Origin of the sequence: Streptomyces sp. ISL-1 (genome assembly GCF_018614585.1) — a bacterium.
GTDB classification, from domain to species: Bacteria; Actinomycetota; Actinomycetes; order Streptomycetales; family Streptomycetaceae; genus Streptomyces; species Streptomyces maoxianensis.
Genome location: NZ_JAGGOI010000030.1, coordinates 1 through 57,671, shown reverse-complemented (window position 1 = coordinate 57,671; position 57,671 = coordinate 1). Strand labels below are relative to the sequence as shown.

Genomic DNA, 57,671 nt, shown 5'->3' with positions numbered 1-57,671 from the left:
TGGTCCATCTTGAAGTCGCCGGTGTGGACCACCATGCCCGCCGGTGTGCGGATGGCGACCGCCAGGGCGTCCGGGATGGAGTGGTTGACCGCGATGAACTCGCAGTCGAAGGGGCCGATGCGCTCGCGGTGGCCCTCGGTGACTTCGAGGGTGTACGGGCGGATCCGGTGCTCCTGGAGCTTTGCCTCGATCAGGGCGAGGGTCAGCTTGGAGCCGATCAGCGGGATGTCCTGCTTCAGCCGGAGCAGATACGGGACGGCGCCGATGTGGTCCTCGTGGCCGTGCGTGAGCACGATGCCGTCGACGTCGTCGAGACGGTCCCGGATGGTGGTGAAGTCCGGCAGGATCAGGTCGATGCCGGGCTGCTCCTCCTCAGGGAAGAGGACGCCGCAGTCGACGATGAGCAGCCGGCCGTCGTACTCGAAGACCGTCATGTTTCGGCCGATCTCGCCGAGACCGCCGAGTGGGGTAACGCGCAGGCCGCCCTTGGGGATCTCCGGCGGGGCGCCGAGTTCAGGATGCGGATGACTCAAAAGACTCTCCTCACCACGCACGCCACGTACCGCTGCGGCACGTGGCATACATGACATTCATGCACTTACTGGTGTATTGTTCGGCCATTTTGGCCGGATTTCTTCGGGTATTCAGTTGTGAAGTCCGTACGTGAAGCCGTTCCAGCAGTTCGGGCAGTTCAGAGCTCTACCCCGCCGGCCAAGAGGTCGATCTTGAGCTGCGCGGTTTCCGCCGGGGAGAGCTCCACCAGGGGGAGCCGGAGCGGTCCGGCCGGGTGGCCCTGGAGGGCAAGGGCCGCCTTGGTGGTGATGACACCCTGCGTTCGGAACATGCCGGTGAAGACCGGGAGCAGCTGCTGGTGGATCTCGGTGGCCTTCTGGACGTCACCGGTGAGGTGGGCGTCCAGGAGGGCGCGGAGCTCGGGGGTGACGACATGGCCGACGACCGAAACGAAGCCGACGGCGCCGACCGAGAGCAGCGGGAGGTTGAGCATGTCGTCGCCGGAGTACCAGGCGAGACCGCTGCGCGCGATGGCCCAGCTGGCGCGGCCGAGGTCGCCCTTGGCGTCCTTGTTGGCCACTATGCGCGGGTGGTCGGCGAGGCGTACGAGCGTCTCGGTGTCGATCGGGACGCCGCTGCGGCCAGGGATGTCGTAGAGCATCACGGGCAGTTCCGTCGCGTCGGCGATGGCCGAGAAGTGACGGTACAGGCCCTCCTGCGGGGGCTTGTTGTAGTACGGCGTCACAGCGAGCAGGCCGTGTGCCCCGGCGCGCTCGGCGCTGCGAGCGAGCTCGATGCTGTGGCGCGTGTCATTGGTGCCGATACCGGCGACGACATGTGCCCGGTCTCCGACCGCTTCCAGTACAGCCCGTACAAGCTGGTCTTTCTCCGCGTCGCTGGTGGTCGGCGACTCACCCGTGGTGCCGTTGATGATCAGGCCGTCGTTGCCTGCGTCCACCAGATGGGCGGCCAGGCGCTGGGCACCTGCGAGGTCAAGTGCGCCGTCCGCGGTGAAGGGCGTGACCATGGCGGTGAGGACCCGCCCGAAGGGGGTCTGCGGAGTGGAGATCGGAGCCATGGGTAACACGCTACTCGCTGCTCAGTACGCAGTGTCCCCTCGGGGGACGTGATGTACAAGTTGGCAATAGGAGCCCGGCACTGCCTGCTCGGGGGTTCAAGCAGTGCCGGGTCCGTTTGATCAGCCTAGATGAACTTCATGAAATACCGCAATGCGGACACTTCGCCAGGCTCATCCGTACACCTGTGCTCCGTGGGTGCTCCGCGGGCGTCCGAGGCCGCCCTACGGGAGCACCGAGGCTGCTCTGCGGGCGCCCTACGGAGCGACGCGGCCGTTCGCATTGAAGGCGGCGTACGTAAGCGGCATGAGGTTCGCCCAGTGCTGCTCCATCTTCTCGCCGACCATTTCGATCTCCCGTTGCGGGAACGACGGCACCGTCGCCAGCTCGTGCTGGGTACGCAGACCGAGGAAGTGCATCAGCGAACGGGCGTTGCAGGTCGCGTACATGGACGAGAACAGACCGACCGGGAGAACGGCACGGGCGATCTCGCGGGCGACACCCTCGGCCAGCATCTCCTGGTACGTCTCGTACGAGCGGCGGTACGAGTCCACCATCGCCTCCGAGACGACCTTGTGCTGCTCCGGGGATCCGTCGATGAAGACGTACTTGCCGGGGCGGCCCTCCTGGACCAGCTTGCGGTCCTGGCCCGGGACGTAGAAGACCGGCTGCAGCTCGCGGTAGCGGCCGGACTCCTCGTTGTAGGACCAGCCGACGCGGTGCCGCATGAACTCGCGGAAGACGAAGATCGGGGCGCTGATGAAGAAGGTCATCGAGTTGTGCTCGAAGGGGCTGCCGTGGCGGTCGCGCATCAGGTAGTTGATGAGCCCCTTGGAGCGCTCGGGGTCCTTCTGGAGCTCCTCCAGAGACTGCTCACCCGCCGTGGAGACTCGGGCGGCCCACAGCACGTCGGAGTCGCCGGCGGTGTGTTTCACCAGCTCGACGGTGACATCGCTGCGGAAGCTCGGCGTGGCTGTGTCGATGGGGGTGTCGGGCACCAGGGGTCCTTCCGGTCAACGCTTCGGCGGCGCCCACTTTAACGAGGGGAGGCCTCGGCAGTGTCTCGGCCCCCTTTGAACATTTCTGATAACTCGGGCACCAAATGACGGTTTTTGACGTCACTACCAGTAGAAGTGTCCTGTCACAAGATTCCAACCCCCAGATTTCAAGGAGAGTCCCTGATGTTCCGCCGGGGAGAGGCCGTCCCGTTCGCATTCGTCGCCGAGGCCGACCGCTTCCGCAGCAACGTCGATCAGCCGCCGCGCGAACGGCTGAGCGTCTCCGAGCTCGCGGGCCGCACGCTGGTCGGGCTGACCATCGTCTTCGGACTGGCCGGCTCCCTGCTTTTCGGGCTTCCCGCGCTGGATTCCGGCCAGGCTACGGGGCATTCGCAGCAGTCCGAGGCGTCCGACGGGCGCTGACTGACTCGTACGGCCCCCTGGGGTGGTCGGTCAGTGACCTCCTCGGTAGCCTCACCGGCACAGCCCAACCGAGTGTGCTGGTGAGTGAGGATCAGTCGTGCCCCTGCCTTTTCTGACGGCCGACCGTGCATTTGGCACGAACGCTGACGACGTCGCGCTGCCCTTCGACGACCACGACCACTGGCGGCGTCCGTACCGGCCGGGGCCCTGGCGCGTCGCCGGGGCGGCGTTGCTGCTGCTGCTCGCGTCGTTCGTACTCATCGCGGCGATGATCATCGCGTTCGCCGGTGCGCTGCCGGGCGCGGGTCTCTGCCTGGGGCTGGGTCTCGTACTGATCATCGCGGCGCTGCGGATGCTGCGCGCGGGCGCCTGGGTCAGTAGGCACGGAGTGCGCCGCGTGAGCTTCTTCTCGACCACCACTGTGTCGTGGAACCACGCCGCCGCGGTACGCACCGTTCAGCAGCCGGTCCGCTGGCTCGGGCTGCCGCGGACGGTGCAGGGGCAAGCGCTCGTCCTCGTACGGCAGAGCGGTGAGCCGCTGCCGCTGCTGACCGATCACAACGCGGACTTCCTGTCGCGTCCCGAGGCCTTCGACCGGGCCGCGGACACCGTCGAGGCCTGGGGCTCGGAGTACCGGGCCGCCTAGGCCGGGGCCGGCCTGCCGTCGTGCAGGGCGATCGCCCGCTGCATCGCCTTGCGGGCGCGCGGGGTGTCCCGGGCGTCGTGGTAGGCGACGGCAAGACGGAACCAGCAGCGCCAGTCGTCCGGTGAATCCTCGGTCTCCGCACGACGCATGGCGAAGATCTCGTCGGCCGCGTCGCGATCGATGCGGCCGCCGGCCGTACGCCTCGACTCCTCGGCGGGCAGGCCGTCTTCGGCCTCCAGCTCGCGGGCCAGCCGATGGGCATTGCGCGCGAATCGCGTGTTGTACCAGAGGAACCAGACGCCGACACCCGGCAGCAGGAAGGCCACCGCGCCCATCCCCATCGCGGCCGGCTCACCGGTCAGCATGAGGAGCACACCCTCCAGCGCCACCACGCCGAAGACAATGACCAGCACGGTGGCGAGGAAGAAGTACGTGATCTTTCCGCCCATGGCCGTCAGCCCAGGTCCAGGAAGTGTTCCAGGCCGAAGGTGAGGCCTGGGGTGGACACCACGCGGCGGACGCCGAGCAGAATGCCCGGCATGAAGCTGCTGTGATGCAGGGAGTCGTGCCGGATCGTGAGCGTCTCGCCCTCGCCGCCGAGCAGGACTTCCTGGTGGGCGAGCAGGCCACGCAGACGGATGGCGTGCACCGGGACACCGTCCACGTCGGCGCCGCGGGCGCCGTCCAGGGCGGTGACGGTGGCGTCGGGCTGGGGGGCGCAGCCCGCCTCCGCGCGGGCCGCCGCGATGAGCTGGGCGGTGCGGGTGGCGGTGCCGGAGGGCGCGTCGGCCTTGTTCGGGTGGTGCAGTTCCACCACCTCGACGGACTCGAAGTAGCGCGCCGCCTGCTGCGCGAACTTCATGGTGAGGACCGCGCCGATGGAGAAGTTCGGCGCGATGAGCACACCGGTCTGCGGCGATGCGGCGAGCGAGGTGTTCAGCTGCGCGAGGCGTTCGTCGGTCCAGCCGGTGGTGCCGACGACCGCGTGAATGCCGTGGCGTACGCAGAAGTCGAGATTCCCCATCACCGAGGCCGGGGTGGTCAGTTCGACCACGACCTGTGCGTCGGACTCCACCAGGGCTTCCAGCTTGTCGCCCCGGCCGAGGGCGGCGACCAGTTCCATGTCGTCGGCGGCCTCGACGGCTCGTACCGCTTCCGAGCCGATACGGCCGTTGGCGCCGAGAACGGCCACGCGCAGCTTGCTCATTGCTCTTTCCTTAAGGGTTGGGGGCCCGCTTCTAGGAGACCGCTTCGTGGAGACGGTCCGCCTGTTTGTCCTTGAGCGGGCCGATCACCGACAGCGAGGGGCGGTGTCCGAGCACCTCGGCCGCCACCGCGCGTACCTCGTCGGGGGTGACGGCGGCTATCCGCGCGAGCATGTCGTCGACCGACATCTGCTCGCCCCAGCACAGTTCGCTCTTGCCGATCCGGTTCATCAGCGCGCCGGTGTCCTCCAGGCCCAGCACGGTCGAGCCGGACAGCTGGCCCACTGCGCGGCCGATCTCCTCGTCCGGCAGACCGTCCGAGGCGACCCGGTCGAGCTCGTCGCGGCAGATCTTCAGGACGTCGTGGACCTGGCTGGGGCGGCAGCCCGCGTAGACGCCGAAGAGGCCGGTGTCGGCGAAGCCCGAGGTGTACGAGTACACGCTGTAGGCAAGGCCCCGCTTCTCCCGTACCTCCTGGAAAAGGCGCGACGACATGCCTCCGCCGAGGGCGGTGTTGAGCACGCCGAGCGCCCAGCGGCGCTCGTCGGTGCGGGCCAGTCCTGGCGTGCCGAGGACGACATGGGCCTGCTCGGTCTTGCGGTTCAGCAGCTCGACGCGGCCGGCGGTGCGGATGCTGCGCGAGCCGTCGCGGGGAGGTGTCGGGGCCGCGTCCGTACGGGACAGGGCGCCGGCCTTCTCGAAGGCCTTGCGGACCTGGCGTACGACCGTGGCGTGATCGACGTTGCCCGCCGCGGCGACGACCAGATGCGTCGGGTCGTAGTGCTTCTTGTAGAAGCGGCGGATGCGCTCTGCGGTCAGCGCGTTGACGGTGTCGACGGTGCCGAGTACCGGGCGGCCGAGGGGGGTGTCTCCGAGCATGGTGTGCGCGAACAGATCGTGCACACAGTCGCCCGGGTCGTCCTCGGTCATCGCGATCTCTTCGAGGATGACGCCGCGCTCGGCGTCGACGTCCTCTTGCAGGATCAGCGAGCCGGTGAGCATGTCGCAGACCACGTCGATGGCGAGCGGCAGGTCGGTGTCGAGCACCCGCGCGTAGTAGCAGGTGTACTCCTTCGCCGTGAAGGCGTTCATCTCGCCGCCGACGGCGTCGAGGGCGGAGGAGATGTCGAGGGCGGAGCGCTTGTGCGTGCCCTTGAACAGGAGGTGCTCGAGGTAGTGCGTGGCGCCGTTCAGGGACGGCGTCTCGTCGCGGGAGCCGACGTTCGCCCAGATTCCGAAGGTGGCGGAGCGTACGGACGGCAGGGTCTCGGTGACGACGCGGAGGCCGCCGGGCAGGACGGTGCGGCGAACCGTGCCGATGCCGTGCTCGCCCTTGAGGAGCGTTTGGGTACGGGCGACGGCCCGCGCCTCCGAGGAGGTGCGGGCCGTCACACGGGAACTACGCGACGTCACTTGTCGGTGTCGTCCTTCTTGTCTTCGGCGTCCTCGCCCTCGATCACGGGGATCAGGGAGAGCTTGCCGCGGGAGTCGATCTCGGCGATCTCGACCTGGACCTTGGAGCCGACCGCGACCACGTCCTCGACATTCTCCACACGCTTGCCACCGGCGAGCTTGCGGATCTGCGAGATGTGCAGCAGGCCGTCCTTGCCCGGCATGAGGGAGACGAACGCACCGAAGGTGGTGGTCTTGACGACCGTACCCAGGTAGCGCTCGCCGACCTCCGGCATGGTCGGGTTGGCGATCGCGTTGATCGTGGCACGGGCGGCCTCGGCCTGCGAGCCCTGCTGGGCACCGATGTAGATGGTGCCGTCGTCCTCGATCGTGATGTCGGCGCCGGTGTCCTCCTGGATCTGGTTGATCATCTTGCCCTTGGGGCCGATGACCTCACCGATCTTGTCCACCGGGATCTTGACCGTGATGATCCGCGGGGCGTTGGGGGACATCTCGTCCGGGACGTCGATGGCCTCGTTCATCACATCGAGGATGTGGAGGCGGGCGTCGCGGGCCTGCTTCAGCGCGGCGGCCAGGACCGAGGCGGGGATGCCGTCGAGCTTGGTGTCGAGCTGAAGCGCGGTGACGAAGTCCTTCGTACCGGCGACCTTGAAGTCCATGTCACCGAAGGCGTCCTCCGCACCGAGGATGTCGGTGAGGGTGACGTAGTGGGTCTCGCCCTCGATCTCCTCGGAGATCAGGCCCATGGCGATACCGGCGACGGAGGCCTTGAGCGGCACACCGGCGTTCAGCAGCGACATGCTGGAGGCGCAGACCGAGCCCATGGACGTCGAGCCGTTGGAGCCCAGCGCCTCGGAGACCTGGCGGATGGCGTACGGGAACTCCTCGCGCGTCGGCAGCACCGGCACGATGGCGCGCTCGGCGAGCGCACCGTGGCCGATCTCGCGGCGCTTCGGCGAACCGACGCGGCCGGTCTCACCGACGGAGTACGGCGGGAAGTTGTAGTTGTGCATGTAGCGCCTGCGGGTCACCGGGGAGAGGGTGTCCAGCTGCTGCTCCATACGGAGCATGTTGAGGGTGGTGACGCCCAGGATCTGGGTCTCACCACGCTCGAACAGCGCCGAGCCGTGCACGCGCGGGATGGCCTCGACCTCGGCGGCGAGCGTACGGATGTCCGTGACGCCACGGCCGTCGATACGGACCTTGTCCTTGATGACGCGCTCGCGGACCAGCTTCTTGGTCAGCGCGCGGTAGGCACCGGAGATCTCCTTCTCGCGGCCCTCGAACTGCGGGAGCAGCTTCTCAGCGGCGATCTCCTTGACGCGGTCCAGCTCGGCCTCGCGCTCCTGCTTGCCCGCGATCGTGAGCGCCTGGGCGAGCTCGCTCTTGACCGCGGCGGTCAGCGCCTCGAGGACGTCGTCCTCGTAGTCGAGGAAGGTCGGGAACTCGCCGGTCGGCTTGGCGGCCTTGGCGGCGAGGTCCGACTGCGCCTTGCACAGGGCCTTGATGAAGGGCTTCGCGGCCTCGAGACCCGCGGCCACGATCTCCTCGGTCGGCGCCTCGGCGCCGCCCTTGACGAGCTCGATGGTCTTCGTGGTGGCCTCGGCCTCGACCATCATGATCGCGACGTCACCGTCCTCCAGGACGCGACCGGCGACCACCATGTCGAAGACGGCGTCCTCGAGCTCGGTGTGCGTCGGGAAGGCGACCCACTGGCCCTTGATCAGGGCGACACGGGTGCCGCCGATCGGGCCGGAGAAGGGCAGGCCGGCCAGCTGCGTGGAGCAGGAGGCGGCGTTGATCGCGACCACGTCGTACAGGTGGTCGGGGTTGAGCGCCATGATCGTCTCGACGACCTGGATCTCATTGCGCAGGCCCTTCTTGAAGGACGGGCGCAGCGGGCGGTCGATCAGGCGGCAGGTGAGGATCGCGTCCTCGGAGGGCCGGCCCTCACGACGGAAAAAGGAGCCGGGAATCTTGCCGGCTGCGTACATCCGCTCCTCGACGTCCACCGTCAGGGGGAAGAAGTCGAGCTGGTCCTTGGGCTTCTTGGAAGCGGTGGTGGCCGACAGGACCATGGTCTCGTCGTCCAGGTAGGCGACGGCGGAGCCGGCGGCCTGACGGGCCAGTCGGCCCGTCTCGAAGCGGATGGTGCGGGTGCCGAAGGATCCGTTGTCAATAACGGCCTCGGCGTAGTGGGTCTCGTTCTCCACTAGCGTTTTCTCCTCGTCTTCGTCCCCTCGCCCGTGTGGCGGGGGACGGTGGCCGAGAAGCCCTCGTTCTGCGGGCCGGTCTTCGATCGAAGCACCCGGGGTGTGGTTCTCCGGGGGCCACTACCGAGGACCGGCGGCGGGGAGGCGGCTTCTCGCTCGTTCGGTCTTGCGGTGTTCTGGTATTGCGTTGTGCGACCAGACTAATTGCCGTCCGGTACGTCGCGCACGTACAGCAAAGGGAGCGGCCCCCTATGAGTGGGAACCGCTCCCTACCACGACGTCTTACTTGGCGCCGCCGGCCGCGCCACGGCGGATGCCGAGGCGGTCGACCAGCGCGCGGAAGCGCTGGATGTCCTTCTTGGCCAGGTACTGCAGCAGACGGCGACGCTGGCCCACCAGGATCAGCAGACCACGGCGGGAGTGGTGGTCGTGCTTGTGCGTCTTGAGGTGCTCGGTCAGGTCCGAGATACGGCGGGAGAGCATCGCGACCTGCACCTCGGGGGAGCCGGTGTCGCCCTCCTTGGTGCCGAACTCGGACATGATCTGCTTCTTCGTAGCGGCGTCGAGAGACACTCGGTACTCCTCTTGGTGTTCGATGCGCCCACGAGTGCCCCTGGTCTTGATCTCAGGGGAGCTTCCGTGACTCGGAGGCGAAGGTCCGATGAGCGCAGACCGCAGAGCCCTGTCAGGACTCCGGAGGTCGCGTACACAAACGGCCGTCACACAGCGTACCAGTGTGTCAGGAGGTCATCGCACGGATGGAGTGGTAGACGTCGAAGACCGCGAGGCACAGCGGTACAAGCGTCAGCAGCACAAAAGCTTCCGCGATCTCCAGAGAGCGGCCCCAGAAGGGCGTGACGCCCTTGCGCGGCACGATCAGCCCGATGGCGGTGATCATCGCGGCGACCGCGGCGACCGCGGCGGTGAGCCAGACCGTACGGATGTCGAGCGCCGCGCCATCGCCCTTCAGGGCATCGATCATCAGCCCCCTCGGCGGATTCAGGCACAGCCCGAGACCGAGCAGCGTCAGTGCGCCGAGGCCCGCTGCCAGGGCGCAGCCGACCTGTGCCGTATAGCGGAACAGGTGCGCGCGCATCAGCATGGCGATGCCGGTGGCGAGGGCGAGCAGCTGGCCCCACACGTTGCCGGAGAAGCCGAGCACCGCTGCGGCACCCACAGCCACCAGCGCACAGCCGCCGACCAGGCCGACCAGCAGCTCGTGGCCGCGCCGGGCCATCGCCGCGATGCGTTCGGCATCGACCGGCCCCTGGGGCACGGGGTCGGTTCCGTAGTCGCCGACGGCCGTACGGGGGGGCTCGAATCCGATGGGGAGGCGGGCGAAACGCGTGGAGAGACCGGGCAGGAAGGCAAGAGCTCCCACGGCGAGGGAGGCGCACACCGCGGCGGTCTCAGCCGGCTCCATCCTGGTCGTGATCGCGGCGAAGGTCACCAGCAGGCCGACGGCGGCGGCGAAGACGAATGCGACGAAAGGCCCGTCTCCGCCAGGGGCGACGATCATCAGGATCACCGAAGCGACCAGCACGGCAGCACAGGCGAGCAGGAACTGCAGCTTGCCGATGCCCTGCCCGTCCCCCAGCGGCAGCAGTCCGGCACCGGCGACAGCGGCGTTGGCCATTGAGCCGATGCCCAGGGCGACGGAGGAGGCTCGGTCGTCGTACACCCGTGCACGTACGCCGGCGAGCGCGAGCAGCAGTACTCCGGTGACGGTGGCCAGGATGCCCGGCAGACCGTGCATATCGTGCCGGGGGTCGGCGGTCCACAGCACGAAGGCGAGCAGTACGAGCAGGACGGACCCACCGAAGAGCCCGGCGCCGCGCATCAGGCTGTCGTTCCAGAGCGTGCGATCGCGTGCGACGGCGGACGCCACGGCATCGGAGACGTCGTCGAAGACCGCCGGGGGCAGAGATTCGGCGAAGGGCCGCAGCGACAGAAGCTCGCCGTCGAGGATGCGCTGGGCCGCCAGGGAGCGCGCGCTGTCGAGCACGGTTCCGTCGCGACGCACCAGGTGGTACCCGACCGGGGCACCCTCCGCCGGGCTCTGTCCGGACAGACGGAGGATCTCCGGGTGGAGATCGGCGACCGGGATGTCTTCGGGCAGTGCCACGTCGACGCGACCGTCCGGCGCGACGACCGTGACTCGGCAGAAACCGGTTCCGCCGCTGGACGGAGCTCCGGGAGCCGGGTGACCGGTTCCGGTGGCCGCCGCTGGGGCCGTCATACTCACGTGCTGCTTCCCCTCGTGGTTCTCATGGATCGTGAGACTCGCTTTGCTCCCCGAATGACCCCTTTTTTTGCGGTAGTTCACTGGCGAGCAAACGCGTCGCGCCACCCTACCGCCAACCGTTCACCGGCCACGCAAGTAGGATCCCTCCCCGCGGATGGAACCCGTCGCCACGGGGGCGCCGATAGGAACATTTCCATCCGGCAAGGGAATTGGTGAGCTGTGAGCCAGATCGTCGTCAAGCGCCCACCTCGGGCACTGCCCTCCGAAGTGCCCAGCGAGCAGGTGCAGTTGCAACCCCCGCCCGAGCTGCCGAGAGGGCAGCAGGAGGGGGCGCTGATGCAGTTGCTGCCGATGCTGGGTATGGGTGGCTCTGTCGTCTTCTTCTTCATGACCCCGAATCCGATCATGCGGATCATGGGCATGGTGATGATCGCGTCGACAGTCGGCATGGCCATCGCGATGCTGGTCCGCTACCGGCGCGGCACCCAGGGACAGCTCGCCGACATGCGGCGCGACTACCTGAAGTACCTGACTCAGACCAGGCGGTCGGTCCTGAGGACCGCGCACCTGCAGCGCGACGCGCAGTTCTATCTCCACCCGTCCCCGGAGCAGTTGTGGGCGTTGGTCGCCGAGGGCAGCCGGGTCTGGGAGCGCCGCGTCGGCGACGACGACTTCGGACAGGTGCGCATCGGCCTGGGCAGCCAACAGCTCGCGACCCCCCTCATCGCCCCCGAGACGGCGCCCGTTGACGAGCTGGAGCCGCTCACCGCGGGGGCGATGCAGCAGTTCCTGACGGCGCACGGCACGCTGGACGGCCTGCCCATGGCCGTCTCGCTGCGCGCCTTCTATCACCTGACGGTCAGCGGCGACGCCGAGTCCGTCCGCGCCACGGCCCGCGCGATGGTCGGCTCGCTCGCCTCCCTGCACTCCCCCGAAGACCTGGTCGTCGCCATCGCCACCGGGCGCGAGACGGCATCGCATTGGGAGTGGGCGAAGTGGCTTCCGCACGTCCAGGCCCCGGGCAGCAGCGACGGCGCGGGCAGCCGCCGCCTCATCACCACCGACGCACGCGACCTGGACGACATGCTCGCCGGGCGCTTCGATGGCCGGCCCCGCTTCGGCGGCGGCCAGCCTCTGCTGGATCAACCGCACATCATCGTCGTACTGGATGGCCAGTCGGTACCCCCCATGTCGGCGCTCGCGGCAGCGGAAGGGCTGCAGGGCGTGACGGTCATCGAGGTCGTACCTGGCGAGGTCACCGGGGCCCGCGGCGGTCTGTCCGTGGTCGTGCACCCCGACTCGCTTCAACTGGAGTCGGGACACGGCCTGGTGTATGACGGGACGCCCGACCGGCTCAGCATCGAGGCCGCCGAGGCGCTCGCCCGCCAGCTCGCGCCGCTGCAGGTGGCCACCGGCGGTGACGACGACGAACCGCTGCTGGCCAACCTCGACTTCACGGATCTGCTGAATCTCGGTGACGCGGCGTCCGTGGACGTCGCGCGCACCTGGCGGCCCCGGTCCCAGTCGGAACGGCTGCGCGTCCCGATCGGCGTGGGCGAGGACGGCGCCCCCGTGATGCTGGACCTCAAGGAGGCTGCGCAGGAGGGCATGGGTCCGCACGGCCTGTGCGTAGGCGCGACCGGTTCCGGAAAGTCCGAGCTGCTGCGGACGCTGGTGCTGGGCCTCGCGGTCACCCACTCGTCGGAAACGCTCAACTTCGTCCTCGCGGACTTCAAGGGTGGCGCGACCTTCGCCGGTATGTCGCAAATGCCGCACGTCGCCGCGGTGATCACCAACCTCGCGGACGACCTGACACTGGTGGACCGCATGGGCGACTCCATCCGCGGTGAGCTCAACCGCCGCCAGGAGATGCTGCGCGACGCGGGCAACTACGCCAACATCCACGACTACGAGAAGGCGCGTGCCGCGGGAGCCCCGCTCCAGCCGGTCCCCTCGCTCGTCATCGTCATCGACGAGTTCAGCGAACTCCTCACCGCCATGCCGGACTTCATCGAGATGTTCGTCCAGATCGGCCGTATCGGACGGTCGCTCGGCGTCCATCTGCTGCTGGCCTCACAGCGGTTGGAGGAGGGGAGGCTGCGCGGTCTGGAGACGTATCTGTCGTACCGCGTCGGTCTGCGTACCTTCTCCGCGGCCGAGTCCCGCGCCGCGATCGGTGTGCCCGACGCGTACACCCTGCCGAACGTCCCCGGTTCGGGCTTCCTGAAGTACGGCACCGACGAGATGGTCCGCTTCAAGGCGGCGTACGTCTCGGGCGTGTACCGCACGAACCAGCACGCCGCCGTGCCCGGAGGCCCGCTGCCCGTCGACCGGCGGCCCGTCCCGTTCACCGCGGCCCCGGTCCCCGTCCGCTACGTCGAACCGACCGCGCAGCCGCGCATCCCCGACGCGCGGACGCAGGAGGACGACGCTCTGGCCGACTCCGTCCTCGACGTCATCGTGCGCCGGCTGGAAGGCCGCGGCGCCGAGGCCCACCAGGTGTGGCTGCCGCCGCTGGACAACCCGCCGCCGCTGGACGAGATCCTGCCGGGTCTCGCCGAAGTGGAGGGACGCGGACTGACGCAGCCGGGATTCGAGGGCGCGGGCAAGCTCGTCGTCCCGCTGGGCGTCGTCGACAAGCCCTTCGAGCAGCGCCGTGATGTGCTCTACCGGGACTTCTCCGGGGCGGCCGGCCACATGCAGATCGTCGGCGGCCCGCAGTCCGGCAAGTCGACGCTGCTGAGGACCCTCATCTCGGCCTTCGCGCTGACGCACACGCCGCGAGAAGTGCAGTTTTACGGGCTGGACTTCGGTGGTGGCGGCATGTCGTCCATAACGGGCCTGCCGCACGTCGGCGGGGTAGCCTCGCGCCTGGACCCCGAGCGCGTCCGCCGCACCGTGGCCGAGGTCTACGGCATCCTCTCCCGGCGCGAGGAGTACTTCCGCAGCGCCGGAATCGACTCGATCGCCACGTACCGCAGGCTCCGCAGCCGCGGTGAGATCTCCGTGTCGGACCAGCCGTGGGGCGACGTCTTCCTGGTCATCGACGGCTGGGGCAACTTCCGCACGGACTACGAGGGGCTGGAATCCGCGGTCGTCGACATGGCGGCGCGCGGGCTCGGCTACGGCATCCACGTGATTCTCACGGCATCCCGGTCGATGGATGTGCGCTCCAACATCAAGGACCACCTGATGAACCGCCTGGAACTCCGTCTGGGCGACACCATGGACTCGGAGGTGGACCGCAAGCTCGCGATCAACGTGCCGGCGGGAGTCCCCGGTCGCGGTCTGGTGCCCGAGAAGCTGCACTTCATGGCGTCGGTGCCGCGCATCGACGGCATCCAGTCCGACAGCGACCTCTCCGAGGCGACCACCGCGATGGTGCAGGAGGTCAGCCGCCACTGGCCTGGCCCCTCCGCCCCGAAGGTGCGTCTGCTCCCGCGCGAGCTCCCCGGGCACCAGCTTCCCGCAGGGTTCGCCGAACCCCGGCGCGGAGTGTCGTTCGCGATCGACGAGAACAACCTGGAGCCCGTGTTCGCCGACTTCGGCCGTGACCCGTTCTTCCTGGTGTTCGGTGAGAGCGAGTCCGGCAAGTCGAACCTGCTGCGCCTGCTCATCAAGCAGTTGACGGAACGGTACGACGGCAACGCCGCCAAGTTCTTCGTGATCGACAACCGGCGCGCCCTGCTCGACGTCACCCCCGCCACTCACTTGGCCGAGTACGTGCCGATGTCCAACAACATGGACCATCACGTCGACGCGCTGGCGGACCTGATGCAGCGCCGTGCGCCGTCCGCCGACGTCACGGCACAGCAGCTCCGCGACCGGAGCTGGTGGCAGGGCCCGGACGTCTTCGTGGTCGTCGACGACTACGACCTCGTGTCCACGTCGAGCGGCAACCCGCTGGCCAAGCTCACGGAGCAGCTGCCCTTCGCGCGTGACGTCGGTGTCCGCTTCATTATCGCGCGCAACTCGGCGGGAGCGAGCCGCGCGGCGTACGAGCCGTTCCTGCAACGGATGATGGAACTCGGCGCACAGGGCCTCCTGCTCTCCGGCGACCCGCAAGAGGGGGAGGTGCTCGGCGTCCGCATGCGGCCGATGCCTGAGGGGCGTGGCATTTTCGTGTCACGCCAGCGGGGGAAGCCGCTGGTGCAGACAGGGTGGCTGGGGGATCCTCAGTGACCGCGCGCACCCGGCGTGCAGTACCCGGCGCCCTCGGCTCTCCCGTGCCGCCGGAATGTGGCGGAGCGACGCGGCACGACAACCGTCGCCGGACGAACCGGGTCCTGGCGGCCGAAGGGGCGCCGTGTGGTCCGGGAGCCCTTCCGGGCACCGCGGCAGGAAGGGCGTAGCGGCGCCGTGCGAGCGACAGCAAGGAGACGCGTTCTCGTCACGGCGACCAACTGCGCCGCTGCCGGCGGCGTGTTCCTCGAAGCAGTGGACTTCCCCGATCGGCTGCCACGGCTCACGAAGCCATGACACGTCGTCCGTCAGGGTCGTGGAGCGCCTGTCACCGAGAGGGGCGCTCCCCGGCCCAGGTCGCACCGCCGAAGCCGACGCACGCGCGGCGTTGCAGACAAGGGGAGCTGCTCTGGCCCCGTGACGCACACAAGAAGCACGCGACGCCTCACGGCCCGCCGCGCAGAGGCTGGGCGTCCACGAAGGCCCGGCGCGTGCCCGCACTGGCGGCCGGAGGCCGTCGGCCGTCGAGCCGCGGTGGGGCCGCCCCGAGAGAGGAATCAGGAACATGACAGGATTTGCAGTGTTCATGGTGACCTTCGGCGTGGCGTTCATCGCGCTCGGCCTCGCCGATCACCGGGCGATCTGGTGGCGGTTCCAGGCACGGCGGCACGCCGACCCTGCCGCTGCCGAGCCCTCCGACGCCGGGTTCCTCGTCCAGCGGCTGTTCTGTTTCGCGGCGGCCGGCCTGGCGTTCTACGGTTCCTGGACCAACTTCCAGCTCAACGACCGGGACCGGCCCGACGGGGCCGGTCAGGCGGAAGTGCTGGAGCGGACCGTCGCCGTGGCTGAGTGGATGGACGGCTCGATGATGTCCCCGGTGTTCGACCCGGACGACGGCTCGTGGAACGAGCGCATAAACCCACAGCTCGACGGACCGGAGAAGGACGACCCGACAGCCAGTCTGGTGTGGCGTTCGGGCGAGCTGGAGCCGAAGGGCAACGTGGAGCACTACGAGGTGAGCAGTCCGGACGGCACCACCTGCCTGAAGGTGACGGCCGAGCCGTCGCCCGAGCAGCCGGTTCCGGAGGGCATGACGCCGATCTACTTCGACCTGCGCGCCGACGCCTCAGAGGGCCCCTGCACAAAGTGAGCACAGGAACCGCAAACACTTCCTCTTGAAGTGCCACGTGAAGAACCGGAAAGGTGTGGCAGATGGCGTGGGACGAGTGGGAACAGCTCAAGACGCAGGCAGCCGGGCGTCAGTCGGAGCAGATGCAGCTGAACCGGGTACCCGACGAGGGCGGTGGAGGCAGTGGCACTCACGGCGACCTCACGGCTTCCGAAACCGATCTCGCGAAGATCGGCACCAACGCGTTCAAATTGTTCAACCGTTTGTACGACGAGGCGCGTGTGGCCGGCCCCAGCAGCTCCAAGTCCGCTGAGGACCTCAAGACCCAGGGCTTCGAACTCGGCGCAGGGCTCGCCCACGTAGCCAAGCGATGGGACGAACAGCTCGGCTCCCTCCGGGACGCCTGCTCCCACATCTCGAACCACATGCGGGTGACCAAGAAGATCCACAAGGACGACGAGCACTACATCACCGGGCAGCTGAGCAGCATCGCCGCGCTGGACAGCGGATTCGACGAACGCGTCGGACAGCCGGGCGAGAAGAACCCGATCTACGGCGAGAAGAAGAAGGACAAGGACTAGTCATGGATCTTGAAACCCTTCGTTTCGCGAAGTTCGGCCTTCTCGACGAAGCCGTCACCGACTGGACGACCCTGATCGGCAAGCTGGCAAGCCTGAAGGAGGACGCCGACGATGGGCTCCGCGAACAGGCGAACAAGGCGAACTGGACAGGCGAGAACGAGAAAATTTCCAAGCAGTTCATCGGCAGAACGGCCGGTGAGTTCGCCGATGCGCACACCCAGGCCACGTCGATCCGCAACATCCTGAGGGACACCTGCAGCGAGCTGAAGGACTACCAGACCAAGCTCAAGGACGCGATCGATCGTGGGCTCAAGAAGAACCTGACTGTCGTGTCCACGGCCAGCGGCGGCTTCACGGTCACCATGAACATCCATCCCGACCGCGCCGCCAAAGGAACGAGCGTCCCCGACCACACCGAGTCGGACGTGACGGCCCTGCGGGACGAGGTGCAGAAGCTCCTGGACGGGGCGACCCAGAGCGACAGCTCCGCGACCAAGGTCCTCAAGGCGCTCGTCGACCAGAGCAAGCTCGGCTTCTCCGACGCCAACTACGCGAACCGGGACGCGGCCGCTGACGCGCTCAAGGAGGCCGACGACCTGGCCAGGATCGCGAAGAAGAATCCCGAGGACCTCACGGTCAAGGAATTCGACCAGCTGAACGCCGGCCTCAAGAAGTACGCCAACGACGACCTCTTCGCCGAGCGGTTCGCCACGAACCTCGGTGGCAAGGGCACCCTGGACTTCTGGGCCGATCTCAACAAGCCCATGGTCAACCCGGAGCTGATGCACGAGCGCCGGGACCAGATGGACGACCTCCAGAAGAGTCTGAGCCTGACACTGGCGACCGCCAGCCAGAGTGACACAGCCGCCATGGAGACATGGAAGCGGGACGTCGTCTCCTTCGCCGACAGGCCACTGGAGAAGAACGGCGGCATGCCTTTCGGCGGCCAGGTCATGAGCAACCTGATGCGGTGGGGCGACTACGACGACAAGTTCCTGAACGAGTACGGCAACAAGCTCGTCGCAGCGGAGAAGAAGCTCACCCACAACGGCGCCCATGTCGCCTGGCAGCCCATGGGCATGGATCCGCAGCTGAACCACACGGGAACCGACTCCGGCTGGGACCCGATGACCGGTTACTTCAAGGCTCTCGCCAACAGCCCCGACGCGGCCACCGAGTTCTTCGGCGACACGTTCGTCACGAAGGACGAGGACCACGACTTCAAGGTGGAAGGCAAGGACGACAAGCGATCTCTCAGCAACTTCGAGTACTTCTTCGAAGAGCGTGACTGGCCGCATGACTACGACAAGGACCGCGAGGAGAGCATCGCGGGGCGCAACAACCTGGCGATGGCGCTGGAAGCCGCGACGACCGGACACCCCGCGGGCGAGATGCCGACGGCGGACCTCCCGCCGCACTCGGATGCGCAGGCCAAGCTGATGGCGGACATCGTCGCGTCTGTCGAGGAGGACCCCAAGCGGCTCACGGACTACGCCCACATGTCCGACAGCATGGGGCAGATCGCCTCGGAGTACCTGCCGGATATCAACCGTGCAATTTCGGACGACTCTCTCGGGAACACCGAGAAGCTATTCCCCCTCGCAGGCGCCCAAGCCGACCTCGACCACAAGGACGTCTCGGCCTTCCTGGTCACCGTGGGACAGAGTCCCGATGGCTACGCGGCCGTGGAAGTCGGCCAGAAGGCCTACATGGCCGACCTCATGGACTACCACCTCAATCCGGATCTACCCGCGGACCAGCGGTATCCGCAGTCGCCCGAGAACACGATCGAGGCGATCGCCCGCCGTTCCGGGGAGGTGAGCGGATCGCTCACCATCGGTATGCAGGAAGCCGTGCTGGGCCCGGCCGCCGAGGAGGCGAAGGAGTTCTCCGACTCGGTCGCCCAGCAGAAGAATGCGTGGTCCGGAGGTCTCAGCACCGGAATCGGCGTCGGTGTGAGCTTCATCGCCACACCTGTAGGCGGTGCGGTCGCCAGCGGCGTTACGAGTACCGTCAGCAGCATGGTTCTCGAGCACATCTTCCAGCAGTCCGAGACCGATGTGCTGACCGAAGCCAGCAAGGAGTCGGCCGGTCTGTGGGAAAAGGGCAAAGAGCAGAGCGGGGCGCAGAGCCAGATCGCGGCCATTGAGGCAGCCAAGGCCCATGGGCACAACTACCAGGACCAGGTCGCTGACTGGGCTACGAAGGGGCGCGACGACGGTTTCTCGGACGCCGCCACAAACGTCAGGCACATGGCAGACCACCTGACCACGGAGGTTCCCCCCGCATGACCACTGCCAGCATGTCTACAGCCCCCGGACAAGTGGCGGCACAGCCGGACCCGGCTCCGAGACGGCCGACGGCGCGTCGGCTCTCAGCGCTCGTGGTGGCCGCACAGCTCGCACTACTGCTCACAGCCTGCTCGGAACCGGAGGAGAAGCGGTCCTTCACTCCGCCGCCGGACCTCTGCGGCACACCGGTGCCGACCGCCTCGCTCGACGCCGTACTGCCCAAGAGCGGCAAGACCCTGGAGACGCGTGCGCAGTCGCGAGAGGTAGGACGCACGCACTGCGAGGTAGTCGTCGACGACACCCTTGCACTCAGCGCCTTCTCGGAGTGGAAGAAGGGCGACTCCTTGACAAAGGTGGCCCACAGCAACCCGTTCGTCGACCTCGATGAGCACACCAGCGAGGACGGAACGTACGTCTGGAGCAACCGGGGCGGCGTCCGTCTCGTCTCCTGCCCGGTGGCTGAAAAGAAGCATCCCGAGCGGGACCTCTTCATCAGGGTCCTCATCTACGACAAGAAGTTCTCGGACGCCGACGCGGCCAAGAAGCTGCTGCTCGCCTACGCGAAATCCGTGGCGGACTCGGTGGACTGCAAGGCGGCCGCATAACGTCCTTTGCACCCGAGCAAACAGGAGAGACCCCGGAAACCGCCTGTGCGGCTCCCGGGGTCTCTCGCATCGGAACGGACGATCGGGTGGGCACCCCCTGCGCGTGCCCACCCCCGGTCAGGGTCCCGATGCGCCGGCTTCGGCCGGAAGCACCTCAGGCGAAGTAGCTGGCAGCCTTCTTGTCGCCGCCCATGTAGTCGCCGCCCGCGTTCGCGACGACCTGGCCGATCTGCATGAGGGCGCGGTGGATGTCCGCAGCCTCCCTGTCCCACTTCACCTGCTCCTGGACGTAGGCGTTGTGCGCCTCGCCCTCCCAGCCGGCAGCAACGGTGGCCATAGCGGTCTTGATCTCCCGCAGGTCCTCTTCGAGCTTCTTGGCCTGGTTGCCGAGCGTGGTCGCCGCCAGGTCGAGGCCGTCGTACTTGACGACGAGCTCGTCTCCCGAGTTCATACCCATGATTCCCTCATCTCACGTGTCGTGGTCACTCGGCTTTCGCGCGCCGAGATCGAGTGCGCCCCGCGGTTTAGAGGCCGCTGATGCCGGACTTCGGAGCAGCGTTGGTGCCGACACCGAGGTCGACGTTGATGGCCTGCACGGCAGCGCGGACGTCGTCCTCCGTGCCGTCCTTGATCTTCCTCGAGCTGCTCATCGCCTCGAGGAACTTCGCAAGGATGTTGCCGAGACCCACCATCGAGGTGTTGATCTCCTGCTGCTTCTTGTTGAAGGCCCCGGCGCCGATACCCTTCCACTGGCCCTCAAGACTGTCGATCGTGCCCTGAATCTGCTGGAGCTGGCCCTTGATCGAGTTGAACTTCTCGAAGAGCTGCTTCTCGAGCTGGATGACTTGCTGGTCTGAAAGCCGCTGGCCCTGTGACACGGTTACGTTTCCCTTCTGAACTACTTTTGTGACTGGCTACGTTGTGCCTCACTAGGTAATAGCGAGATGAAGCACAACGTGAGGTGAAGGTCTGAACGGGCCTTTGTGGCACCGCCGTTCGGTCAGGTACTGCGACGCTTGCGGATCACAGCGAAGGCGCCGACTGCGATCACCACGGCTGCGCCGATCCCGATGATGAGCCCCAACTGACCGCCGTCATCAGTGCTCTTGCTGGAGCCTGCCACGACTGCGTCGTCACCCGACTTGCCCTTGGGGCCTTGTGATGAAGCTGGTGCAGAGGGGGCGGGTGAGGCAGTCGATCCTGAAGTCTTCTTGTTGGTCAGGGGGCTGAGGTTCGGGTCGCCGGGCTTGCCGAGGCCGCGGTTGATGTGGGCGCCGGGGCGGACAACGCCGTGGCCGAGGTAGTTGCTGACGGTGCCCTTCTTCGAGCCCTCCGCCTGAGCTGCGCTTTCGAACATGACGCGGAGGACCTGGTTCGCGGTCCAGTCCGGGTGGGCGGACCAGATCAGGGCGGCGGAAGCGGAGGTGATGGCGGTAGCCGAACTGGTTCCGCCATCGCCATCGCAGTAGCTCTCAAATTTCGTGTTGCACCAGCGCGGGATGTCGTTACCGGGAGCGGCGATGTCCACGAAGTCACCGTGCTGCGAGTAGTCGGCAACGCGGCCATCGCTGTCGATTGCGGCGACGCCGACAACTTCTGGGTAGCTGGCCGGGTACTGCGGCTTGTTGCCCTTCTTCGCACTGTTTCCAACGCCTGCGAAGAACAATTTCCCCTTCCTCTCCGCATACTTCACCGCCTCAATCTCCTCGGGGCTCAGGTAGTCGCTAGCGAACGACATGTTGATGATCTGCGCTTCGCTGTCTACCGCAGCCCGGATGGCATCCTCTGCGTCATGCGCATTCACCGACTGCTCGTTCTGACGCCCGGTGTCCGAGATCCGCATTGGGATGATCTTTGCGCCGGGTGCGAGACCCTGGAGGCCACCGCCCTTGCCGGTGCCGGCGATCAACTCGGCCATGGTCGTCCCATGGCCGCTGTAGTCGTCTGTCGCTTCGCCTTTAGTCTCCGAGAGATCAAGTCCCTTCAGGACTTGTCCCTTCAGCGAAGGCGTGGACGGGTTGACACCGGTGTCGATGACGGCGACCTTGATGCCTTTCCCGGTGGCGGACTTCCAGATGTCCTCGGCACCCATCGCCTTCAGGTACCACTGCTTCGACTGCACATCCGCGGCAACGGCGGCCGGAGCCACGCCTGCGATGGCCACGGTCCACATGCCAACCGCAGCCAGTGTGCAGAGCAGGCCTCGCCGCAAAGTACGAGACTCACTGTGCTTTCGGGCCTGGCCCATTCCTGCCGTCATCCTGACTTCCGAACCTTCCCTGTGCTTAGTCGATCACCGGCGGCACGGCGCCACGCCGGCGTGCCGTCCATGTCTCTTCGTCGTCCGTCAGGTAGTCCGGACGTGCTGATCCGGTGCGCTCCTGCTCCTCATCACCGGACTGACGTTGGCCTGGGCGGCCGCCGACAAAGCCTGCACCGCCTGCGGTGAAGCCTCCAGCGCCTGGCCGTGAGCCGGGCGCGCCGTTACGCGGTGTGCCAACGACTCCGTTCGAGCTCGGGGTGCCCCGTCCAGTGGATCGGGGGGCGCTGTTCGCAGGATTTGCCCCGACGACTCCGGACTGGCTGGGCCTCGCAGCGGCACGTCCGGGTGCCGCTCCCTCACCGCCGATGACCGTTCCCCGTGGGATGCGAGATCCGGCGGAGCCCGTCGCGGCACGCTGCGGCGTACCGCCCACGATGCCGTCCGCACGACCCGCACGACCCGCGCGAGGACCAGCAGTCCCGCCTGTGCCTGTACGTCCGGCCATGGGCTGACCTGCCGCACCCGGTCTACCGGCCACGGGAGTCCGGCCTGCGGCTCCGCCAGCGTTGGCACGTCCCGCCGCGGGACCTGTACCCATCGGGCCCGGCCGACCAACTGCTCCAGCACGCCCCGCTGCCGCGGGACCGCTTCCAGCGGCGCCAGGCCGTCCGACTGCGCTCTGGCCCGTGCCACCGGCCCTGGGTGCGCTCGACTTACCCGTTGCCCGCGGCACACCACCTCGAACGGGGTTCGCGAACCCGCTCGCCATCGGAGGAACCTGACCATTCGCAGGGCCTACCGGACCGGTGGCAGAAGGGGGCGGCGCAGCGCCAGGGCTTGTGGTGGGAGCCGGCGGCGTCGCGACGCTGTCGATCTCCATCGACGTGTTCCGGTCCGGAACGGGCGCGACTGTTCCAACGGAATCCACCTTGGAGGCGCCATCCGTGCCGCTGGAGTCCGCTTTGGCCAAGAGTGACCGCTCTGCGGGTACCGTGGATGACTCGGCACCCGTGGCAGTTGCGCCCGAGTCCCCCTCCCCGACAATCTGAGACCTTGGCCGGGGCACATCCGCATTCAGCATCCCCGGAAACTTCGGCGCTTCCTGCCCCGCCAGAGACGACTCGGAAACCGCGTAGAACGAGGCCAGGCGGTTCATCTGGTTGATGGCCTCCTGGCGGTTCTCCTCCACCTTCACGGCCTCGATGTACTCCGGGTTGGTCTCCTTGGCCGGGGCCAGCGCAAACGCTTCGGGTTTCTTTCCGAACAGCCGAGTGTCGCGCTCCCGCGGCATGGAGTTTCTCACCGAGGCGAGGCCCGTGCTTGCGACCTTCATCTGCGTGCCGGCGGCGTTGGCGAATGTGGCCAGGTCCGCGGCGTGCGCGGCGAGCGCCTTTCCGAACCTGCTGAACTCGGTGGCGGCCTCGCCCTTCCAGTCCGACTCCGAGCTGGTGACGTGGTCGGCAAGGTCCTTCGCAGCCCTGTTGAGGGCGTCCTTCGCCGTCAAGAGAGCCTCGCCCGCCGTCTCCAGGTCCTCCGGGTTAGAGTCCTCGATGAGGTCGAGCATCTCGTTGAGCTGCTTCTTTTCGAAGTCCGTCGTGCCGAAGTATCCGCCTGGACCGGAGCCGCCGCCGAAGCCGATGCGGTCCATCACGATCGCGAAGTGCTCGAGCGCGTCGGTAGCGCCAAACCCATTCTGGATCTGCGCTGTGTCCTGCGCCTGCTGCTTCTCAGGAGTGAGGTTCTTCTCATTCTCACCCATCAGCGATCACCTCAGCCCCTTCGGATCGATGGTCTTCTTGTCGTCACGCGCCCGCTCGGGCTCGCCGCTCTTCTCTCCGGGCTCCTTGCCCTGCTTCTGCTGCGCTTCCCACCGAGCCTGCTGCTTCTCCTGCTCCTGCTGCTCCTGGTAGACACGAGTCTGGATCGAATGGAACCGCCGTCGCTGCTCCTCCTCCAGGTTGTTGAAGCCAACGTCCGCGCCATGCACGGCGATGCTCAACATCTCGATCTGATCGCCCAGCGACTTGGAGAGCGAGACAAGCGCCTTGTGGACCCGGTTGTACTGCAGGTAGAAGCCCTCCGCCTCGCCGAATTCAGTGTTGGCACCGCTGAACGAGGCCCGTGTAACCGCCTGGGCTGCCACCTTCGCCTTGCCGGCTCCCCCGCCTTCGAGCTCCGCCAGCAGCTCGTTGATCTTCCCCTGGAACTTCTTCAGGGCACCAACGCCGCGCTCGAGGTCACCGCCACCGGTCGAGCCGCCCCCGCCGCCGCCCCCGCCACCATCGAGCACGATGCTCGTTCCTCCCCGTTTGCTGCTGCTGTCACGCGTTGCGATCGTGGTGACTCGCACATCACTGATCTCGCAAGTACCCAGTCTAGCCACTGGCTCTGACAGGCCCAAGTGTCTTATCCGTCACGCGACTTCCCTGGTGAGACGACCGCCAGGCGCTGTGCGGTTGCAACCCTTCCGGCATGTCTGGTTTGCGGCGTTCGGCCACTCAGCCACGAGATTCCCCCGCGACCCGCCTCGTGCGCCGTCGGGCGTCGCGCAGAGCCACCGCACCACCGGTGATGGACGCCACCAGCACACCGCCGCCCACGACGACATAGGTCGCGAGGCGTGCGTTGCGCTCCTCCGGCGTCTCGCCCAGATGGAGTTCGGCCGGAGTGGGCGCCTCTGCTCTGGTCACACCCTCATGGGCGACCGGTTGGTCGATCGGCTTGTCGTCCTCGGTCAATGCGCGTACAGGGTCGACGACTCCCCAGCCCACCAGACGGTCATGGCCGGCGGTCGAGCGTTCCGCCGTCTGCTGGATCTGGGCGACGATCTGCTTCCCTGTCCACTTGTCCTTGGCGTGCTTGCTCTTGATGAGCGCAGCAATGCCGGCGACGTACGGCGCCGAGAAGCTGGTGCCGTTGTCGGCGCAGTGGCCGCCCCCAGGGACTGTGGAAACCATGTCCACACCAGGGGCCGCGATGCCGACGAAGTCGCCCGACTGGGAAAAGGAGGCGCGTTCGTTGTTGCGGTCGGACGAAGCCACGGCCAGAACACCGTCGTACGAAGCCGGGTAGGTCTTCTTGACGTTGCCGCCCAGGCCGTCGTTGCCCGCTGAGGCGACGATAACGATCTCCTTGGCCAGCGCGTCGTCCACCGCCCGCTTCAGTACAGGTGTGGGCTCCACGGCGTTGGCCGTGTCCTGGGAGATGTTGATGACATCGGCGCGCGCCCGGATCGCTTCGCGGATGGCCCCGGCCAGGGTCTCGGCGGTGCCGTGGCCCTCGGCGTCGTTCTGCTGGAGGGGAATGATCGTGGCATCCGGAGCGAGACCTACGAAGCCGGTGCCCTTCGCGGGGCGGGCTGCGATGATGCCGGCGACCTTGGTGCCGTGGCCCACCACGTCCGTGGTGCCGTTCTCCTTGCCGCGCGCGATCTTGTCGCCGTTGTCGTCCTTGATGTTCTTGTCCATCAGGTTCCGGCCGCTCTTGACGTCCACCGCTCGTGTCAGCTGCGGGTTCTTGATGTCGACGCCGGTGTCGATGACCGCGACCCGCACCCCCTTGCCGGTGGACTGCTTCCACAGCTCGTCCAGCAGGACTCGCTGCAGCGCCCACGGTCGCCCCTCGTACGTCTTCCCGGGGAACGTGCACTGAGTGCCCGAGTCCGCCGCCGCAGGGGCCGCCGGCAGGCCGATGAAAGTGATCGCGGTGGCTGCCGCAGCGGTGATGAGTCGTCGGTACGTATGAGTCATCTCTGCTTCGCCCTCACGAACCCTGCGGCAGACGAGCGGCCCCGGTCGACAGGCGCGGTCCCGTCGGCAGGAACGAGGACCACGCGGCGGGAACCGGCACGGGATCAACTCCCTTGTAACCGAGGCGGTTCTGGGCCTGCTGCGCCTCTTGTTGCCGCTCCTGCTCCTCCTTCGCCGAACCGGAGGAGCCGATGCCGGAGTCGCCGGTCGCGGTGTCCCCGTTGGACTGCATGGCATAGCGCAGACCCGTGTCGGTGACGAGGAAGAGGAAGCCGGCGTCGGTCGTGGAGCCCTTGAACTGCCGGAACAGCAAGCCGGATCCGGGGGTGACGTAGGCGCTGCTCGAACCGGTCGGCAGCGTCGCCGGGAAGTCGGTGCCCGCCCAGGTGCCGAGGGTGGTGGCGCCGCTTTCCGCGTCCACCGTGCGCAGCACGTTGCAGACGGTGTTACGACTGCCTTCACCGATGCTCGCCGTGTTGACGGGCGTTGGTGCCTGCTCCGGCCAGTCGTTGTCCTGCCCGAACGCCGCACCCGGCTGGAATGTGGCGGCGCTGACGGACTTCGCCCGGCCGGCCTGGCCGAGCTTGATCAGGTCCTTGCTGTTCAGCAGCAGCTTCGCGGTGAAGTCCGAGACGGGGGCGACACGGCCCGGCAGGACGATGTACTGCTGGTTCCTGGTGCCGTCGGTCGCCATCAGGACCATGCCCACTTTGTTCAGCTCGGGCGCCAGGTCACCGGAGACGTTGGCGTCGAGGCCAGGGGTGCCGGTTATCTTCGGGAAGTCGATGGGGTCGCCCTTGTGCAGCGTGTCCAGCCAGGCGGCCGACACCCTTTGCGGCACGCGACCCTGTCCGACCAGCTGGCGCAGGAGCAGTTCGTCCTTCTGGACCGCATACGCCTTGCCCTCGGCGTCGACGACGTAACGGACCTGGTCGGGCCCCTCGACGTACAACAGCTCACCGCCGGCCAGGCGGTTGGCGCCCTCGGTCTTCTTCTGCTCGCGTTCGGAGAGGACGAAAGCCGCCTTCTGGATGGCTCTGCCGCCCTCGCCGGGGCGCTCACAGACCGCCCAGCGTTTGGCCGCCCCGGCCTCCTTGGAGTCGGGCAACCGGTCGGGGGCGTAGGGAATCCCGAGGGTGGCGCCGTGCGGAATCTTGCCGTTGTCGAGTACGGACTCGGAGACGTTGATGACCTTGCCCTTGTCCGAGTCAAGGAGGAGCTTGGCGGACGCCATGTTCAGGACGGGATGGAGCTGGGCCTTGCCCTTGGTCTTCAACACCACATAGCGAGTAGTGGACTTGCTGGCGATGATGACGTTCTCGCCCGCTGCGTCCCATTTCTGGGGTGCCACCGGTTTGAACATCCCCCATGCCCCGAAGGCCGCGAGGATCACCACTCCGACGATCGCGCCGGGCAACACCGCACGCAGCGGGCGCGGTGCACCTTCCTCCGAACCGGTCGAATTCGGCTGCACGAACTGCGCAATCAGCCTTCGCTTCGCGAAGGTGTAGGCGTTGAGTTCGTCCCGTCGTGATGCCATCTGTCCGCTGTCCCTCTCCCCGCTGGGCGACCAGGCTCCCATACTCACCGAGCAGGCCTGTTGTCGTGCCAGCCCCCTACTATGCCTGCTGGCGCTTCCGTCTCACTGCTCAGGTAGGGTGATCGCCCGGTCAACGCCCATAGGAATTTGGGAATTACGGACACGAGGGGGCAACGCGGCGATGGGTACGGCGACGCGCGCGCGAAATGGGCGGACTACCGATCGAGCCCCTGACACTTCCCAACGGCAACGCAGCAACGGACGGGGGGCCTCGACGCCACAGCGCGCTCCTGCGACGACGACTTTGCGTCCCCTGTCGCGCACCAGCCGCGTCGGCCCCTTCCAACTGCGGCAGTTGGTACTCGTCGAGGTGGCACTGGCGCTGACCGCGGTCGGGGTCGCGCTCGGCGGGCTGTGGATGGTACCCACCGCCACCATCGCCTGCTCCCTGGTCCTGCTCGCCGTGATACGCCGCCGCGGCCACGCCGTACAGGACTGGCTGTCGACTGCCCTCGCGCTGCGCGCACGCAAGCGAGGCGCCGGGCTGACCGCGGGGGAAGTCGACGCCTCGTTGGCACCCGTCGCGGAGAGCGTGCCGGGATTCCGTCCCTTCACCTACGTCGACCGCGATCGGCGCACTGTCGGCATGCTCGGCGACGGAACGTTTCTGACCGCGGTGGTAAGGGTCGAAGCGAGCGGTGATGCGCTGCGCCCCGCGTTCGGTGCACGGGCGCTCCCGCTGTCCCTCCTGGGTGGTGCCCTCGAGGTGGACGACATCGTGCTGGAGTCGGTGCAGCTGGTTCAGCAGGTCCGTTCGGCGCCCGCACCACACCTGCCCCAGCAGTCGGTCGCGCGGCTCTCGTACGCCCCGCTGCAGGAGCGGACCGGGGCGCCCGCGCTGAGGATGACCTGGGTGGCGGTGAAGTTGGACCCGGAACTGTGCCGGGAGGCCGTGGAGGCGCGTGGAGGCGGAATCGAAGGTGCCCAACGCTGCCTGGTGCGTGTGGCGGACCATGTGGCGAGCCGTATCACCGGGGCCGGATTCCGGGCCGTGGTACTGGACCAGGAGGATCTGAACACCACAGTGGCGACTTCTGCCTGTGCCAGTCCGAGGCTGTCGGCCCGCGCGAGCCGGCCGGATGCCGCGCCTCAGCGGCGAACCGCCGAGACGGCGCGAGTCTGGCGGTGCGACGACCGCTGGCACACCACATACGCGGTGGGCCGCTGGCCCGAACTGGGACGTGGGGCGGCTCCCCTGCCCAAGCTGGTGTCGCTGCTCACCTCTGCGCCGGCGTACGCGACCACTTTCAGTCTCACCCTGCGGCGCGGCTCACACCAAGGGTCGATGACCGTGGGCGGCCATGTACGGGTCACCGGCGGCTCCGACACCGAACTGGTCGGGGTGCGACGGGCGTTGGAGCATGCCGCGCGTTCGGCGAAGGTAGGACTTGTGCGACTGGACCGCGAACAGTTGCCCGGTGTGCTGGCGACTCTCCCTCTGGGAGGTGCGCGATGACTGCCGGAACCGGAACGGCGCGTGGGCTTCGGGGGCTGCTCGGCCCCCGCCACGCGGGGCACACCATGACCGCGGACCATCTGGGCGCGCTTTCGCTGCCCGTCGGGGACGACGGTGTGGTGATCGGTGACGACGCGGAGGGGCGCCCCCAGATGGTGGGGTTCCACCGTTCGTCGCCGTACGACGTACTCCTGATCGGCGGCCTGTGGACGGCTCAGGTGCTGGCGCTGCGCGCGGCGGGCACGGGCGCGCGGGTCGCAGTCGAAACCGGACGCGCCCAGGCGTGGACCCTGCTGGCACAGGCCGCGGGCGCGGGCCTGGAATGCATCACACTCCACGACGTGGGACGGGTGCCGCCGATGGGAGCGACGGTGGGCAGTCCGGTAGTGGTGGTACGGGACTGCGGCATGCGGCCGCCGCGCGGGCGCGTGGTGTCCTCGCCGTGGCAGTCGGTGCTGACACTGCTTCCGTATCTGAGCCCGGTGGCGCCCCGGTTGATGCGGGACTCCACGCTGGTGGGCATCCAGCGGCTCTCACCGCAGGAGGCGGAGCAGACAGGCCGGATCCTGGCGCTGTCGCAGGCCGAGATCGAAGCACTGCCGACTCTCGCGGACGGCGTCACCCTCTGGTGCGCGGGACGTGAGCGCCACTGGGTGATGACGAGTGCCACAGACGCCGAGTCCGGCTTGCTGGGCGTGGCTCGGCGGATGGACTGAGTTTCCGCCGTTGGTCGGGAAAGAGCTGCCCTAGGATGCTCGTAGTGACGCTGAGTTGCGTCCAACTACGCGACGCGTCTTGGCGCGTGGAGCATTCATCTCGGCCGCACCGAAGGGAAGCTTGACTGATGGGGAGCGCACAGGAGAAGGAAGAGCTGTACGCCCTCGACATCTCTGGCGTCGAGTGGCTCAGCGCCCCCGGCACGAGTGAGGACGAGGAGCGGGTGGAGATCGCACATCTGCCGGGCGGGGCCGTGGCCATGCGATCGTCCCTGGATCCGGAGACCGTGCTGCGATACACCGAAGCCGAGTGGCGGGCGTTTGTACTCGGCGCGCGTGACGGGGAATTCGATCTGCGCTGAGCGCGCCGAACGGCTGGGAAGGTCCCGGGCGGCGGAAGCGGCGCATGTCACTGCACGGGATGGGGCGGTTTCGCCGCAGGGCGACTCGACCGGCAGCTGATGGCTGAAGCCGGGCCGAGGGATGCGGCCGCCTCCTCTCTCGTGGGTATCCAGCGCTTCTCGCCCGACGAAGGCCGCCCGGATCGGCCGCATCATGCATCTCCCGCGGCCCGAGACGGAGGCGCTGTCCACCCTCGCGGACGGCGTCACGCTCTGCTGCACGGCGCGGGACCGGCAGTTCGTCATCGCACAGGCCGCGGATGCCGAGACCGGATTGTTGGGCAGCGCCCATCGGATGGACTGACGGGCTGGAAGCCCTCCCGTACGTACGCAGTTGTAGGGTTTTGACCCGTCGACTTCCCTGCGCTGCGCCCCACCCGGGTCACCTGGGGGCAGGGCGTGACGTACGGGACAGCAGCCGGCGGGCGGTCCGCCCTGCCGGACGGGCATTGTTGACGATTAGGGTGGGACAGGGCGCGGCAGAAGAACCTGCGGGCGTGTTGACCGCGTCCCTAGGGGGAGAGCCGGGCCGATCGGACGAAGAGGTCGCCCCCACCCACCACGGCACAAGGGTGCTCGACCACACCAGGAGGCAAAGTGAACGGCGATCGGGACGAGATCCACGGGGGCTGGAACATTCCCGTCGATGATCAGTCCGACGCGGATCCCGCCGAGTTGACGGGTGAGTTCACCATCGACTACACCCCGCCGGCCTGGTACACGCAGAACGCGTCGGGCGACACCTCGGGCGGCGGCTCAGGGCAGCAGGGACACACGCCGCCGCCGCCGAACGGGGCGCCGGTGGCCGTGCCTGGGCTGCCCGCGGGCAGTGGCTTCGAGCCCAACTGGGCGCCTGCGCCGACACCGCCGCCGGCACAGGTTCAGGCGCCTGCGCCGACGCCCGCGCCTGCGCCCCCTGCTCCTGCGCCTGCTCCTGTGCAGACGCCTCCTGCGGCTCCCGTCCCGGCTCCGGCTCCGGTTGCCGAGGCGGCCGCCGAGCCCGCGCCGCAGCCCTTCGGGGGCGGCGATGTGGAGAGCGGAGCGACCATGCGGTTCTCCCCCGCCGCGCTGAAGCGCGAGATGGAGGAGCGGGCAGCGGCGGCAAACGAGGCCGACGAGAGCGCTGCGGAGGGTTCCGGCGATCCCGCGGCCCCGGTCGCGGCCGGGGCGGCCGATGCCGCCGAGGCCTCGGCCGAGCGTCCGGCCGACGAGGCCGGAGAGGCCGCGGACGCCGACGGCCCCGAAGACCCCTCCGACGTACGGGACGCAGAGGTCCACGACGCCGAGGTGCGGGACGCAGAGGTACCGGACTCCGAGCTGCGGGACGCAGAAGTCCGGGACGGCGACGACGCCGAGCCCCGCGACGAAAGCGCCCCGCAAGGCGTGGGAGAGGTGACGGCCGACGAGCCGGCCGACTCCGCGCCCCAGGACACCGCGCCCGGGTCCGTGCCGGCTCAGCGCTGGTCCCCGACACCGTCCGCACCGGAACAGGGGCATGGGGAGAGCGCCCCACTGCCGCCGCTGCCGCCCGCCTTCCAGCCCGCCGCGCCGCCGTCCGCGCCGCAATGGCCCGTATCGCCGCAGACCGCGGAGCAGTCCGCCCCGCCGCAGCCGCAGCCGCAGCAGCCGGTGCAGGGCGGCCCCCAGAGCCCGCCCGCCTGGCCGACCCCCACGCCTCAGCAGCCGGGCGGTTACGGTTTCCCGCAGCCGGGACAGCCGGGGCAGCCCGGGCACGCCGCCGACCAGCACAGCGGTTACGGTTTCCCGCAGCCGGGACACCCGGGCCAGCCCGCACCCTCCGCCCCGCTGCCACCTGCCCAACCGGGCCCCGACGCCCAGGCACCGCAGACCGGTTACGGCTTCCCCCACGGCCAGCCGGGACAGCCCGGTTACCCGGACCAGCCGGGCGGTTACGGTTTCCCGCAACCGGGACAGCCGGGCCAGCCCGCACCCTCCGCCCCGCTGCCGCCCGCCCTACCGGGCCCCAACCCCCAGGCACCGCAGACCGGTTACGGCTTCCCCCACGGCCAGCCGGGACAGCCCGGTTACCCGGACCAGCAGGGCGGTTACGGCTTCCCGCAACCGGGACAGCCGGGACAGCCCGGTAACCCGGGCCAGCAGCCCGGCGCGCACGCGCCCGTACCGCCGGCGCCGCAGACGCCCAACCTGCCCGCGCCCGCCACGCCCCATCTGCCCGCGCAGCAGTCCCACCCGCAGGCGCACCCCCACGCCCCCCAGGGCCCGCCCCACGCCCAGCCTCCGGTCGGTCCCACGGACCCGCGCACCGGTGCCGCCTGGCCCACGGCGGTGACGCACGACCAGCGCGAGCGTTCCGTTCCGGGCGCCCCGCTCGGGTACACCGCGGCCGTCGAGCTCTCCTCCGACCGCCTCCTGCGCAACAACAAGCAGAAGGCCAAGAGCAGCCGCAATCCCTCCAGCTCCGCCCGCTTCAAGCTCGGCGGCAAGAAGGAGGAGGCCGAGCGGCAGCGCAAGCTGGAGCTGATCCGTACGCCGGTGCTGTCCTGCTACCGGATCGCGGTCATCAGCCTCAAGGGCGGCGTCGGCAAGACCACGACGACCACCGCGCTGGGCTCGACGCTGGCCACCGAGCGGCAGGACAAGATCCTGGCGATCGACGCCAACCCCGACGCCGGCACGCTCGGCCGCCGGGTGCGCCGGGAGACCGGGGCCACCATCCGCGACCTGGTGCAGGCGATCCCGTACCTCAACTCGTACATGGACATCCGCCGGTTCACATCGCAGGCCCCCTCCGGTCTGGAGATCATCGCCAACGACGTCGACCCGGCGGTCTCGACGGCCTTCAACGACGAGGACTACCGGCGCGCGATCGACGTACTGGGCAAGCAGTACCCGATCATCCTCACCGACTCCGGCACCGGTCTGCTCTACAGCGCGATGCGTGGAGTGCTGGATCTGGCCGACCAGTTGATCATCGTCTCGACGCCCTCCGTGGACGGCGCGAGCAGCGCGTCGACGACCCTCGACTGGCTGTCCGCGCACGGGTACGCCGAGTTGGTGCAGCGTTCCATCACGGTCATCTCCGGGGTACGCGAGACCGGCAAGATGATCAAGGTCGACGACATTGTGCAGCACTTCCAGACGCGCTGCCGCGGTGTCATCGTGGTGCCCTTCGACGAGCACCTGTCGGCCGGCGCCGAGGTCGACCTGGACATGATGCGCCCGAAGACCCGTGAGGCGTACTTCAATCTCTCCGCGCTCATCGCCGAGGACTTCGTACGGGCTCAGCAGCAGCAGGGGCTGTGGACGGCGGACGGCAACCCGCCGCCGCACATGGTCCCGCCGATGCCGGGCGGGCAGCAGATGCCGGGGCAGCCGGTCCCGGGCCGGCCGATGCCCGGTCAGCCCTACGCGCCTCAGCAGCCGCAGCCCCCTCAGCAGCCCTACCCCCAGCAGGGCCAGCCGCAGCAGCCGTACGGAGGCCAGCCGCCCCACCAGCCGTACCCGCCGCAGGGCTGGCAGCACTCGCTGCCCTCCCAGGCCCAGCCCCCCGCGAACCCGGCCGGACCGCCTCCCGGCCAGCCGGGCGGGCCGGGTCACCCCGATCAGCAGGGCCGTCCGGGTGGCGCCGGACAGCCCGAGTTGCAGGGGCCCGTACCGCCTGCCGGATGGCCCCATCAGCAGCCTCCGCAGGCACCGCCAGCCCCTCAGCAGTAGCGCGACAGAGGTCTCAGCCAATGAGGGCCCGCACCGTCTCCACGGTGCGGGCCCTCAGCGTATTCCCGCAGCCCACACGGGGTTTGACGGACCGTTGACGCAATCGACCGCCGCTGATAAACCTCGCTTCACCAATTGGCGAACCAGAGCTCAACCTGCCTACTCCGAGCGAGTGATGACGCGAGGTCCCCTTCCCATGGTCACTAAGGTTCCAGCCCGCATCCGACTGCTTCTGGCCTCAGGCGCCGCCGCCGCACTGGTGGCCGGAACAGCAACCCCCTCGGCCCAGGCCGCCGGCGAGGACCACGGCGGCAAGAAGGTCCTCACCGTCGCCGTCTCGCAGAGCGTGGACTCCCTCAGCCCGTTCCTGGCGCAGAAGCTGGTGAGCACCACCATCCACCGGCTGGCCTATGAGTACCTGACGAATTACGACGTCAAGGACGCTCGCACGGTCCCGGGGCTGGCCACCGAGTGGAAGACGTCCCCGGACAAGCTGACGTGGACGTACACCATCCGGAAGAACTCCAAGTGGTCCGACGGGAATCAGGCCACCGCCGAGGACGCCGCCTGGACCTTCAACAAGATGATGACGGACGAGAACGCCGCCACCGCCAACGGCAGCTTCACCGCCAACTTCAAGAAGGTCACAGCCCCGGACCTCGAGACGCTGGTCATAGAGCTGAAGAAGCCTCAGGCCACCATGACGGCGCTGGATGTGCCGATCGTGCCCAAGCACGTCTGGGAGAAGGTCGGCGACTTCTCGAAGTTCAACAACGACAAGCAGTTCCCGGTCGTGGGCAACGGCCCCTTCGTCATCACCGACTTCAAGGTCGACCAGTTCGTCAAGCTCAAGCCCAACAAGGACTTCTGGCGCGGCGCGCCCAAGTTCGACGAGCTTGTATTCAAGTACTACAAGGACGGTGACGCGGCCGTGGCGGCGCTGCAGAAGGGCGAGGTCTCCTTCGTCCAGGGCCTGACCCCCGCCCAGGCCACAGCCCTGAAGAGCGCCAAGAACATCAAGGTCAACGACGCTCCCGGCCGCCGCTTCTTCGCTCTCGCCACCAACCCGGGGGCAAGGTCCAAGGACGGCAAGACGTTCGGCAACGGCCACAAGGCCCTGCTCGACCCGGCCGTGCGCAAGGCGCTCTTCCACGCCACCGACCGCAAGACCATCGTCGACAAGGTCTTCCAGGGCCACGCCGTGGAGGGCGAGGGCTATATCCCGCCGCGCTTCGACTCGTACTTCTGGAAGCCCGACACGAGTCAGAAGATCGCGTACGACCCGGCGAAGGCCGCCGCCCTCCTCGACCGGGCCGGCTACAAGAAGACCGGCGGCGGCAAGCGCGTCGGCAAGGACGGCAAGGCCCTCGATCTGCGCATCCTCTGCCACGCCACCGACCCCAACGACAAGGCGATCGGCAAGTACCTCCAGGAGTGGTGGGGCGAGATCGGCGTCGGGCTCAAGGTCGACTGTCTCGACAATGTCTCCGACCCCTGGATCAAGGGCGACTACGACCTGGCCTTCGACGGCTGGTCGGTCAACCCCGACCCGGACTTCGTCCTGTCCATCCACACCTGCGCCGCGCTCCCGGCCACGCCCAAGGACACGGGCGCGACCGACAACTTCATCTGCGACAAGCAGTTCGACGAGCTGTACGCGCAGCAGACCGCGGAGTACGACGCGGCCAAGCGGACCGAACTCGTCAAGCAGATGCAATCTCGGCTGTACGACACGGGATACATGAATGTCATCGCGTATCCGAACGCCGTCGAGGCGTACCGTACCGACCAGATCAAGTCCATCAAGACGATGCCGGAGGCCGCGGGCAACCTCTGGGGCCAGGACGGCTACTGGAGCTGGTGGTCGGCCGAGCCGGCCGCGGGCGACGGCAGCTCCGACAGCGGCTCCTCGACGGGCATCGTGATCGGCATCGGCGCGGCAGTCGTCCTCGCCGCCGCCATCGGGATCTTCGTCATGATGCGCCGTCGTACCACCGCGGAAGACCGTGAATAGTCGATGAGCACGACAAGCACGACCGGCACCGCCGCCGTGGTGCGAGCCCCCGAGGCCCGCACCACGAGCGGCAGCGCACGCGCCTATCTCCTCTATGTGGCGGGCAGGCTGGGCGGCGCGGCGATCTCGCTGCTCGCGGTGCTCGTCACCAGCTTCTTCCTCTTCCGGATCATCCCTGGCGACCCGGTCAAGGCCATGACGCACGGCATGCCGACGTCGGCCGAACAACTGGCGTCGTTACGCCGCCAGTTCGGCCTCGACCAGCCGATGTGGCAGCAGTTCACCGACTACTGCGGCAAGGCGCTGACGGGCGATCTCGGTACGTCCTACCAGTTCCACGCGCCCGTCGGCGAGCTGATCGCGCAGAAGCTGCCCGCGACGCTCCTGCTCACCGGGGTCGCCGTGGTCATCTACTCGGCGATCGGTCTCTGGCTCGGCACCCGCTCCGCCTGGCGGCACGGCAGCCTCGGCGACAAGGTGAACACGGGCATGGCGCTGACCCTGTGGTCCGTGCCGTCGTTCTGGCTCGGCCTGCTGCTGATCATCACCTTCTCGGTGGGTGTCGGCCCGATCCCAGGCCTGTTCCCGACCGGCGGCATGGAGTCGGGCGACAAGACCGGCTTCGCGTACATCGGCGATGTCGCGCACCACATGGTGCTTCCGGTCATCACGCTGGTCGCGGTCGGGTATGCCCAGACGCTGCTGGTGATGCGCTCGTCGCTGCTGGACGAGATGGGCAGCGACTATCTGACGACGGCTCGGGCCAAGGGGCTGCGGGACGATGCCGTACGCCGCCGGCACGCCGTGCCCAATGCGCTGCTGCCCACCGTCACGATGGTCTTCATCAATCTGGGGCATGTGGCGGCCGGTTCGATCCTCGTCGAGACGGTGTTCTCCTGGCCGGGCCTGGGCGGGCTCTTCTACCAGGCACTGAGCGTGCCCGATCTGCCGCTGGTGCAGGGGCTCTTCGTGGTCTTCGCCGGCGCGATGATCCTGATGAATCTCCTCGCCGACCTGCTCTATCCGCTGCTCGATCCCCGGGTGGGCCGATGACGATCACACCGGTCCCCAAGACCGCACGTACCACCCGGAGCGCGAGGTCCCTCGCCTGGGCGCGCCGCCGCGGTTCAGTGGCCCGCTTCTGGCGCTCGTACCGCACTCACCGGGCGGGCCTCTTCGGTCTCGGCGCGCTCGCGCTCATCGCCCTGATCGCGCTCGCCGCGCCGCTGCTCGTCGGCGGCGACGTGCAGAGCGTGACGAACGCGCCGGGCACGGCTCTGGAATCTCCGAGCGCCGAATTCCCCCTGGGCACCGACCAGTTCGGGCGCTCCCTGCTCGGGCTGCTGGTCTGGGGCGCACGGATCTCGCTCACCGTCGGACTGCTGGCCGCCGCGCTGTCGGTGGCCATCGGAACCCTGGTCGGCATCACCGCCGGTCACTACGGCGGCTGGTTCTCGACCGTCATCATGCGGATCACTGACTGGTTCCTGGTGATGCCGACGCTGGTGCTGGCGATCGTGCTCGCGACCGTGATGTCCCGGAGCGTCTGGACGGTGATCCTGGCGATCGGCGTCACCAGCTGGCCGACCACGGCCCGTCTGGTGCGGGCGCAGACGATCGCGGTCGAGTCGCGTCCGTACATCGAGCGAGCCAAGGCACTCGGTGGCGGCCACAGCCACATCATGACCCGGCATGTGCTGCCCAACGTCATGCCGCTGGTCCTCGCCCAGACGACGCTCGGCATCTCCACGGCGATCCTGACGGAGGCGACGCTCGCGTTCCTCGGCCTCGGCGATCCGACGATCGTCTCCTGGGGCGGCATGCTCCAGGACGCGCGGGAGGCGGGCGCTGTCTCCTCCGGCCACTGGTGGTATCTGGCGCCGCCCGGGATCGCCATCGCGCTGGTGGCGCTGGCCTTCACGCTGTGCGGCCGGGCGATCGAGGCCGTGCTCAACCCGAAGCTGGGGGTGGCTCGATGACTGCGCAGCGCCTGCTCGAAGTCAGGAACCTGCGGGTGACATACGGTTCGGGGGCGCGGGCCGTCCCGGCCGTACGCGGTGTGGATCTGAGCGTGGCCGCCGGGCAGAAGCTGGGACTCGCGGGCGAATCGGGCTGCGGCAAGTCCACACTGGCCCTGGCCCTCCTCCGCCTTCTCCCCGCTTCCGCCAAGCTCTCCGGCGAGATCCTCCTCGACGGGGAGGACGTCCTCGCCATGAAGTGGGGGCGGCTGCGGGCCGTGCGGTGGGCCGGCGCGTCGATCGTCTTCCAGGGCGCGATGCATTCGCTCAACGCGGTGCACCGGGTCGGCGAGCAGATCGCCGAGCCGATCCTGCTGCACCGCAAGACCACGCCGGCGGCGGCGAAGAAGCGGGTTGCCGAGCTCCTTCAGCACGTGGGGCTGCCCCTTTCCCGCGCGGACGCGTATCCGCACGAGCTGTCCGGCGGCCAGCGCCAGCGCGTCATGATCGCGATGGCGCTCGCCTGCGACCCCCGGCTCATCGTGGCGGACGAGCCGACCACCGCGCTCGATGTGATGATCCAGGCGCAGATCCTGCGGCTGATCGAGCAGCTGGTCGCCGAGCAGGACATCAGCCTGCTGATGATCAGCCACGATCTTGCGGTGCTCGCCGACACCTGCGACCGGCTCGCCGTGATGTACGCGGGCCGGGTCGTCGAGGAGGGCCCGGCGCAGGCGGTGTACAGCGCGGCGGAGCACCCGTACGGGCGCGCCCTGTCCGCGGCCTTCCCGCGCATCGGCGACATCGGCTCGCGCCGGGCCCCGCGCGGCCTGCCGGGCGACCCGCCCGACCCGTCGGCACTGCCGAGCGGCTGTACGTTCCACCCGCGCTGCCCGGTCGCGCTGGACGCGTGTGCGCTTCAGGACCAGGAACTGTCGGCGGTCGGGGAGGGGCACCGGGCGGCATGCGTCCACGCGGGGGCGGTGCCGCTGTGACACGCCTGCCCCGAACTCCTCTGTCCGCCAGCCCGGTTCAGCGCCTCGCCGGGGCCTAACCCAGGAGCCAGTCATGACCGTCACTCCCCTGCTCTCGGCCACCGGTCTGCACGTCACGTTCCCCGGGCGGCGCGGCGGGCCGGCCGCCCGTGCCGTCGACGACGTCGACCTCGACATCGGCGCGGGCGAGATCGTCGCCCTGGTCGGCGAGTCCGGCTGCGGGAAGACGACGCTGGCCCGCTCGCTGCTGGGCCTGGTGCCGCCGACGTCGGGCGCGGTCACCTTCGGCGGTGCGCCGCTGTCGTACACCTCCCGCGCGCTGAAGTCGTACCGCAAGCGCGTCCAACTGGTCCTGCAGGACCCGAGCGGCTCGCTGAACCCGCGGCACACCGTGTACGACGCGGTGGCCGAGGGCCTGCGGATCCACGGGTACTCCGGCGACGAACGCCCGGCCGTGGCGGAGGCGCTCTCGCGGGCCGGGCTGCGGCCGCCGGAGCGCTTCTTCCTGCGCTACCCGCACGAGCTCTCGGGCGGCCAGCGCCAGCGCGTCGTCATCGCCGGGGCGCTGGTCCTGGAACCCGAACTGATCGTCGCGGACGAGCCGGTGGCCTCACTGGACGCGTCCGTACGCGGCGAGATCCTCGCGCTGCTGCTTCGTCTGCGGGACGAACTGGGCCTGTCCGCGCTGGTGGTGACGCACGACCTGGGGCTCGCGTGGAACATCGCGGACCGGGTGGCGGTGATGTATCTGGGCCGGATCGTGGAGTCCGGCACCGTCGAGGACGTGCTGACGAATCCCCAACACCCCTACACCCAGGCGCTGCTGTCCGTACTCCCGGACTCGGCGAACCCCCCGGTGGTTCTGACGGGCGAGCCCCCGGATCCGTCCCGTATCCCCGGGGGCTGCCGCTTCCACGCGCGCTGCCAGGTGCTGGCGTCGGGCGAGGCGGAGCGGGCGGGGGTGGCGGACAGATGCCGGTCGGAGGAGGTGGCCGTGCTGGGCGGGGCGGGGGTGGCGTGCCACTGGGCGCGAGGGGGCGCGTTGTGAGCGACGGCCCCGCGCCGCAGCGGCACAAGTCGCGCGAAGCGCGGTGACCACGCGGCGGAGCCGCACATCAGACGCAGCGCAGCGCAGTGCAGGACACGAGCCCGGAGCGGCCACAAAGGGCCACCGCGCTGACCGGGGCAACCGCGAAACCCGCGAACCGGACGCCGCGCCGCCCGGCGCTACGCCGACGCCGTCAGCTCGCGGCACTTCTTGACGTCCGCCGCAATCGCGTCCAGCAACGCCTCGATCGAGTCGAACTTCTCCTGGCCCCGCACATACGCCAAGAAGTCCACCGCCACATGCAGCCCGTACAGCTCCAGACCCACCCGGTCGATCGCGTACGCCTCCACCGTCCGCTCCGTGCCGTCGAACTGCGGGTTCGTGCCCACCGAGATCGCGGCCGGCATCCTCTCGCCCGTCGCCGTCAGCCACCCCGCGTACACCCCGTCCGCGGGGATCGCCGTGTGCGGCAGCGTCTCCACGTTCGCCGTCGGGTAGCCCAGCTCGCGGCCGCGCTGCGCGCCGCGCACCACCACGCCCTCGACGCGGTGCGGGCGGCCCAGGATCTCCCCCGCGCCCTCGACGTCGCCGGAGGCGATCAGGCGGCGGGTCAGGGTCGAGGAGAAGGGCTCGCCGCCGCCCGCCGCGCCGCTGACGAAGAGGTCCACGACCTCGACCTCGTAGTCGTACGTCGCGCCCAGCTCGGCCAGGTACGCGACATTCCCCGCGGCCTTGTGGCCGAAGCGGAAGTTCGGGCCCTCGATGACCGCGCGTGCGTGCAACTTGTCGACCAGGACCTTCACGATGAAGTCCGCGGGGGACAGCTTCGAGAACTCGATGGTGAAGGGAAGGATCAGCACTGCGTCGACGCCCAGCTCCGCCATCAGCTCGGCGCGCCGGTGGTGCGGCGCGAGCAGCGGCGGATGGCTGCCGGGGCGGACGACCTCGCTCGGGTGCGGGTCGAAGGTCACCACGACCGAGGGCACCCCGAGCTCGCGCGCCCGCTCCACCGTCCGCCCGATGATCAGCTGGTGTCCGCGGTGGACCCCGTCGTAGGAGCCGATGGTGACGACGCTGCGTCCCCAGTCCTGGGGGATGTCCTCCAAGCCACGCCAGCGCTGCACTGTGACCGCTCCTCGCCCGAACCTGTGTACGTCATTGCCTATTACGCAGGTCTAAGACTGCCATGCCCGCGACTTTCGGTTCGCATCGGCATCGGGCTGCCGAGGCTCCCGAGCATCCGGCGAGCGCTCGGGCCGACCACCGAGGCCCACTCCTGCGGCGCCCGGTCCAGCCATCCCGCGAGAAGCGCGGCGAATCCGGGGACCTCACGGGCCAGCTCGACGAGCCGCCGGTCGAGGCAGGTCGCGCCGTGGGGCGTGCGGACGAAGAGCAGGCCGGTGCGGTGGACGAGCTCGCGGGTGTGGGCTTCGGGCCGGGTCGCGCAGCCGTGCGCGGCGGCCCGCAGCAGGCCGTCGAGGACGGCGAGGACTGCGGGGTCAGGTGTGGCGTACTCCTCGTATTCTGCGGCGTACCCCTCGTACTCCAGGTGTTCCAGGTGTTCCAGGTATTCCAGCAGCACGTCCAGGAGCTCGGCCCGCAGCGGCCGCGAGGCCCGGCTGCCCGGCGCGGCGAGGACGGGCGCGAGTGCGATCCGGGCCCGGCTGGGACGGTCCCGCAGCAGGCCGGTGACCAGCGGGAACAGGGTGGCGCGGGCGGCCGGGCCGTGTTCCAGGCGGCGGTCGACGTAGGCGGCGGCGTGGGCGGCGCCTTCGGGCCGGCGGTCGATGTACTCGACGACGAGCGCGGCGCCGAGACGGGCCGACTCGGGGTCGGTGACCTCGGCCAGAGCCCGCAGCACCTCCCCCGCGCCGTCCCCGGGCCGGTGCAGCCGGGCCCGGAAGGCGGCCAGGACAGGCTCGGGGTGCGTGGGGAGCGCGGCGGCCAGGGCGCTCGCGGGCACCCGCGGGTCACCGACCTCGAAGGCCGCGAGCGCCCTGGTGAGATAGCGGGAGCGGGTGCGGGAATCGTGGACGAGAAGGGCTAGGGCGGAGCCGTGCAGGGCGGTGTCGGCGGGCCTGGCGAGCAGGGCGAGGGCGGCGTACCTGAGCAGCTCGCGGTCGGCGTCGGTGGCGACCCGGGCGGCGGCGGCCACTGCGCAGTTGGCGGCCGCGACCCGCCGCTCGGGGCGCGGGTCCTGCGCCCAGCGGTCGACGGCCTGGCACAGGGCGGACGGCTCCTCCTCGGCGAGCGCGGCCAGCAGCTCGTCGGCGCGGGGGTGGGCGGTCGCGACGAGAGCCTCGGTCAGGTCGTCCACGGCGAGGCCGCGGCGGGCGTAGAGCATGGCCTGCGCGGCGGCGGCCACGGTGGGCCGCACCTCGGCATCGGGGCCGGCGGGAAGCGGCGTGGCGTCGGTGAACCAGCGGCAGAGCAGCGGCTGTACGGTGCTGGGCTCGGCGACGAGCCGCGCGAGGACGGAGTCCAGATAGCGCGGCTCCGTGCGATGCCCCGGCACCCCGTCGGCGGGCACGAGCCGCCGCAGCAGATCGAGCCGCTGGGCCTCGGTCACCCGCAGCCGCTCCCAGAACCACGGCCCGAACTCGCCGAGCCCGCCCAAGCGCCGGGGCCCGCCTTCGTGTACGGAACGCCGGGTGATCCGCTCCGCGAGCAGCCGCAGCACCGGGAGATACGCGCCGGCGTCGGGCACCCGCAGCAGCGCCTCCCCCAGCAGATGGGCTGCCCACCACCGGGCATCGTCGAGCCGCGCGCCCGCCCCGCCACTCGCGTCCTCCGGCGCGTCCAGCCTTTCGCGCCCGTCCAGCCCGCGCCCCTCCAGCCCGTCCAGCCCGTCCAGTGCTTCGACCAACTTCTCCAGCCTGTGCGCCAGTTGCCAGGGGCCGCGCGTCCGGTCGAGGAGCAGCAGGGCCTGTACCACCGGGCCGATGCGATGCCGCGGAACCGGCAGTGAGTGCGGCTCGCCGTCCCCCGAGCCCGGCGGCGTTGGCACACAACTGCTCCCGCGCCCGCTCGCCCCCGGCCGCGACGGCAGCCCCGCAGGCGCCCGCGTGTGCCGGCGGTGAACCAGGGCGTCGAGTGCCGCGTCGAGGTCGACGTGCGCGCCCTGCAGCCAGTCGGCGAACTCCTCGTGCGCGAAGCGATAGCCGGTGCCCGCCGGGACCAGCAGGCCCTCGGTGAGCACTGCGGACGCCCACCCGGTTCCCCACGGGAAAATCTCGTCGAAGGACTCACGGTGCAGCTCCCCCTGCCCGGATCCGAGGCAGCGTCGCGCCGCCTCATGGACCTGGCCCGCCACCTTCGCCGCCAGCCTGCGCACGGCGGAACCCCGCAGCGGCGGCCGTGAGGCGGCGGCGAGGCGGACCGCGATCCGCATGCACAACAGGTCTAGATAAGCGGTGAAGACTTCCTCGCGGGACGGCCGCCCCGGCACCTCGCCGGGCAGCGCCTCCCGAACCTCCGCGAGCAGCCGCAGCGCGAGCGGATGCCGTTCGTCCGCGGTGGCGACCGCCCCGGCCGGGAGCCCGTAGCGCTCCCGTGCGCGCTCCGCCTCGCCGGCGGACAATGCCGTGATGTGCAGGGCGGGCGGCAGCCGGTGCGCGGGCGTCGCGGGCCGGTGCAGTGCTTCCGGTGGATACAACGCCCCGGCCTGCTCCCAGTGTTCGGGCCTGCAGCCGAGGACCATCCGCACACCGCGGGAACTCAGCCAGTTCACGGTCTTGGCCGTCCAGCCCGGGAGCCCGTGGGCCAGTGCGGGCGGCATCTCCTCGGGTCCGTCGAGCAGCACGAGCAGCGGCCGCCCCGCCTCGCGGGCGAGACGCGCGACGCGCTCCGGGGTGACGAGGTCCATGTCGACGCGCGCGCCAGAGGATGTGAGGATGCGGCAGGCCTGTTCGAGGGTGCGGGCGACGGCGTCGGCGACCGAGGTGTCACCGGCGTGCAGGTCGGCGCCGCGCAGCCACACGGTGGGCGCCGGTTCCGGTCCGCGGGCCCGCCGGGCAGCGAGCGCGGCGAGTTCGGTCGTGCGGCCCGTTCCCGGTTCGCCGACGAGCCCCATCACCAGGGCAGTGAAAGCGGTGAACTCCCGTACCGTGTCCGGTCGTTCCACCGGATCGGGCCAATTGCCCGGCCCCCCGGCCGACTCCACAGAGGTCGTGGTGAGCTCCAGCACGGCCGCGAGGTTGAGGTCCTGGCCGTACCCGGGGACGGTCGCGGCGTTGCGCCGCAGCAACTCGGCGAACGGCTCGCCCGTGGCCCGCAGCGGCAGCGCGAACCCGGCCGCCCGGTGGGCGGATTGCAGCGCCGTGCCAAGGACGCCGAGCACCGCGCCGGTCGCGGAATCGAGCACCGGTCCCCCGGCGGCCTCGCCGCCCAGCCGCAGCGCGTCGCTGCCGTCCGTCCCGATCGCCAGCTCCAGGGCGTCGCCGACCGGGTAGAGGCGATCGGCCGCGGTGTACGTGACCTGGGCGGCGCCGAGCACGCGCGCCTCACGCCAGCCGCGAGCGGCGAGCCGTACGTACGCCCCCGCCTCGACCCGTTCCCGCGCGCTGATCGGCAGCGGCCGGACCCCGAGCCCCTCGGTGCGCACCAGCGCCAGGCCGGCTTCCGGCAGTGGGACGATGGCGTCGGCCTCGGCGAGGCAGCTGCGGTGGCCGGGCGCGTGGAGCACCAGCCGTGCGAGCCCGTCGACCGCCTCATGGCTGGTCACGACCGTGCCGAGCTCGTCCGCGACGAACCCGGTCCCGCGCGGACGCCCCGCCGGATCGCAGATGTGTACCAGCGTCGCAAGGTCCCCGCGTCCCATGCCGACGACGTTAGGTCGATGATGATCAGCGGGAGAAGCAGGCATGCCGAAAGCGCCCCCTCAGTGCACCCGCCATCACTCCGAGCGCCTGCCCGAAGGGGTGAATCCGTGGGCGACCGCGGATAGACCTTCTCCCGAGGGGGATCGTGGAACGGGCAGCGGCCCTGCCCGTTCCACGATGGGATCACTCCCGGCCGGTGCGCTCAGCCGAAGACGGCAAGGCTCTTGGCCTTGCCCTTCTGCTCCTCCACCAGCGCCAGGAACCGCCCGTCGGGCCCGAAGGCCGCCACCGGCGCGGTGTCGAACGCCGGCATGTCGAGGCGTACGCCATTGGTGAGCAGCTTGGCACGCCTCTCGTCCACGTCCCAGCGCGGGAACGCGGCGGCGGCCGCCTCGGCGATCGGCATCACGGTCAGCTCCTGCTGGAGCTGCTCGAGTGTCTTCGCCGCGTCCAGTCCGTACGGACCGACCCGGGTGCGGCGCAGCGCGGTCAGATGCCCGCCGACGCCGACATCGGCGCCGAGGTCACGAGCGAGGGCGCGGATGTACGTACCGGAGGTGCAGACCACCGATACGACCAGGTCGACGACGGGCGTCCCGTCCTCGGCCACCGTCTCGCGGACGTCGTACACCCGGAACGAGGAGACGGTCACCGGACGTGCCGGAATCTCGAAGTCCTCGCCGCCGCGTACGCGCGCGTACGACCGCTTGCCGTCGATCTTGATGGCGCTGACCTTCGACGGCACCTGCATGATGTCGCCGGTCAGCTCGGCCACACCCGCGTCGATGGCCTCCCGGGTAACCCCGGAGGCGTCCGCGGACGACGTGATCTCGCCCTCGGCGTCGTCGGTGACGGTGTTCTGCCCCAGCCTGATGGTGCCGAGGTACTCCTTCTCGGTCAGCGCGAGGTGCCCGAGCAGCTTGGTGGCCTTCTCGACGCCCAGCACCAGCACTCCGGTGGCCATGGGGTCGAGCGTCCCCGCATGCCCGACGCGGCGAGTTCTGGCGATCCCGCGCATCTTGGCGACGACGTCGTGCGAAGTGAAACCGGACGGCTTGTCGACGATGACAAGGCCGTCCGGCGTCCTGTGAGGCTGTGTCATTCCGAGGCTTCGTCCTCGTCCTCGGGCTTGCGGTACGGGTCGGCCTCACCGGCGTACGCGGCACCCGAAGAGGCCTCGCGCACCTTGGCGTCGGAGGCCCGCGCCTTGTTGAGGAGGTCGTCGATCGTCTTGGCGTTCTCCGGGAGTGCGTCCGCCACGAACGTCAGGGTGGGCGTGAACTTGGTCCCCGCCGCGGCCCCGACGGACGAGCGCAGGATGCCCTTGGCGCTCTCCAGCCCGGCTGCGGCGCTGGCCCGGTCCTCGTCGTCGCCGTAAACCGTGTAGAAGACCGTGGCCTCCCGCAGGTCACCGGTGACGCGGGTGTCCGTGATGGTCACGTGCGTACCCAGGCGGGGGTCCTTGATGCCGCGCTGCAGCTTCTCGGCGACCACCTCCCGGATGAGGTCCGCCAGCTTCTTCGCCCGCGCGTTGTCGGCCACTGGTCCTTCTCCTTCTCTGCCTTGCTCATTCAGTCTTCGTCGCTGTGGAGCCTGCGTCTCACCGACAGCAGCTCCACGTCCGGCCGGGCGGCGACAAAGCGCTCGCACCGGTCGAGTACGTCTGTGAGGTGCCCCGTGTCCCCGGACACCACTGCCAGGCCGATCTCGGCCCTGCGGTGGAGGTCCTGTCCGCCCACCTCCGCCACGCTCACCGCGTATTTGCGCTGGAGCTCGGCCACGATCGGGCGGACCACGGAGCGTTTCTCCTTCAACGACCGTACGTCGCCGAGGAGCAGATCAAAGGACAGCGTCCCCACATACATGTATGTCCGGATGTCCCGCCGGTACGGGTTAGAGGGCCCCTGGGTCACTTGGCAGGGACACAAGAACCGTACACGCAACGGCCGGGGCCGATCGACGGAAATACTCTCCGCCGACCGGCCCCGGACCGCAGTGCTGCCTAGGGGGCTACGCCCCAAGGCCGCGTCAGCCTCGCGGCTTCTCGCGCATCTCGTACGTCGCGATGACGTCGTCGATCTTGATGTCGTTGAAGTTTCCGAGGTTGATACCGCCCTCGAAGCCTTCGCGGATCTCGGTGACGTCGTCCTTGAAGCGGCGCAGACCCTGGATGTTGAGGTCCTCCGCGACGACCTTGCCGTCGCGGATGAGCCGGGCCTTGGTGTTGCGCTTGACCTCGCCGGAGCGGATGAGAACACCCGCGATGTTGCCCAGCTTGGACGAGCGGAAGACCTCGCGGATCTCCGCCGTACCGAGCTCGACCTCTTCGTACTCCGGCTTGAGCATGCCCTTGAGGGCCGCCTCGATCTCCTCGATGGCCTGGTAGATCACCGAGTAGTACCGGACGTCGACGCCTTCGCGCTCCGCCATCTGCTGGGCACGCCCGGCAGCGCGGACGTTGAAGCCGATGACGATGGCGTCGGAGCCCATCGCCAGGTCGATGTCCGACTCCGTGACCGCACCCACACCACGGTGCAGCACCCGGATGTCGACCTCTTCGCCGACGTCGAGCTGGAGCAGCGAGGACTCGAGAGCCTCCACCGAACCGGACGCGTCGCCCTTGATGATGAGGTTGAGTTCCTGCACCAGGCCGGCCTTGAGCGCCTCGTCCAGGTTCTCCAGGGAGAACCGGACACCCTTGCGGGCGAAGTTGGCGTTCCGCTCACGGGCGGCGCGCTTCTCGGCGATCTGGCGGGCGGTGCGGTCCTCGTCGACGACCAGGAAGTTGTCGCCGGCACCGGGGACGTTGGTGAGACCCAGGACCAGGACGGGAGTGGCCGGAGCCGCTTCCTCGACGTTGTTGCCGTTGTCGTCGAGCATCGCCCGGACACGGCCGTACGCGTCACCGGCGACCATCGTGTCACCGACGCGGAGCGTTCCGCGCTGGACGAGCACGGTGGCGACGGCACCACGGCCGCGGTCGAGGTGGGCCTCGATCGCAATACCCTGCGCGTCCTGCTCCGGGTTGGCCCGCAGGTCGAGCGAGGCGTCCGCGGTGAGGATCACGGCCTCCAGCAGGGAGTCGATGTGCAGACCCTGCTTGGCGGAGATGTCGACGAACATCGTGTCGCCGCCGTACTCCTCGGCGACCAGACCGAACTCGGTGAGCTGACCGCGCACCTTGGTCGGGTCGGCACCTTCGACGTCGATCTTGTTGACCGCGACCACGATCGGCACACCGGCCGCCTTGGCGTGGTTCAGCGCCTCGATCGTCTGCGGCATCACACCGTCGTTCGCCGCGACCACGAGGATCGCGATGTCGGTGGACTTCGCACCACGGGCACGCATGGCGGTGAACGCCTCGTGACCGGGGGTGTCGATGAAGGTGATCTTGCGCTCTTCACCGTTGACCTCGGTACCGACCTGGTACGCACCGATGTGCTGCGTAATACCGCCGGCCTCGCCCGCAACGACATTCGTCTTGCGGATCGCGTCCAGCAGTCGGGTCTTACCGTGGTCGACGTGACCCATGACGGTCACGACCGGCGGACGGGACACGAGGAACTCCTCGCCGCCCTCGTCCTCGCCGAACTCGATGTCGAAGGACTCGAGCAGCTCGCGGTCCTCCTCCTCGGGGCTGACGATCTCGAGGACGAAGTTCATCTCGTCCGCGAGCATCTTCAGCGTCTCGTCGGAGACGGACTGCGTGGCAGTGACCATCTCGCCGAGGTTCATCATCACGCCGACGAGCGACGCCGGATTGGCGTTGATCTTCTCCGCGAAGTCGGTGAGGGACGCACCGCGCGACAGACGGACGGACTGTCCGTTGCCACGAGGCAGCATCACACCGCCGACCGACGGGGCCTGCATGGCCTCGTACTCCTGGCGCCTCTGCCGCTTCGACTTACGGCCACGACGCGCCGGGCCGCCGGGACGACCGAAGGCGCCCTGCGTGCCACCACGGCCGCCGGGACCACCGGGACGTCCGCCGAAGCCGGGACGGCCACCGCCGCCACCGAAGCCGCCGCCACCACCGGGGCCACCGCCACCGGGACGACCGGCGAAACCGCCGCCGCCACCGGGACGACCGCCACCACCGGGACCGGCGGGACGACCGGCGAAGCCGCCGCCGCCACCGGGACGACCGGCACCGGCGCCGCCGGGACGACCGCCGCCGCCACCGGCACCGGGACCACGGCCACCGCCGCCACCAGGACCGCCACCAGGACGGGGACTGGCAGCAGGACGCTGCGGCATCATGCCCGGGTTCGGGCGGTTACCGGCGGGGGCGCCACCAGGGCCTCCGGCAGAACGCGGAGACTGCGGACGCGGCATGCCGCCGGGGGTCGGACGGGAGCCGCCGGGGCCCTGAGGCCTCGAGGGACCGGAGTGCGCGCCGCCGGGGCCACCCTGCGGACGCGCGGCAGCGGGACGGTCCTGACCGCCGCCGGGGCGCGGGGCACCACCCGGACGGGGCGCCTGCGGGCGCGCCATACCGGTGGAGCCACCCGAGGTGAAGGGGTTGTTGCCCGGACGAGGACCGGCCGGACGACCGCCGGGGCGCGGGGCGCCCTGACCGGCGGGACGCGCCGGACGCTCGCCACCACGGCCACCTTCGCGGCCACCGTCACGACCGCCGTCACGCTGACCGCCGGCCGGAGCCGGACGGGCAGGACGGGGGCCGGGCGTGGCACCCGCGGGACGCGGGGCCTGCGGCGCGCTGGGCTGCGCCGGAGCCGGGGCCGAGAACTCGGCCGCGGGCACCGGAGCCGCCGGGGCGGGCTTGGCCGGTGCGGGCTTGGGACCCGGACGCGGGCCGGCGGAAGCCGGGGCCGCGGACGGGGTACTGGGAGTGCTGGGGGTGCTGCTCGCCGGAGCCTCGGCTGCGGCCGGCTTGGGGGCCGGGACGCCGGGCTTGGGGGCAGCGGGACGAGCCGACGACGCCGGGGAGGGCGCGCCAGGCTTGGCGGGCGCGGCCTTGCGAGGCGCGCCGGGCTTGGCAGCGGACTTGCCGGCGGTGCCGCCGGGTCCCTGCAAAGCATCAGTCAACTTACGTACAACCGGCGCCTCGATCGTCGAGGACGCCGAACGCACGAACTCACCGAGTTCTTGGAGCTTGGCCATGACGACCTTGCTCTCTACGCCGAACTCCTTGGCGAGTTCGTATACCCGGACCTTAGCCACTTCGCTCCTTTTAGGTCCGGGTTACCGCCGGACCGTCGCTACTTCATGGGCGTACTCATCGCGTACTCATCGAGTGCTCATCGCAATCTCGACCTACTTCCAACTCGCGAGGTACCTGACCGCACGGGATTCCGTGCCGTACTTCTTCTTACTGTGCTGCCTGCTCGACATACCGCCGCATTTCCGCGGTATCGAGCGGTCCCTGGACCCGGAAGGCCCGAGGGAACGCCCGGCGACGAACCGCCAGGTCGAGGCAGACCAAGGCGGGGTGTACATACGCACCCCGGCCGGGCAGCGTACCGCGATCATCGGGGGCGCAAGCGCCACCGATCACCACGATGCGCAGCAGATCGGTCTTGGCCGCTCGCTCCCGGCATCCCACACAGGTTCGCTCAGGGCATACGCGGGCCTGCGTCCGACCAGACACGTTCAGTCTACCTCCCCGCACGGACCTCACCCCTTGGGGGCAAAAATCGAACGGTTGTTGTCTCGATCTAGGTGAGGCCCGCCGTCAGCGCGACGAGGGCCCTCCCGAGCCGGGAGCCCGGGGTTTTACCCGGAAGGACACAGCTTCCTCAGCCCCGGTCGGAGTCCCGGTCGGAATCCCGGTCGGAATCCCGGTCGGAGTCCGCCTCGGCGCTCTGCTCCGTGTCGGGGCGGATGTCGATACGCCAGCCGGTGAGGCGGGCGGCCAGCCGGGCGTTCTGCCCCTCCTTGCCGATCGCCAGCGACAGCTGGTAATCGGGGACGGTCACCCGGGCGGAGCGGGCGGCGAGATCGACGACCTCGACCTTGCTGACGCGGGCCGGCGAGAGGGCGTTGGCCACCATCTCGGCCGGGTCGTCCGACCAGTCGACGATGTCGATCTTCTCGCCGAGCAGCTCGGCCATGACATTGCGCACTCGGCTGCCCATCGGGCCGATGCACGCACCCTTGGGGTTGAGGCCCGAGCGCGTCGAGCGTACGGCGATCTTCGTGCGGTGGCCGGCCTCGCGGGCGATCGCCGCGATCTCGACGCTGCCGTCCGCGATCTCCGGGACCTCCAGCGCGAAGAGCTTCTTCACCAGGTTGGGGTGGGTGCGGGAGAGGGTCACGGACGGGCCGCGCACTCCCTTGGCGACGCGCACGACGTACGTACGCAGGCGCAGGCCGTGGGTGTACTCCTCGCCCGGCACCTGCTCCTGCACCGGCAGGATCGCCTCGAGCTTGTCGTCCAGCCTGACCAGGACGTTCTTGGGGTCCTTGCCCTGCTGCACCATTCCGGCGACGACATCGCCCTCCCGGCGGGCGTACTCACCGAAAGTGACGTCGTTCTCCGCGTCCCGCAGCCGCTGCTGAATGACCTGGCGTGCGGTGGTGGCGGCGATCCGGCCGAAGTCGGAGGGGGTGTCGTCGAACTCCTTGGGCTCCTGGCCCTCCTCGAGGTCGGCCGGGTCCTCCTTGGCCCACACCGTCACATGGCCGGTGTCGCGGCTGAGCACGACGCGGGCGTGGCGGCGGCTGCCCTCGGTCCGGTGGTATGCGATGAGGAGAGCCGACTCGATCGCCTCGACCAGCAGTTCGAAGGGGATCTCCTTCTCTTGTGCCAAGCCCTTCAGGAGCTTTACGTCGATGTCCACGGCTACGCCTCCTCTTCCTTCTTGTCCTTGCGGTTGAACTCGAGCTCCACACGGGCCTTGGCGATCTCGGCGAAGGCGATCCGGCGGGCGGTGGGCTTGCGTCCCTTCACACCCGGCACCTCGAGGTCGAGTCCCTCGTCGTCCACGGTGAGGATGCGGGCAACCAGCTCGTCGCCGTCGTGCAGCTGGAGCAGGGCCAGTCGGCCAATGGCACGTACGTAGTGGCGGTGCTCGGACAGCGGGCGGTCGGCGCCGGGCGAGCTCACTTCGAGGACGTACTCGTCCTCGCCCATCGCGTCCGTCTCGTCCAGCTTCTCGGAGATCGCGCGGCTCAGCTCGGCACAGGCGTCCAGCGTGGCGCCCTCGTCGGAGTCCACGACAATCCTCAGCACACGGCGCCTGCCTGCCCGGGACACCTCGATCTCTTCCAGATCCAGGTCCGCGGCGCTGACGAGCGGTTCCAGCAGCCCGCGCAGCCTCTCGCTCTGGGTGGTGCTCATCCGGGTGACTCCTCGGCCGCGTGTGCTGTTGTGGGATCGTCGCGTGTCAGATCAAAGGGTATCCGGTCCCGGGGGGTGTTGCCGTCCACCTGGTTGGGACCCGCAGGTACGCTCGCCTGCGGCGATGATCACTGCGAGGTCCGAGGGAGACAGGCGTGGGGCGCACGGGGACGACACGCAGGCGTGCGCTCATGGTGACGGGTGCGGCCGCGGCCGCGGTGTTGACGGGCTGTTCGACCGAGGAGACCGAGGAGCAGGAGCGCCGGCGGACGTCCGGCTCGGTGGCGGACCCGGCTCGCGCGGAGGCCGCGCTGCGGCGTCGGCTGGCGACGGCGAGCGGGGCGCTGCTCGACCAGTACGACGCCGTCATCGCGCAACATCCGGCACTGTCGGGCCAGTTGACGGCTCTGCGGGCAGCGGTGGCCGAGCATGTCACGGCGCTCGCGGGTCCGGCGGTGACCGCATTGCCCGCGGTCGCCCCGCCGGCCGTTCCCGCCGATGCGGGGGCCGCGCTGAAGGCGCTGGCCACGGCGGAGCGCCAGATCTCCGACGCGCACTCCGCGTCCCTGGTCGACGCGGAGCCGGAGCTGGCGCGGCTGCTCGCGTCGGTCGCGGCTGCCGGCGCCGGCCATGCGTACCTGCTGACGAAGAGGGACTCGTGATGAGCACGCTGGACGCGGTACAGGCCGCGCTGGCCGCTGAGCACGCGGCGGTGTACGGATACGGCGTCGTCGGCGGCCGGATCGGCGACGACCGCGAGGGCGAGGCCACCGCCGCGTACGCCGCGCACCGGTCCCGGCGGGACTCGCTTGCGCGCACCGTGCACGACCTGGGCGGGACGCCCGCCGCGGCGGCGGCCGCGTACGCGCTGCCCTTTCGGGTGCCGGACGCGGCGGCTGCCGTACGGCTCGCTGCGCTGCTGGAGGACCGGGTGGCGGGCGTCTACTCCGATCTCGTACGGGCCGCGGAAGGGCCACTGCGGCGGGAGGCCGCGGGCGCGCTCCGCGAGGCGGCCGTACGCGCGGTGCGGTGGCGCGGGAGCGGCGTAGCCTTTCCTGGGCTCGCCGAGCGGACCGGGAGTCGAGCGCGCTGAACCGGAAAGGTAACAACGGACGCATGGCTTTCGAACCGCCGCGGCGGCTGGTCCAGGCGCTGGGCGAGAGCGAGGACTGGCTCGGGCAGCTGCCGAAGGCCGTCCAGGAGGCGGCGGACCGGTGGGAGCTTGACGTCGAGCGGGTGGTGGCGCCGGGCGGCCGGAGCAGTATTGTCCTGCTCGTACGGCGGCCGGACGGGTCGTCGGCGGCGCTGAAGGTCGCCCCGCCGTCCGCCTCGCCCGAGCTGGAGCGGGCAGCGCTGGAGCACTGGGACGGCTGGGGCGCGGCCCGGGTGCTCGCCTCCTGGGACGGCGCGCTGCTGCTGGAACGGCTGCACTTGGAGGTGTCGCTGCGGTCCCTGCCGGAGGCCAAGGCGCTCCTGGAGGCGGCGGGGACGGTGCGGCGGTTGTGGGTCGAGCCGCCGGCGGAGCACGGCTTCGAGACGGTGGCCGAACGGACGGCGCGGCAGGCGGACGCGATGCGGGCGTTCGCGGAGCCGGGCGCGGCTTCGCTGATCTCCGCGGCGCTCGCCGCCCGGGACGAGCTCACCGCGTTCTCCCCCGAACTCCTGCTGCTGCACGGCAACTTCCGCCAGGGCAAGGTCCTGGCGGCCGACCGCACACCGTGGCTGGCGGTGGGCCCGGAGCCGCTGGTGGGCGAGCGCGCGTACGACCTGGCCCGCCTGGTCCGCGACCGGGTAGAGGACCTGATCGCCACCGCCGCGGGCGCATCGGCGGCCCGCCGCCGGGTGAACAAGCTCGCGGACTCGCTGGAGGTGAACCGGGAGCGGTTGCGTGGGTGGACGCTGTTCCGTGCGGTGGAATCGGGCACGAGAGCGCTGACAGCGGGGCGGCGTCGGGAGGGCGAATTGGCGCTGGAGTTCGCGGGCTGGCTGTAGCTCCCCGCCCCGCCCCCGGGGGAGGGGCGAACGCGGGTGGAGTTTGCGCCCCACACCCGTAAGCGCCCGCTCGACGGCGACCACACGGCACGGCACGGCAGCCTGGGTCGTACCGGGCGGCGCGCGAACTCGGTATCACCCGGCCGACCGCGAGCAGCCCGGATCCGCGCGATGAAACACCGGCCCGGGATGGCGCTGGCCGACCCCACCCCGCACGGGTCGCGGCTGACTGCAGCCCGGGCGGGCGGCCCGCACGCTCGGGTATCACCCGGCCGACCGCGAGCAGCCCGGATCCGCAGGATGAGGCGCCCACTGGGGGTGGCACTGGTCGACCACTCCCCGCGCGGGTCCAGGCGCACGCCCGGCTCCGCCGCGACCGCACGGCGCCACCCCCGCCCCGCACCGCGGGGCCGAGTACGTCGCAGGCGCCCGCGCGGGCCTGGGGGCGGGCGGGCCCTGCCCCCCCCGCCACGCGCCGAAGCCGGGGGTGGGGGAAACTCGCCCCGCGGCCCCCTTACGCGCTGAGCCGCGCCACCGCCTCCGCCACGGTCAGCTCCTCGCGCTCGCCCGTGCGGCGGTCCTTCAGTTCGACCACGCCCTCCGACGCGCGGCGGCCCGCAACCACGATCTTGGGAACGCCGATCAGCTCCGCGTCCGTGAACTTCACACCCGGCGAGACCCCGGCCCGCTCGTCGACCAGCACACGCAGGCCCGCCGCCGACAGCTCGTCCGCGACCTGAAGGGCCAGTTCCGTCTGGAGCGCCTTGCCCGCGGCCACCACGTGGACGTCCGCCGGGGCGATCTCGCGCGGCCAGCACAGGCCCTTGTCGTCCGCTGTCTGCTCGGCCAGCGCCGCGACCGCGCGGGAGACGCCGATGCCGTACGAGCCCATGGTCACCCGGACCGGCTTGCCGTTCTGGCCGAGGACGTCGAGCTGGAACGCGTCCGCGAACTTACGGCCGAGCTGGAAGATGTGGCCGATCTCGATCGCGCGGTCGATGTTGAGGCCCGTGCCGCACTTCGGGCAGGGGTCGCCCTCCTCGACCACGACCACGTCGAGGTACTCGTCGACCTCGAAGTCCCGCCCGCACACCACATTGCGAGCGTGCGTGTCCGGCTTGTTCGCTCCGGTCACCCATGCCGTACCCGGCGCCACCCGCGGGTCGGCGATGTAGCGGACCTTCTCCAGGCCCTGCGGGCCGACATAGCCGCGTACGAGATCGGGGCGGCTCGCGAAGTCCTCCGCCGTGACCAGCTCGACCTCCGCCGGCGACAGGTGCTCCGCCAGCTTGCCCAGGTCCACCTCACGATTGCCGGGCACGCCCACCGCCGTGATCTCGCCGTCGACCTTGACCAGCAGGTTCTTCAGCGTCGCCGACGCCGGCACACCCAGGTGCGCGGCGAGCGTCTCGATGGTGGGGGTGTCGGGGGTGTCCAACTCCTGAACCGGGCCGTGGGACGAGGCGTCAGCCGCGACCGCGGTGAAGGTCACGGCCTCCGTGTTCGCCGCGTACTCACACCCCGGGCAGTCCACGAACGTGTCCTCTCCGGCCGGTGCGGGCGCCAGGAACTCCTCGGACGCCGAGCCGCCCATCGCGCCCGAAACCGCCGAAACGATGCGGTGGTCGAGCCCGAGCCGCTCGAAGATCCGGATGTACGCCTCGCGGTGCAGCGCGTACGACTCGGCCAGGCCCTCGTCCGTGGTGTCGAAGGAGTACGAGTCCTTCATCTGGAACTCGCGGCCGCGCAGCACTCCCGCCCGCGGACGCGCCTCGTCCCGGTACTTCGTCTGGATCTGGTAGAGGATCACCGGCAGGTCCTTGTAGGACGAGCACTGGTCCTTGACGATCTGCGTGAAGATCTCTTCGTGGGTGGGGCCCAGGAGATAGTCCGCGCCCTTGCGGTCCTTGAGCCGGAACAGCAGGTCGCCGTACTCCTCGTACCGCCCGCTCGCGTCGTACGACTCCTTGGGGAGGAGCGCCGGGAGAAGCACCTCCTGGCCGCCGATCGCGTCCATCTCCTCGCGCACGACCCTGGTGATGTTCTCCAGGACCTTCTTGCCGAGCGGCAGCCAGCTCCAGATGCCGGCAGCGGTCCGCCGCACATACCCGGCGCGCACCAGCAGCTTGTGGTTGAGCGTCTCGGCGTCCGCCGGGTCGTCGCGCAATGTCTTGACCATCAGACGGGACATGCGCTGGACCTGGGCCATGGGGAAATCTCCTGCGTCAAGAAAGGGTGATGCTCAGGAGGTTAACCGGGCGGCCCGTGCGGGCGGAAATCACTTCTCGCGCAGCAGCGGCAGCAGGGCGCCCATCACGGCGTACGGACTGGGGGCGCTGGGGAACATCACCTGGCGCGCGAGGTCGTGGTAGCCGAGCGCGCGGTACAGGCCGCGGGCCGGGCTCTCGGTGTCGATCGCGGACAGGATGGAGCGCGGCTGGTCGACGCCGTCGGTGATCGTGGTGATCAGCGAGCGGCCGATGCCGCGGCCCTGGTAGCCGGGGTGGACATGGAGTTCGGTGATGACGAAGGAGTCGTCGAGCCAGCTGTCGGTACCGCTGCGGCGCAGATACGGCTCGACGACGGTGGACCACCAGTGCGTGCGGTCGTTCGGCATGCCGTAGACGAAGCCGACGAGGCGTCCCGACTCCGTCAGAGCGCCCAGCGCATGGGCCCCGGGACACATGAGGTGGCGGTAGACGATATGGCGGCGCACGTCGATCTCGTCATCGCTGAGCCCGAAGGCGAGGGCCTGCACGGCGAGGGCTTCGTCGAGCCGGGCGGCGAGATCGACCGGCCCGACCACGACGCTGGGGGTTTGCGGTCCGCCGCCTGTGAGTGCTGCCATGCGGGAACCCTACTTGCCGTCGCGCACGGTCAGAACAGCACGCTCATGAAGGCGCCGACCTCGCGGAAGCCGACCCGACGGTAGGCCGCCCTGGCTGCGGTGTTGTAGTCGTTGACGTAGAGGCTGGCGACCGGCGCGATCTCATCGAGTGCGTAGCGCAGCACGGCCGCCATGCCGGTTTCGGACAGTCCGCGGCCGCGGAACTCCGGTGCGACCCAGACGCCTTGGATCTGGCAGGCCTGGGTGGTGGCGGCGCCGATCTCGGCCTTGAAGACGACCTTGCCGTCGTCGATGCGGGCGAACGACCGTCCAGCGCCGATGAGTTCGGCAACCCTGGCCTGGTAGAGCAGCCCGCCGTCGCCGGCCATCGGCGAGATGCCGACCTCCTCGGTGAACATCGCCACACAGGCCGGCATGATCACCTCCATCTCGTCCTTGCGGATGCGCCGGACGTACGGATCGGGCTCGATGGCGTGGGGGAGCTCCTCGGTGACCATGAGGGGCTGGTTGGAGCGGACCTCTCTGGCCGGGCCCCAGCTCGGCTCGAGCAGCCGCCACAGCTGGGTGGCGGACTCGACCGGGCCGACTATCGAGGAGCATCGGCGGCCGGTCCTGCGCGCCCGGTCGGCGAAGGCGCGCACCGCCTCGGGGGTTGCGCAGATGGGGACGAGATTGGCGCCGGAGTAGCAGAGCGAGCGCAGCCGTCCGTCCGCGTACCAGCCCCACATCTCGCCGCCGAGGCGCCATGGGTCGAGCCCCGCGACTTGGACGCGGGACGTGACGAATGCGTTCGTCACAGGCTCGCTCTCGAGGATGGCGAGCGCTGCGCCGAGTTCACTGGGTTCGAGGACCCGGGTGGTGGTCTGCGTCAACACGAGGGGGCCTCACCATACGGTCTGCTGGTCTCCGCACTGTACCTGGCAGGTCTGCAGGGTGCCGAGCCCAGCGCAAGGCCCCGCCACACGCCATGGGGCGTGCACGGGGCCCGTACCGAATCGACGGCCTGCCGGGGCCCTCTGGCCTGACCGGCGTGCGACCGGGGCGTCAGGAGCTGACCGAGACCTCGGGCTCGCCCGAGACGATGCCGTCCCGCTCCATCTGCTCGGCGATCTTCATCGCCTCTTCGATGAGGGTCTCGACGATCTTCGACTCGGGCACGGTCTTGATGACCTCGCCCTTGACGAAGATCTGACCCTTGCCATTGCCCGAGGCAACGCCGAGGTCGGCCTCGCGGGCCTCGCCCGGGCCGTTGACGACACACCCCATCACCGCGACGCGCAGCGGCACCTCCA

47 protein-coding genes and 1 pseudogene (1 of these 48 running past the window's edge) are annotated in these 57,671 nt (G+C 69.6%); 20 read left to right on the top strand and 28 right to left on the bottom strand.

What is annotated here, in order from left to right; genetic code table 11:
* From J7E87_RS21435 to thyX, 3 genes are all read right to left on the bottom strand, one after another.
* On the bottom strand, window positions 1-533 hold the start of the coding sequence (locus tag J7E87_RS21435; protein ID WP_215096106.1) for a ribonuclease J. It extends 1,153 nt beyond the left edge of the window; the window shows 533 of its 1,686 coding nt (coding positions 1-533); the start codon lies at window positions 531-533; its stop codon lies off the left edge, out of view.
* Between the two features lie 158 nt (window positions 534-691).
* Window positions 692-1,591, bottom strand: coding sequence for a 4-hydroxy-tetrahydrodipicolinate synthase (dapA, locus tag J7E87_RS21430; RefSeq protein ID WP_215096105.1), 900 nt, complete (start codon window positions 1,589-1,591; stop codon window positions 692-694).
* Between the two features lie 255 nt (window positions 1,592-1,846).
* Entirely contained in the window at window positions 1,847-2,587 is a 741-nt protein-coding gene (gene thyX / locus J7E87_RS21425; RefSeq protein ID WP_215096104.1) for an FAD-dependent thymidylate synthase, read from the bottom strand.
* 183 nt (window positions 2,588-2,770) lie between these two features.
* Between thyX and J7E87_RS21420 the strand changes: the two genes are divergently transcribed.
* Both J7E87_RS21420 and J7E87_RS21415 read left to right on the top strand, forming a co-directional pair.
* Window positions 2,771-3,010, top strand: coding sequence for a hypothetical protein (locus tag J7E87_RS21420; protein WP_215096103.1), 240 nt, complete (start codon window positions 2,771-2,773; stop codon window positions 3,008-3,010).
* Between the two features lie 97 nt (window positions 3,011-3,107).
* The gene (locus tag J7E87_RS21415) at window positions 3,108-3,656 is read left to right on the top strand and encodes a hypothetical protein (protein ID WP_215096102.1); all 549 of its coding nucleotides are present in this window, start codon (window positions 3,108-3,110) and stop codon (window positions 3,654-3,656) included.
* Here J7E87_RS21415 and J7E87_RS21410 read toward each other — a convergent pair.
* The 6 genes from J7E87_RS21410 to eccD form a co-directional block, all read right to left on the bottom strand.
* On the bottom strand, window positions 3,653-4,105 hold the full coding sequence (locus J7E87_RS21410; RefSeq protein WP_215096101.1) for a hypothetical protein: 453 nt from the start codon (window positions 4,103-4,105) through the stop codon (window positions 3,653-3,655). The two genes, J7E87_RS21415 and J7E87_RS21410, sit on opposite strands and share 4 nt — an antisense overlap.
* A gap of 5 nt (window positions 4,106-4,110) precedes the next feature.
* Window positions 4,111-4,863: a 4-hydroxy-tetrahydrodipicolinate reductase gene (gene dapB / locus J7E87_RS21405; RefSeq protein WP_215096100.1), complete on the bottom strand. Its 753-nt coding sequence runs from the start codon at window positions 4,861-4,863 to the stop codon at window positions 4,111-4,113.
* Window positions 4,864-4,894: 31 nt separating this feature from the next.
* Window positions 4,895-6,274, bottom strand: a complete 1,380-nt coding sequence (locus J7E87_RS21400) for a pitrilysin family protein (RefSeq protein WP_215096099.1) — start codon at window positions 6,272-6,274, stop codon at window positions 4,895-4,897.
* Window positions 6,271-8,487 carry a polyribonucleotide nucleotidyltransferase gene (locus J7E87_RS21395; protein ID WP_215096098.1) on the bottom strand — a complete coding sequence of 739 codons (2,217 nt, stop codon included), beginning with the start codon at window positions 8,485-8,487 and terminating at the stop codon, window positions 6,271-6,273. The genes J7E87_RS21400 and J7E87_RS21395 overlap by 4 nt, the downstream gene beginning before the upstream one ends.
* Window positions 8,488-8,769: 282 nt before the next feature.
* Complete coding sequence (gene rpsO, locus J7E87_RS21390) at window positions 8,770-9,060, bottom strand: 30S ribosomal protein S15 (protein WP_215096097.1); 291 nt, start codon at window positions 9,058-9,060, stop codon at window positions 8,770-8,772.
* 166 nt (window positions 9,061-9,226) lie between these two features.
* A complete protein-coding gene (eccD, locus tag J7E87_RS21385; protein WP_215096096.1) occupies window positions 9,227-10,726 on the bottom strand; it encodes a type VII secretion integral membrane protein EccD in 1,500 nt (499 codons plus the stop codon).
* Between the two features lie 225 nt (window positions 10,727-10,951).
* Between eccD and eccCa the strand changes: the two genes are divergently transcribed.
* The 5 genes from eccCa to J7E87_RS21360 all read left to right on the top strand — a co-directional run bounded on the left by eccCa (window position 10,952) and on the right by J7E87_RS21360 (window position 19,520).
* Window positions 10,952-14,914: a type VII secretion protein EccCa gene (eccCa, locus tag J7E87_RS21380; RefSeq protein ID WP_215096095.1), complete on the top strand. Its 3,963-nt coding sequence runs from the start codon at window positions 10,952-10,954 to the stop codon at window positions 14,912-14,914.
* Between the two features lie 565 nt (window positions 14,915-15,479).
* Complete coding sequence (locus J7E87_RS21375) at window positions 15,480-16,064, top strand: hypothetical protein (RefSeq protein ID WP_215096094.1); 585 nt, start codon at window positions 15,480-15,482, stop codon at window positions 16,062-16,064.
* A gap of 62 nt (window positions 16,065-16,126) precedes the next feature.
* Window positions 16,127-16,624: a hypothetical protein gene (locus J7E87_RS21370; protein ID WP_215096093.1), complete on the top strand. Its 498-nt coding sequence runs from the start codon at window positions 16,127-16,129 to the stop codon at window positions 16,622-16,624.
* Between the two features lie 2 nt (window positions 16,625-16,626).
* On the top strand, window positions 16,627-18,915 hold the full coding sequence (locus J7E87_RS21365) for a hypothetical protein (protein ID WP_215096092.1): 2,289 nt from the start codon (window positions 16,627-16,629) through the stop codon (window positions 18,913-18,915).
* Window positions 18,912-19,520, top strand: coding sequence for a hypothetical protein (locus J7E87_RS21360; RefSeq protein WP_215096091.1), 609 nt, complete (start codon window positions 18,912-18,914; stop codon window positions 19,518-19,520). Before J7E87_RS21365 ends, J7E87_RS21360 begins: the two co-directional genes overlap by 4 nt.
* A 154-nt stretch (window positions 19,521-19,674) precedes the next feature.
* Here J7E87_RS21360 and J7E87_RS21355 read toward each other — a convergent pair whose 3' ends face one another.
* The 6 genes from J7E87_RS21355 to eccB all read right to left on the bottom strand — a co-directional run bounded on the left by J7E87_RS21355 (window position 19,675) and on the right by eccB (window position 27,072).
* Window positions 19,675-19,977 carry a WXG100 family type VII secretion target gene (locus tag J7E87_RS21355; protein WP_215096090.1) on the bottom strand — a complete coding sequence of 101 codons (303 nt, stop codon included), beginning with the start codon at window positions 19,975-19,977 and terminating at the stop codon, window positions 19,675-19,677.
* A 67-nt stretch (window positions 19,978-20,044) separates the two neighbouring features.
* A complete protein-coding gene (locus J7E87_RS21350; protein WP_215096089.1) occupies window positions 20,045-20,398 on the bottom strand; it encodes a WXG100 family type VII secretion target in 354 nt (117 codons plus the stop codon).
* Window positions 20,399-20,520: 122 nt separating this feature from the next.
* Window positions 20,521-21,780: a S8 family serine peptidase gene (locus J7E87_RS21345; RefSeq protein ID WP_215096088.1), complete on the bottom strand. Its 1,260-nt coding sequence runs from the start codon at window positions 21,778-21,780 to the stop codon at window positions 20,521-20,523.
* A gap of 1,768 nt (window positions 21,781-23,548) precedes the next feature.
* Window positions 23,549-24,073, bottom strand: coding sequence for a hypothetical protein (locus J7E87_RS21340; protein WP_215096087.1), 525 nt, complete (start codon window positions 24,071-24,073; stop codon window positions 23,549-23,551).
* 208 nt (window positions 24,074-24,281) lie between these two features.
* Window positions 24,282-25,532 (bottom strand): type VII secretion-associated serine protease mycosin, encoded by a 1,251-nt coding sequence (gene mycP, locus J7E87_RS21335; protein ID WP_215096086.1) that lies wholly within the window; start codon window positions 25,530-25,532, stop codon window positions 24,282-24,284.
* Window positions 25,533-25,545: 13 nt separating this feature from the next.
* Window positions 25,546-27,072: a type VII secretion protein EccB gene (gene eccB / locus J7E87_RS21330; protein WP_215096085.1), complete on the bottom strand. Its 1,527-nt coding sequence runs from the start codon at window positions 27,070-27,072 to the stop codon at window positions 25,546-25,548.
* 181 nt (window positions 27,073-27,253) lie between these two features.
* Between eccB and eccE the strand changes: the two genes are divergently transcribed.
* The 10 genes and pseudogenes from eccE (at window position 27,254) to J7E87_RS21280 (ending at window position 39,416) form a co-directional block, all read left to right on the top strand.
* Window positions 27,254-28,588, top strand: coding sequence for a type VII secretion protein EccE (gene eccE, locus J7E87_RS21325; protein ID WP_215096084.1), 1,335 nt, complete (start codon window positions 27,254-27,256; stop codon window positions 28,586-28,588).
* A complete protein-coding gene (locus J7E87_RS21320; protein WP_215096083.1) occupies window positions 28,585-29,304 on the top strand; it encodes a hypothetical protein in 720 nt (239 codons plus the stop codon). Before eccE ends, J7E87_RS21320 begins: the two co-directional genes overlap by 4 nt.
* Before the next feature lie 128 nt (window positions 29,305-29,432).
* Window positions 29,433-29,666, top strand: coding sequence for a DUF397 domain-containing protein (locus J7E87_RS21315; RefSeq protein WP_108152923.1), 234 nt, complete (start codon window positions 29,433-29,435; stop codon window positions 29,664-29,666).
* 132 nt (window positions 29,667-29,798) lie between these two features.
* A pseudogene (locus J7E87_RS21310) lies at window positions 29,799-30,009 on the top strand (hypothetical protein); the annotation flags it as partial.
* Between the two features lie 293 nt (window positions 30,010-30,302).
* A complete protein-coding gene (locus J7E87_RS21305) occupies window positions 30,303-33,401 on the top strand; it encodes an SCO5717 family growth-regulating ATPase (RefSeq protein WP_215096082.1) in 3,099 nt (1,032 codons plus the stop codon).
* 196 nt (window positions 33,402-33,597) lie between these two features.
* Window positions 33,598-35,415 (top strand): ABC transporter substrate-binding protein, encoded by a 1,818-nt coding sequence (locus J7E87_RS21300; RefSeq protein WP_251017784.1) that lies wholly within the window; start codon window positions 33,598-33,600, stop codon window positions 35,413-35,415.
* Window positions 35,416-35,418: 3 nt separating this feature from the next.
* Window positions 35,419-36,468, top strand: coding sequence for an ABC transporter permease (locus J7E87_RS21295; RefSeq protein ID WP_215096080.1), 1,050 nt, complete (start codon window positions 35,419-35,421; stop codon window positions 36,466-36,468).
* Entirely contained in the window at window positions 36,465-37,394 is a 930-nt protein-coding gene (locus tag J7E87_RS21290) for an ABC transporter permease (protein ID WP_215096079.1), read from the top strand. Before J7E87_RS21295 ends, J7E87_RS21290 begins: the two co-directional genes overlap by 4 nt.
* Window positions 37,391-38,368, top strand: coding sequence for an ABC transporter ATP-binding protein (locus J7E87_RS21285; RefSeq protein WP_215096078.1), 978 nt, complete (start codon window positions 37,391-37,393; stop codon window positions 38,366-38,368). The genes J7E87_RS21290 and J7E87_RS21285 overlap by 4 nt, the downstream gene beginning before the upstream one ends.
* A gap of 73 nt (window positions 38,369-38,441) precedes the next feature.
* Window positions 38,442-39,416 carry an ABC transporter ATP-binding protein gene (locus J7E87_RS21280; RefSeq protein WP_215096077.1) on the top strand — a complete coding sequence of 325 codons (975 nt, stop codon included), beginning with the start codon at window positions 38,442-38,444 and terminating at the stop codon, window positions 39,414-39,416.
* A gap of 179 nt (window positions 39,417-39,595) precedes the next feature.
* Here J7E87_RS21280 and J7E87_RS21275 read toward each other — a convergent pair whose 3' ends face one another.
* The 9 genes from J7E87_RS21275 to rimP all read right to left on the bottom strand — a co-directional run bounded on the left by J7E87_RS21275 (window position 39,596) and on the right by rimP (window position 51,539).
* Window positions 39,596-40,540 carry a bifunctional riboflavin kinase/FAD synthetase gene (locus J7E87_RS21275; protein ID WP_215096076.1) on the bottom strand — a complete coding sequence of 315 codons (945 nt, stop codon included), beginning with the start codon at window positions 40,538-40,540 and terminating at the stop codon, window positions 39,596-39,598.
* 41 nt (window positions 40,541-40,581) lie between these two features.
* Complete coding sequence (locus J7E87_RS21270) at window positions 40,582-44,235, bottom strand: serine protease (protein WP_215096075.1); 3,654 nt, start codon at window positions 44,233-44,235, stop codon at window positions 40,582-40,584.
* A gap of 203 nt (window positions 44,236-44,438) precedes the next feature.
* Complete coding sequence (gene truB, locus J7E87_RS21265; RefSeq protein WP_215096074.1) at window positions 44,439-45,338, bottom strand: tRNA pseudouridine(55) synthase TruB; 900 nt, start codon at window positions 45,336-45,338, stop codon at window positions 44,439-44,441.
* The gene (gene rbfA / locus J7E87_RS21260) at window positions 45,335-45,778 is read right to left on the bottom strand and encodes a 30S ribosome-binding factor RbfA (protein WP_215096073.1); all 444 of its coding nucleotides are present in this window, start codon (window positions 45,776-45,778) and stop codon (window positions 45,335-45,337) included. The genes truB and rbfA overlap by 4 nt, the downstream gene beginning before the upstream one ends.
* A gap of 29 nt (window positions 45,779-45,807) precedes the next feature.
* Complete coding sequence (locus tag J7E87_RS21255; RefSeq protein ID WP_215096107.1) at window positions 45,808-46,101, bottom strand: DUF503 domain-containing protein; 294 nt, start codon at window positions 46,099-46,101, stop codon at window positions 45,808-45,810.
* A gap of 163 nt (window positions 46,102-46,264) precedes the next feature.
* Entirely contained in the window at window positions 46,265-49,420 is a 3,156-nt protein-coding gene (infB, locus tag J7E87_RS36190; RefSeq protein WP_215096072.1) for a translation initiation factor IF-2, read from the bottom strand.
* A 148-nt stretch (window positions 49,421-49,568) separates the two neighbouring features.
* Window positions 49,569-49,847: a YlxR family protein gene (locus tag J7E87_RS21245; protein WP_215096071.1), complete on the bottom strand. Its 279-nt coding sequence runs from the start codon at window positions 49,845-49,847 to the stop codon at window positions 49,569-49,571.
* A gap of 148 nt (window positions 49,848-49,995) precedes the next feature.
* The gene (gene nusA, locus J7E87_RS21240) at window positions 49,996-51,039 is read right to left on the bottom strand and encodes a transcription termination factor NusA (RefSeq protein WP_215096070.1); all 1,044 of its coding nucleotides are present in this window, start codon (window positions 51,037-51,039) and stop codon (window positions 49,996-49,998) included.
* A 2-nt stretch (window positions 51,040-51,041) separates the two neighbouring features.
* Window positions 51,042-51,539: a ribosome maturation factor RimP gene (gene rimP / locus J7E87_RS21235; protein WP_215096069.1), complete on the bottom strand. Its 498-nt coding sequence runs from the start codon at window positions 51,537-51,539 to the stop codon at window positions 51,042-51,044.
* A gap of 155 nt (window positions 51,540-51,694) precedes the next feature.
* Here rimP and J7E87_RS21230 point away from each other — a divergent pair, with 155 nt between their 5' ends.
* The 3 genes from J7E87_RS21230 to J7E87_RS21220 are packed head-to-tail and all read left to right on the top strand — an operon-like array spanning window position 51,695 to window position 53,531.
* The gene (locus J7E87_RS21230) at window positions 51,695-52,201 is read left to right on the top strand and encodes a hypothetical protein (RefSeq protein WP_215096068.1); all 507 of its coding nucleotides are present in this window, start codon (window positions 51,695-51,697) and stop codon (window positions 52,199-52,201) included.
* Window positions 52,201-52,632, top strand: coding sequence for a ferritin-like domain-containing protein (locus J7E87_RS21225; RefSeq protein ID WP_215096067.1), 432 nt, complete (start codon window positions 52,201-52,203; stop codon window positions 52,630-52,632). The genes J7E87_RS21230 and J7E87_RS21225 overlap by 1 nt, the downstream gene beginning before the upstream one ends.
* Window positions 52,633-52,655: 23 nt before the next feature.
* Window positions 52,656-53,531, top strand: coding sequence for an aminoglycoside phosphotransferase family protein (locus J7E87_RS21220; RefSeq protein ID WP_215096066.1), 876 nt, complete (start codon window positions 52,656-52,658; stop codon window positions 53,529-53,531).
* Between the two features lie 514 nt (window positions 53,532-54,045).
* On the opposite strand, the gene J7E87_RS21215 is transcribed toward J7E87_RS21220, so the two are convergent.
* The 4 genes from J7E87_RS21215 to J7E87_RS21200 form a co-directional block, all read right to left on the bottom strand.
* The gene (locus J7E87_RS21215) at window positions 54,046-55,740 is read right to left on the bottom strand and encodes a proline--tRNA ligase (RefSeq protein ID WP_215096065.1); all 1,695 of its coding nucleotides are present in this window, start codon (window positions 55,738-55,740) and stop codon (window positions 54,046-54,048) included.
* Window positions 55,741-55,809: 69 nt separating this feature from the next.
* On the bottom strand, window positions 55,810-56,379 hold the full coding sequence (locus J7E87_RS21210; protein WP_215096064.1) for a GNAT family N-acetyltransferase: 570 nt from the start codon (window positions 56,377-56,379) through the stop codon (window positions 55,810-55,812).
* Between the two features lie 29 nt (window positions 56,380-56,408).
* Entirely contained in the window at window positions 56,409-57,254 is an 846-nt protein-coding gene (locus tag J7E87_RS21205) for a GNAT family N-acetyltransferase (RefSeq protein ID WP_215096063.1), read from the bottom strand.
* Between the two features lie 169 nt (window positions 57,255-57,423).
* A partial coding sequence (locus J7E87_RS21200; RefSeq protein WP_215096062.1) for a flavodoxin-dependent (E)-4-hydroxy-3-methylbut-2-enyl-diphosphate synthase occupies window positions 57,424-57,671 on the bottom strand: 248 nt, incomplete at its 5' end.

Excerpts from the sequence above, each read along its gene's own strand:
- dapA (WP_215096105.1), bottom strand. The coding sequence starts at position 1,591 with ATGGCTCCGATCTCCACTCCGCAGACCCCCTTCGGGCGGGTCCTCACC.
- J7E87_RS21420 (WP_215096103.1), top strand. The coding sequence starts at position 2,771 with ATGTTCCGCCGGGGAGAGGCCGTCCCGTTCGCATTCGTCGCCGAGGCC.
- J7E87_RS21410 (WP_215096101.1), bottom strand. The coding sequence starts at position 4,105 with ATGGGCGGAAAGATCACGTACTTCTTCCTCGCCACCGTGCTGGTCATT.
- dapB (WP_215096100.1), bottom strand. The coding sequence starts at position 4,863 with ATGAGCAAGCTGCGCGTGGCCGTTCTCGGCGCCAACGGCCGTATCGGC.
- eccD (WP_215096096.1), bottom strand. The coding sequence starts at position 10,726 with ATGACGGCCCCAGCGGCGGCCACCGGAACCGGTCACCCGGCTCCCGGA.
- J7E87_RS21375 (WP_215096094.1), top strand. The coding sequence starts at position 15,480 with ATGACAGGATTTGCAGTGTTCATGGTGACCTTCGGCGTGGCGTTCATC.
- J7E87_RS21370 (WP_215096093.1), top strand. The coding sequence starts at position 16,127 with ATGGCGTGGGACGAGTGGGAACAGCTCAAGACGCAGGCAGCCGGGCGT.
- J7E87_RS21365 (WP_215096092.1), top strand. The coding sequence starts at position 16,627 with ATGGATCTTGAAACCCTTCGTTTCGCGAAGTTCGGCCTTCTCGACGAA.
- J7E87_RS21360 (WP_215096091.1), top strand. The coding sequence starts at position 18,912 with ATGACCACTGCCAGCATGTCTACAGCCCCCGGACAAGTGGCGGCACAG.
- J7E87_RS21355 (WP_215096090.1), bottom strand. The coding sequence starts at position 19,977 with ATGGGTATGAACTCGGGAGACGAGCTCGTCGTCAAGTACGACGGCCTC.
- J7E87_RS21345 (WP_215096088.1), bottom strand. The coding sequence starts at position 21,780 with ATGACGGCAGGAATGGGCCAGGCCCGAAAGCACAGTGAGTCTCGTACT.
- mycP (WP_215096086.1), bottom strand. The coding sequence starts at position 25,532 with ATGACTCATACGTACCGACGACTCATCACCGCTGCGGCAGCCACCGCG.
- eccB (WP_215096085.1), bottom strand. The coding sequence starts at position 27,072 with ATGGCATCACGACGGGACGAACTCAACGCCTACACCTTCGCGAAGCGA.
- eccE (WP_215096084.1), top strand. The coding sequence starts at position 27,254 with ATGGGTACGGCGACGCGCGCGCGAAATGGGCGGACTACCGATCGAGCC.
- J7E87_RS21320 (WP_215096083.1), top strand. The coding sequence starts at position 28,585 with ATGACTGCCGGAACCGGAACGGCGCGTGGGCTTCGGGGGCTGCTCGGC.
- J7E87_RS21315 (WP_108152923.1), top strand. The coding sequence starts at position 29,433 with ATGGGGAGCGCACAGGAGAAGGAAGAGCTGTACGCCCTCGACATCTCT.
- J7E87_RS21300 (WP_251017784.1), top strand. The coding sequence starts at position 33,598 with ATGGTCACTAAGGTTCCAGCCCGCATCCGACTGCTTCTGGCCTCAGGC.
- J7E87_RS21295 (WP_215096080.1), top strand. The coding sequence starts at position 35,419 with ATGAGCACGACAAGCACGACCGGCACCGCCGCCGTGGTGCGAGCCCCC.
- J7E87_RS21290 (WP_215096079.1), top strand. The coding sequence starts at position 36,465 with ATGACGATCACACCGGTCCCCAAGACCGCACGTACCACCCGGAGCGCG.
- J7E87_RS21285 (WP_215096078.1), top strand. The coding sequence starts at position 37,391 with ATGACTGCGCAGCGCCTGCTCGAAGTCAGGAACCTGCGGGTGACATAC.
- J7E87_RS21280 (WP_215096077.1), top strand. The coding sequence starts at position 38,442 with ATGACCGTCACTCCCCTGCTCTCGGCCACCGGTCTGCACGTCACGTTC.
- J7E87_RS21270 (WP_215096075.1), bottom strand. The coding sequence starts at position 44,235 with ATGGGACGCGGGGACCTTGCGACGCTGGTACACATCTGCGATCCGGCG.
- truB (WP_215096074.1), bottom strand. The coding sequence starts at position 45,338 with ATGACACAGCCTCACAGGACGCCGGACGGCCTTGTCATCGTCGACAAG.
- J7E87_RS21255 (WP_215096107.1), bottom strand. The coding sequence starts at position 46,101 with ATGTATGTGGGGACGCTGTCCTTTGATCTGCTCCTCGGCGACGTACGG.
- rimP (WP_215096069.1), bottom strand. The coding sequence starts at position 51,539 with ATGAGCACCACCCAGAGCGAGAGGCTGCGCGGGCTGCTGGAACCGCTC.
- J7E87_RS21225 (WP_215096067.1), top strand. The coding sequence starts at position 52,201 with ATGAGCACGCTGGACGCGGTACAGGCCGCGCTGGCCGCTGAGCACGCG.
- J7E87_RS21220 (WP_215096066.1), top strand. The coding sequence starts at position 52,656 with ATGGCTTTCGAACCGCCGCGGCGGCTGGTCCAGGCGCTGGGCGAGAGC.
- J7E87_RS21215 (WP_215096065.1), bottom strand. The coding sequence starts at position 55,740 with ATGGCCCAGGTCCAGCGCATGTCCCGTCTGATGGTCAAGACATTGCGC.
- J7E87_RS21210 (WP_215096064.1), bottom strand. The coding sequence starts at position 56,379 with ATGGCAGCACTCACAGGCGGCGGACCGCAAACCCCCAGCGTCGTGGTC.